This is a genomic window from Actinomyces oris (assembly GCF_006546825.1).
Classification (GTDB): Bacteria; Actinomycetota; Actinomycetes; order Actinomycetales; family Actinomycetaceae; genus Actinomyces; species Actinomyces oris.
This window is the reverse complement of sequence record NZ_VICC01000006.1, coordinates 344,626-402,296: the sequence shown is the minus strand read 5'-3', so window position 1 is coordinate 402,296 and position 57,671 is coordinate 344,626. Positions and strand designations below refer to the sequence as shown.

Genomic DNA, 57,671 nt, shown 5'->3' with positions numbered 1-57,671 from the left:
GTGGCGGTCGCCTTCACCCAGCCCTGGGACACGGAGCGCAGGTGGCTGACCGTCAGCTCCGCCCCGACCGGGACGGCATCGTCGGGCGCGCCCGCGCGTGCGGCCACGGAGGCAGCCGTCTCGATGAGCGCGGCGGTGGCACCGCCGTGCAGGATCCCGACGACCTGTCGGGCCCCGTCGACCGGCATCCGGACCTCGGTCCGATGAGCGTCGCGAGTCACCACCTCCATCCCGAGGGTCTCCATGAGCGTGCCCTCTTCACTGTCCTCCAGCACCGCGTGCAGTGCCGAGGAGGCGGAGACGGCAGAGCCCGCGGGACGCGGATCCGGGAACGGGCGCCTGGCAGGGTCCGGGAAGGCCACGGCTGAGGCGCTCGCTCCGGAGTAGGAGGCAGCAGTGACGCGGCCCACGGGGCCCAGCGGCCCGACGACCGCCGGCGAGCTGGGGGAGTCGGCTGAGGCAGGAGAGGCCTGAGAGTCACTGGAGTCCCCTACGCTGATGGGGGAGACGGGCGAGTCGGACTGTGGATGGCTCATGGGCCTAGGCTGGCACGGTGAGCACCACCGCGACCAGCCCTGCGACGAGTCCAACACCCCAGTCCCCCTCGGACCCGGTTCCCGAGCGGCTTCTTCTCATCGACGGACACTCAATGGCCTTCCGTGCCTTCTACGCGCTGCCCGTCGACAACTTCACCACGTCGACTGGTCAGTCCACCAACGCCGTCCACGGCTTCGTCTCCATGTTCCTGTCGCTGCTGGACAGCGAGCGGCCCACCCACGTGGCCGTCGCCTTCGACCTGCCGGGAGGCACCTTCCGCACCGAGGAGTACGCCGAGTACAAGGGAACCCGCGATGAGACCCCGCAGCCCTTCCTCGGGCAGGTCGAGCTCATCCAGGAGGTCCTGGAGGCCATGGGCGTCACAGCGCTCACCGCTCCGGGCTACGAGGCCGACGACATCCTGGCCACCCTGGCGGCCTCCGCCCAGGCCGAGGGCATGGAGGTTCTCATCTGCTCGGGGGACCGCGACTCCTTCCAGACGGTCACCGAGCGGTGCACCGTGCTCTACCCGGTCAAGGGCGTGTCAACACTGCGCCGCATGACGCCTCAGGAGGTGGAGGAGCGCTACGGGGTGACGCCCGAGCGCTACCCGCACCTGGCCGCCCTGGTCGGCGAGACCAGTGACAACCTGCCCGGGGTTCCGGGGGTGGGCCCCAAGACCGCCGCCAAGTGGCTCAACCTCTATGACGGGCTCGACGGCGTCATCGCTCACGCGGACCAGATCAAGGGCAAGGCCGGACAGTCGCTGCGCGATCACCTCGACGACGTCGTGCGCAACCGCCGTCTCAACCGCCTGCTCACCGACCTGGACCTCGGAATCGAGCCCCGCACCGACCTGCGCCTCACGGGTGCCGACCGCGCCGGCCTGGCGCGCGTGTTCGAGACCCTGGAGTTCCGCACCCTGCACCAGCGGGCGCTGCGCATCCTGAGCTTCGCCGACACCTCCGACCACGCCGAGCCGAGTGAGGCAGACGAAGCCGGTGCCTTGAACGCGTTGAGCGACCTGGAGATCGTCTCGCTGGGACACGATCTAGCCGCGGGGCGTCTGGCCGACTGGCTGGAGGCCGGACCGCCGGCGGCTGAGGGCGATTGCCCCCGCCTCCTGGGTGTGGATGTCGTCGGTGTCCTCAGGCCCGTGGAAGGCGATGCTACGCTCGTGTCACTGTCCGACGGCTCTCGGGCGGTCGCCATCGACCTGACCGAGATCCTGCCCGAGGACGAAGCCGTCCTGGCTCAGCTCCTGGCCGACGTGGAGCGTCCCAAGCTCGTCGCCGACGCCAAGGGGAGCTGGCACGCGCTTCGCGCTCGGGGACTCACGCTCGACGGCGTCGTCGCAGACCCCTCGCTGGCTGGCTACCTGTGCCGTCCCGAACAGCGCAGCTACGACGTCGAGACTCTCACCCAGCGTTGGCTCGGCATTGACCTGGCCGCAGTCAACGAGGGCGGTGCCGGGGGTGACGGCGGCTCCGGTGAGTCCCAGAGCGCATTCGACCTCGAGGCCCTCACCTCCGAGGCCGTTCCCACATCCCACCTGGCCAGTGCACGCCGGGCCGCCGCCCTGCTCCCGCTCCAGGCCGTGCTCGATGAGCAGATGGCGGCTCGTGACGCCGCCGGACTGTTCACCGACCTGGAGATGCCCGTGGCCGCGACCCTGACCGTCATGGAGAACGCCGGCATCGCCGTCGACGACGCCGTGCTCCAAACCCGCCAGACCGAGCTCGACGCCCGTGTGACCCACGCCGCTGAGGGTGCTTACGCCGCCGCCGGGCGAGAGCTCAACCTCTCCAGTCCCAAGCAGCTCCAGGCCGTCCTATTCGACGAGCTGAAGATGCCCAAGACCCGCAAGACCAAGACTGGCTACACCACGGATGCCGACGCCTTAGCCGGGCTGTATGCCAAGACCTCCCACCCCTTTCTGGAGCATCTTCTCGAGCACCGTGACGCCATCAAGCTGCGGCAGACGGTGGAGGGGCTGCGCAAGGCGATCCAGCCCGATGGTCGCATCCACACCACCTTCCAGCAGACCATCGCCGCCACAGGGCGCCTGTCCTCCACCGACCCCAACCTACAGAACATTCCGGCCCGGCACGAGGAGGGGATGCGCATCCGCGAGGCCTTCACCGTCGGCGAGGGCTACGAGTGCCTCATGACCGCCGACTACTCCCAGATCGAGATGCGCATCATGGCGCATCTGTCCGCGGACCAGGCTCTGATCGATGCCTTCCGCAGCGGGGAGGACCTGCACCGCTACGTCGCCGCCCTGGTCCACGGCATCGGGGTCGAGGACGTCACTGCCCAGCAGCGTAGCCACGTCAAGGCCATGAGCTATGGACTGGCCTACGGGCTGTCGACCTTCGGGCTGGCCCGTCAGCTCGGTATCGACAACGCTGAGGCGGCGGATCTGAGGAACGCCTACTTCGCCAGGTTCGGAAAGGTCCACGACTACCTGGAGTCCGTGGTGGAGCAGGCGCGCCGAGACGGATACACCGAGACGATGTTCGGACGGCGCCGCTACCTGCCCGACCTGACCAGCGACAACCGACAGCGCCGTGAGATGGCTGAACGGGCCGCCCTCAACGCCCCCATCCAGGGCAGCGCCGCCGATATCGTTAAGAAGGCCATGATCGACGTCGACAGCGCGCTGCGCGAGCAGGCCCTGACGAGCCGCATTCTTCTGCAGATCCACGACGAGCTCCTCATCGAGGTCGCGCCCGGAGAGGCCGAGGCTGTTGAGAGCCTCCTCAAGGAGCAGATGGGTGGGGCAGCAGAGCTCTCGGTCCCCCTGGACGTCGCCGTCGGACGAGGGCGGACCTGGCGTGAGGCCGCCCACTAAAGAGCCCTTCCGGGACCTCCGCTCATCGGCCGAAGAAGCCGGTGATATACGAATGAGATCGTCACGTCATCCTTTCGACATCAAGTCGTCAGACGACGTGAGCGATTGCACGCATGCACGGGATAATGCTTGAGCATCGTCTAGTTACGGATTCGTCACGTACTGCTAAGGTTCACTCGTGCGCTCCTGGGCGTCTCCTATGAGACTGATCCAACCAGGTCGATGAATTGGTCCGGGCCGATTCGCGTCACTGGGGAGCACGCGGTCCCTATCAACCCGATCCAACTATCCGCATTCGGAGCATCCACTCAATGACAACCACTACGCCCAGCCCCGCCCCGGTCGCCGTCAACGACATCGGTTCGACCGAGGAGATCCTCGCCGCCGTTGACGAGACCATCAAGTACTTCGATGACGGCGACATCGTCGAGGGCACTGTCGTCAAGGTCGACCGTGATGAGGTCCTCCTCGACATCGGCTACAAGACCGAAGGCGTCATCCTCGCTCGCGAGCTGTCCATCAAGCACGACGTCGACCCCGACGAGATCGTCTCCGTCGGCGACGAGATCGAAGCCCTCGTCCTGCAGAAGGAGGACAAGGAAGGGCGTCTGCTCCTGAGCAAGAAGCGCGCGCAGTACGAGCGCGCCTGGGGCACCATCGAGCGCATCAAGGAGGAGGACGGCGTCGTCACCGGCTCCGTCATCGAGGTCGTCAAGGGCGGTCTCATCCTGGACATCGGCCTGCGCGGCTTCCTGCCCGCCTCCCTGGTGGAGATGCGTCGCGTTCGCGACCTCCAGCCCTACGTGGGCCGCGAGCTCGAGGCGAAGATCATTGAGCTGGACAAGAACCGCAACAACGTGGTCCTCTCCCGTCGCGCCTGGCTCGAGCAGACCCAGTCCGAGGTCCGCACCAACTTCCTGCAGACCCTGCAGAAGGGGCAGGTCCGCTCCGGTGTCGTGTCCTCCATCGTCAACTTCGGTGCCTTCGTGGACCTGGGTGGCGTCGACGGTCTGGTCCACGTCTCCGAGCTGTCCTGGAAGCACATCGACCACCCCTCCGAGGTCGTCGAGGTCGGCAACGAGGTCACGGTCGAGGTCCTGGACGTCGACTTCGACCGCGAGCGCGTCTCCCTGTCGCTCAAGGCGACTCAGGAGGACCCGTGGCAGGCCTTCGCCCGGACCCACGCCATCGGCCAGGTCGTTCCCGGCAAGGTCACCAAGCTCGTTCCCTTCGGCGCCTTCGTGCGTGTCGAGGACGGCATCGAGGGCCTGGTCCACATCTCCGAGCTGGCGCAGCGTCACGTCGAGGTTCCCGAGCAGGTGGCCAAGGTCGGCGACGAGGTCTTCGTCAAGGTCATCGACATCGACCTGGAGCGCCGTCGCATCTCCCTGTCGCTGAAGCAGGCCAACGAGGGTGTCGACCCCGCCTCCGAGGACTTCGACCCCAGCCTCTACGGGATGGCGGCCGAGTACGACGAGCAGGGCAATTACAAGTACCCCGAGGGCTTCGACCCGGAGACCAACGAGTGGCTCGAGGGCTACGACGCCCAGCGCGAGGCGTGGGAGGCCGAGTACGCGGCTGCTCACGCCCGCTGGGAGGCCCACAAGGCCCAGGTCGCCAAGGCCCTGGAGGAGGAGCAGGAGTCCGGTGCTCCGGCAGCCCCCGCGGGCGGCACCTCGTACTCCTCGGCGCCGTCGGAGGCCTCCGGCACGCTGGCCTCCGATGAGGCCCTGGCCGCCCTGCGCGAGAAGCTCACCGGTAACTGAGCATCCGCACTTTTTCAGTGGTCAGGACTGATCTCTGACATCATCTGAGGGCCTCTGCCTGCTCCCGCAGGCAGAGGCCCTCAGACGTTCGGTGCCTTCTCCCCATCGCTCAGGTGACGTGCCTGTGCGAGGCTGTGGCCGGGCCCCGTGCTCCCTGCTTCCTAGAAGCCGGAACCAGAACGTGACGACCGTTGGAGACGATATGAGCTATTGGGGCGCCATTGCCCGTGCTCTGGAGGATGTCGACCCCGTCTGCCCCAGCCGCGTCGCTGCAGCGGCCCTGTGGAAGGCGGTTGCCGCCGACGACGTCGAGGGGGCGGATGCGGGGAGCGCGCCCGACCAGGTGGTGGAGGCGGTCTGCGCCGTCGACCGGGCGTGGCTGGTTCAGCTGGGCCAGGACCCGGACACGAGCAGAACGAGCCTTGAGCAGGCGACCGCTTTCTGCCAGGGGATTCGGGCGGCTCACGGCCGTTCGACGCTCCCGCTGCGTTACGCCCAGGTGGAGCTCTCCGCCGTCCTCGGCCTCAGGGACGAGGCCCTCGAGCAGCTCCGTGAGGCCAGACTCTTCTCCTTCGGCCAGACTGACACCGGAGCCGTGCTGGCCACCGCCCGTATGCACGATGACTACTCCGGCGTCATCAGCACAACCACGGCCACACCCAAGCGCGCCGAGGCCGATCCCGTGGAGACTGCGCGGGGGCTGGGCGCGGTGCTGGTTCCCTACCTGGCCCACCAACGCATCGTCGAGGCCGAGGACGCCTTCGCCTCCTTGAGCCTGCTCCACCTTCCAGATGCCGTGTCACTCCAGAGCCTGGCGGACAGGCTCGAGTACCTGGGGCTGTCCTCCCAATGGCAACGGGCCATCGCACTCATCCGTCACAGCCCCATGAAGGCTGTCTCTGAGGCCTCGGCCTGGCAGCTGATGAACACCGCCGTCGGACTGGCCCTCGTCATGAGGGCGGCCAACCGGGCGGACTACGGAAAGCACGCCCTGGGCGCCTCGCTGAGCTGGACAACGCCGTGGGGGAACCTGGAGCTCACGGCCTGGGACACCGTCGGCCGCGCCTATGACGTCATGACCGGCTTCGTGCGCGGCGTTGCTCACCGCTTCGACGTCCGCAACGGCAACAACGGCGTGTCGTACCGGGTTGAGATGCGGATGGCCGCTGAGGTCGCAGGTCTGGCCAGCCGGTCCTACGGGACGGTGACGAGCGCCGTACCGGCAGATCGTGCCCGGTTGCGTAACCAGGGAGCGCTTCTCAAGGAGGTCCGCGAGCTGCTCACGCTGTCTCGTGGTTATGGCATGGAGTCGGTGCGACAGCGCGCCATGTCGACCGCGGAGACGGTCAGCGCCTCACTGTCGGAGGTGGTGGATGACTCCGCCTTGGAGCTGGTCGTCGACCTCCGCCTGGCCTTCGGCCGGCTGCTGGCTGCACTTGGCGCCAATGAGCGCGCCGAGAAGGAACATCTCGACACTGCGGAGCTGAGCCTGAGCCAGGGGTGGACGGAAACGGCCTGCGCCGCCCTGGCCCTGGCCTCGCACGCCGCTCAGGCTCGCGGGGACCGCGCCTCCAGCGGCCGGGCATGGCACCAGTGCCGTGACGCGATGGAGTCCTGGCCGATGAACCGGCCCGGAGAGCGCTGCGGGATACTCGTCGACGCCGTCGGCGACCCTCTGGTCGCCGTGCAGGTCCTCTCGGCCTTGGCGGAGGTCCTGGTCGACGGGGTGGAGGAGGACCACTCTCGCGCACCGATCATCCGCGAGATCATCTCGCGGGCCTCGGAGCAGGCCTCCCGGTGCGTGAGCCCCCCACAGAGCGCGGCCGAGTCGCTGGCCCGGGTCGAGGAGCGCATCGCGCCCTACGGGCGGGGCCGGGGAGGAAGAAGACGACCCGGTTCGACCACGACGATCACGACTGACGGCCAGGCGGTCGCAGGGGGCAAGTGAGCTGGCACTGACAAGGCGAGGCTGCGCCCGGTGGACACCGGCGTCGGCTGTATCACCACGCGCTGGCCCGGCCCGGGCAGGTCACGGCATGATGGGACCATGCGCCACACACCTGCACCCCGTTCCACTCGTCGTCCGAAGGACCGAGCCCTGCGCGTGGGGCTCACCGGTGGCATCGGCTCAGGCAAGTCGACGGTGGCCTGCCTGCTCGAGGAGCGCGGCGCGGTCGTGACCAGCGCCGATGAGGTCGCTCGCGACGTCGTCAGCCCGGGCAGTGACGGTCTTGCGGCAGTGGTGGCCGAGTTCGGGGAAGGGATCCTGGCCCCGGACGGCTCCCTGGACCGCAGTGCCCTGGGGCGCCTGGTCTTCTCCGACGACCTACGCCGCGCCCGCCTGGAGGAGCTCCTCCTGCCCCTGATCGCAGCAGAGGCGTGGGCTCGGATGGATACGGTTCCGGCCGGGCAGGTGGCGGTCTACGATGTTCCTCTCCTCGTCGAAGGACAGATGCAGGACCTGTTCGATCTCGTCATCGTCGTCGAGGCCCAGCTCGAGGTGCGTCTGGAGCGGCTCGCTGCGCGGGGGATGACCCGTGACGAGGCGCTGGCTCGTATCGCTGTGCAGGCCACCGACGAGGAACGCCGAGCCGTCGCCGACGTCGTCGTGTCCAACTCCGGGGCGCTGGAGGACCTGAACGCCGAGGTCGACAGGCTCTGGAGCACCCGGATCCTGGAGCCGGGAGCCATCGTCTGACGGCGGGGGAGACCTTCCCATCGGCGGACACCGCGCCCACTCCTACAGTGGGACGAGGAGCCATGGTGCCCCGGACTCCGTCAGGCCGGACGCATCGGTCCTACGAAAGGAACCGTCATGCCGCCTTCACGGATGGAGACCCCTGCTCGTCGGCACCTCCTGCTGCTCGGCGGCCTTGCTGCGGGTGGGATGCTCGCGGGCTGTGCCGCCATCCAGCAGCAGAACCGGGAGCCGACTGAGGAACCGAGCCCCGAGTCGAGCCCAGAGTCACAACGGGACGTAGCCAAGAAACCGGTCCTGTACCTCTGTCCCACAAGGACGATGGACCTGTCGGTGTCCCTGGACTATGAGGGGACACTGACCTACACCTATCCGACGCCGCAGACGCAGGTGGATGGCGGTATCGCGTGGCACGTGACGGCAGCACCCGACGGGGATCTGACCGACGCCGTGGGGCGGCACTACCCGTCATTGTTCTGGGAGGGGGCGGCCACCCTCGTTCAGAACGAGGGCTTCGTCGTCGAGGCGGATGCGGCCACCGGCTTCCTGGAGGACAAGCTCTCCATGCTGGGACTCAGTGACCGCGAGGCGGCCGAGTTCATCACCTTCTGGGGGCCTCGGATTGCCGAGCGGGGCAAGGCCCTGGTCACCTTCGCCTCTGAGGAGTTCGCGCGCCAGGCCGTCTACCGCTTGACAGACCCCTCCTCGGGTGCCGGGATTGTCCCGGATACCTTCATCAGGGTTTACATCGTCGTCGGGGATGTCCCGCAGACAGCGGTTCCGGAGCAGAAGCTGGAGCCTGGGCCGACCCGGACCGGGTTCACCGTCGTCGAGTGGGGCGGAACCGAGAGGTAGATCCGGAAGGCAAACTCAGCCCGAGCAGCTGTTGCGTCGAGAGGTGGTGCGGGCGGGGCCGAGGGCTCCGACGATGGTGGCGGAGACGGCGACGATGAAGGCCATGAGGGATCCTTGGGCTCAGGGGATGAAGACAGGGCGCAGGGGCGGGCCTCATGAGCATCCACATGAACGTGGAACGGGACGACCCGGCGTCCTGCGAGAACCACCGTAATAGGTGAACTCGATTGAAAGGTCCCTTCCTGGATACAAAGACGTATCTGTGTGGTGACGGCCGGATCGCAGGATGATGAAGGAGGTGACTGCGCGGTCTGAGGTGTCCATGGTGTCGGTCGGACCGCGTAGCCTGAGGGTATGCGTCCCGTTACCGAGCTCCAGCGCGCAGCCAAGCCCTTTGAGGTCATCAGCCCTTACTCGCCCAGCGGGGACCAGCCCACGGCGATCGCCGAGCTGACTGAGCGTCTGCGGGCGGGGGAGAAGGACATCGTCCTGCTTGGCGCCACGGGAACCGGCAAGTCCGCGACGACCGCCTGGCTCGTCGAGCAGGTCCAGCGCCCCACCCTCATCCTGGAGCCGAACAAGACCCTGGCCGCCCAGATGGCCGCCGAGTTCCGTGAGCTGCTGCCGAACAACGCGGTGGAGTACTTCGTCTCCTACTACGACTACTACCAGCCCGAGGCCTACGTCCCGCAGACGGACACCTTCATCGAGAAGGACTCCTCCATCAATGACGAGGTCGAGCGCCTGCGCCACAGCGCCACCAACTCTCTGCTCACCCGCCGGGACGTCGTCGTGGTCTCCTCGGTCTCCTGCATCTACGGCCTGGGCACCCCCCAGGAGTACGTGGACCGGATGACGCCCCTGGAAGTGGGCCAGCAGATCGACCGGGACGATCTTTTGCGGCGCTTCGTGACGATGCAGTACACCCGCAACGACATCGACTTCACCCGGGGCACCTTCCGTGTGCGTGGCGACACGGTGGAGATCATCCCGATGTACGAGGAGCTCGCCATCCGCATCGAGTTCTTCGGGGATGAGATCGAGGCCCTGGCCACGCTGCACCCCGTGACCGGGGACGTCATTGACACTGTCGAGCAGGTCTTCGTCTTCCCCGCCTCCCACTACGTGGCCGGCCCCGAACGCATGCAGAAGGCCATCGAGGGCATTGAGGCCGAGCTCGCCGAGCGTCTGGCCCAGCTCGAGCACGACGGCCGTCTCCTGGAGGCCCAGCGCCTGCGCATGCGCACCACCTACGACCTGGAGATGCTTCAGCAGATCGGCATGTGCTCGGGGATCGAGAACTACTCGCTGCACATCGACGGGCGCGAGACCGGCACCCCGCCCAACACCCTCCTGGACTACTTCCCCGAGGACTTCCTCCTCGTCATCGATGAGTCCCACGTGACCATTCCCCAGATCGGCGCCATGCACGAGGGGGACGCCTCCCGCAAGCGCACCCTGGTCGAGCACGGATTCCGTCTGCCCTCCGCACTGGACAACCGCCCCCTGACCTTCGCCGAGTTCGAGGACCGCGTCGGTCAGACCGTCTACCTGTCGGCCACCCCGGGTGACTACGAGACCCAGCGCTCCGACGGCGTTGTCGAGCAGATCATCCGGCCCACGGGACTGGTGGACCCCAAGGTCGTCGTCAAGCCCACGCAGGGACAGATCGACGACCTGCTCGAGGAGGTGCGCGCCCGTGTGGAGCGCCAGGAGCGGATCCTGGTGACCACCCTGACCAAGCGCATGGCCGAGGATCTGACCACCTACCTCGCCGAGAGGGGCGTGCGCGTGGAGTACCTCCACTCCGACGTCGACACGCTGCGGCGCGTCGAGCTCCTGCGCGAGCTGAGGTTGGGGCGCTTCGACGTGCTCGTGGGCATCAACCTGCTGCGTGAGGGCCTGGACCTGCCGGAGGTCTCGCTCGTGTCCATCCTGGACGCGGACAAGGAGGGCTTCCTGCGCTCGACCCGCTCCCTGGTGCAGACCATCGGACGTGCCGCCCGTAACGTCTCCGGCGAGGTCCACATGTACGCCGACACCATCACCCCGGCCATGGCCGAGGCCATCGAGGAGACTGAGCGCCGCCGCACCAAGCAGCTGGCCTACAACGCCGAGCACGGCATCGATCCCCAGCCGCTGCGCAAGAAGATCGCCGACGTCACCGACATGCTCGCCCGCGAGGACGTCGACACCGCCGACCTCCTGGCCGGCGGCTACCGGGGCCACGAGGACTCCTCGGTGCGGGCCCGGCGCAAGCACGCCGCCGAGGCCACGGTGCGCGAGAAGCTCGCCGGCGCGGCACAGGGCGACCTCGCCGAGCTCATCAACGAGCTCACCCAGCAGATGCACGCCGCCGCCGAGGACCTCCACTTCGAGCTCGCCGCCCGGCTGCGCGACGAGATCCAGGACCTCAAGAAGGAGCTGCGCGCCATGCGGGCCGCCGACTGATCTCACAGCCATGAGTGACTCGGCGTGGCTACGTCGAGAGGAAGCATCCCGTTAGACTCTCAGGCGTTATACACGGAGGGGAGTACTCCCAACCAACGGCGACGTCGTCATCACGGCGGTGCGGGCACCACATTAGTCCTGCGTTCCCGGCGTCGCGGCCAGAGCGGTACATGCCTTGAGCGCCTGTGCACGTGGCGGGAGGAGACCTCCGGTACCAGTTCCGTACCGGAGGAGAACACGTGGACGTCCACATCCTGGGGTGGATCGGCCTGGCGGCCATCATCCTGACCCTCATCGTGATCGACATCGTCGGTCACGTGCGCACCCCCCACGAGCCCACCATGAAGGAGGCCGCCGTCTGGTCGGTGGCCTATATCGGCATGGCCCTGGCCTTTGGAGGCATCGTTTGGTTCGTGTGGGGCGGGGGCTTCGCCCAGGAGTACCTGGCCGGCTACATCACCGAGAAGGCGCTGAGCATCGACAACCTCTTCGTCTTCGTCATCATGATGTCCTCCTTCAAGGTGCCCCGGAAGTACCAGCAGGAGGTGCTGCTCGCCGGCATCGTCATTGCCCTTATTCTCCGGCTCATCTTCATCCTCGCCGGTGCCGCGCTCATCGAGAACTTCTCCTGGGTGTTCTACTTCTTCGGGGCCTGGCTCCTGTGGACCGCCTTCTCCCAGGCCCGGGAGGGCGTCCAGGAGCCCGACGACGATGACGAGGAGTACAGGCCCAGCGGCTTCGTCAAGCTCGTCGCCCGCGTGATCCCCATGACCGACGGCTTCGTGGGCGGCAAGGTCATTCACCGCCACGCCGGGCGCACCATGATTACCCCCATGATGCTGTGCATCATCGCCATCGGCACCGCCGATGTCATGTTCGCCGTCGACTCCATCCCCGCGATCTACTCCCTGACCAGCGAGCCCTTCCTGGTCTTCTCCGCCAACGCCTTCTCCCTGCTGGGCCTGCGCCAGCTCTACTTCCTCATCGACGGGCTGCTCGACCGACTCGTCTACCTCCACTACGGCCTGGCGGTCATCCTCGGCTTCATCGGCTTCAAGCTCATTGTTCACGCACTGCACACCAACGAGGTCCCCTTCATCAACGGGGGCCAGGAGTGGCACGCCATCCCCGAGGCGTCGATCGGAGTGTCCCTGAGCGTCATCATCACCACCGTCCTGGTCACGGTCATCGCCTCGGTCCTCAAGTCGCGGGCAGATGCCCGGCACGTGGAGGCGGCATCCTGAGGTCTCGGCCCCCAGGAGGAGGGGCGCCCTCCGACTGATTCACTACTGTGTGACGTGTGAGCACCACGCATCCCCCTGAGTCCTCGGTCAGCGGGCTCAGCGCCGCCCAGGTCGCCGAGCGCGTCAGCGCCGGACGGACCAACGAGTACCGCGAGCGGACCTCCCGCAGCACCGCGCAGATTCTGCGAGCCAATGTCTTCACGATCTTCAACGGCATCCTTGGCGCCGCACTGGTGCTCGTCCTGGCGCTGGGGCACTGGGCGGATGCGCTGTTCGGTTTCGTCCTTGTGCTCAACACCGCCACCGGGACCCTGGCGGAGATACGTGCCAAGCGCGCCCTGGACCGTCTGTCCGTGCTGGAGACCCCCCGCGCCATCGTCGTCAGGGACGGGGCCGAGACCGAGGTGGCCGTCGGCCAGGTCGTTCTCGACGACGTCGTACGGCTCGCAGCCGGCCAGCAGGTGCCGGCCGACGGGGAGGTTATGGCCAGCGATGGCCTGGAGATCGATGAGTCGATCCTCACCGGCGAGTCCCGGCCGGTGCGCCCCGTGAGCGGAGCGAAGGTCATGTCCGGGACCACGGTGACGGCCGGGACCGGGCTGTTCCGCACCACCGCGGTCGGCGGGAACGCCTACGCCCACCGGCTGGCCCGGGAGGCCCGCAAGTACTCACTCGTCGTCAGCGAGCTGCAGGCGGGGACCAACCGGGTGCTGCACTGGATCAGCTGGGTCATCGTGCCCGTGGCTCTGGTCCTGGTGTGGTCCCAGCTGCGGTTGAGCGGAAGCGTCGGCGAGGCCTGGAGCAGCGGCGCCTGGCGCCACGCGGTCGTCGCCGGCATCGCGGGCGTGGTCAGCATGGTGCCCCAGGGGCTGGTGCTCCTGACCTCGGTCAACTTCGCCACCGCCTCCCTGGCCCTGGCCAGGCGTAACGTCCTGGTTCAGGAGCTGCCCGCCGTCGAGGTCCTGGCCCGGGTCGACACCCTGTGCCTGGACAAGACCGGCACCATCACCACCGGACGCATCCGCCTCGGTGAGATCCAGGGGCCCGACGGCGGTGAGGCTCACCCCGAGGTGCCCTCGGCGCTCGCACTTCTCAGTACGGTGGGGGAGGCCAACGCCACCGCCGACGCCATCAGGGAGGGGATCGCTGATTCCGAGTGGCTCGGTGCACAAGGACTTCAAGAGGCGCTGTCGTCGGCCGGCGCCGGCAGCAGGGCCGGTGTGGAGTCAGTGCCCTTCTCCTCGCGCCGCAAGTGGTCCGCGGTTCGCGACAGCTTCGGCACCACCTGGGTGCTTGGCGCCCCCGAGATCGTCCTGGCCGGACACAACGCGTCAGTTCTGTATCGTGCCCGTCAGATCGCCGCGCAGGGGATGCGCGTCGTGGCCCTGGCCCGCTCGCGCTCGCCCTGGAGGTTGGCCGAGGGGCAGGAGGAGCCGCGGCTTCCCGATGACCTTGAGGCCGCAGGGATCGTGATCCTCACCGAGGAGATCCGCCCCGACGCCGCGGAGACCCTGGCCTACTTCCGCCAGCAGGGGGTCGACGTCAAGGTCATCTCCGGGGACAGCCCCGAGACGGTGGCCGCGGTCGCCCGTCAGGCCGGAGTCACCGCGCCCGACGGCGGCGAGCTCGTCGTTCTGGACGCACGTACCCTGCCTGCCGGAGCGGGTAGCGGGCAGGAGACGGAGGAGGACCTGGAGCGCCTGGCCGACGCGGTTGAGCGCGCCAGTGTCCTGGGGCGGGTCACGCCCGAGCAGAAACGGGCACTGGTGCGGGCGCTGAAGTCCCGAGGGCACGTCGTCGCGATGACCGGGGACGGCGTCAACGACGCCCTGGCGCTCAAGGACGCCGACCTCGGCATCGCCATGGGCAACGGAGCGCCGGCCACCAAGGCGGTGGCGCGCCTGGTGCTGCTCAAGGGGGAGTTCTCGGCCCTTCCCGGGGTCGTGGCTCAGGGGCGCCGCGTCATGGCCAACACCGAGCGCATCGCCTCCCTGTTCCTGGCCAAGACCATCTATGCCTCGCTCATCGCCGTCGTCGTGTCGGCCATGGCGGTCGCCTACCCGTTCCTGCCCCGTCAGTTCACGGTCGTCTCCTCACTGACGATCGGGATCCCCGCCTTCGTCCTGGCCCTGGCCCCCAGCAACCAGCGCTACCGGGAGGGCTTCCTCGGGCGGGTGCTCAGCCTGTGCGTTCCGGCCGGGCTCATGGCGGGCACCGTCACGCTGTCCACCTACCTCTGGTTGACGCTCACCCACGCCCCGCGCGCCCAGGTGACCACGGCGACGACCCTGGTCCTCATCACCTGCGGGTTGTGGTTGCTCACGCTCACCGCCAGACCGTTGACGAGCTGGCGGCTGGGACTGGTCGCTCTCATGGGGACGATCGCGGTCCTCGGCGTCGTCGCCCCGCCAGTGCGTGCCTTCTTTCTGCTGGCCTGGCCCACCCCCGGGGTGTGGTGGGTCATCGCGCTCATGGCAGGTCTGGCCGTTGGCGGCATCGAGCTGGTCCACCTGGTGCGGCACCGGATCGTGCGCGGCCGCGGCTAAGAGACCTGCTGCCTCGTCGGCATTCCTATCTTGTGGTGAGGAGGCGAAGCCATCCGTGCCGGGGGTGGAGGCTGATATCGGCCGTGAGGAAGCCGGCCTCGTGGGCCAGCGCGGCAAGGCTGCGGCCATCAGGCACATTCATGCCCAGGCGCTCCGCCCAGTGCCCCGCTGCTTCCCGGTCGGCGACCTCGTTGGTGATGACGAGCCGACCGCCGGGACTCAGGACACGGCGGATCTCAATGAGGCCTGCCTGCAGGTCGGGCCAGAAGTAGGTGGTCTCGAAGGCCGTCACCACGTCGAAGAAGCCGTCGCGGAAGGGCAGGTGGTCCACCGACCCCTCCAGGACCCGAAGACGGCCCGAGGCAATGGCGGAGCGGTTGAGACGGCGGGTCGTCTCAACCGCCTCGGGGGAGTGGTCGACACCGGCTACCTCACGACGAGTCCGCGCAAGGATCCGGGCGATGGCCCTGCCGCCTCCGCAGCCGACGTCGAGCACCTTGTCACGGGGGTGGATTCCCGCCGCCTCCAGCCCCCACCGGTGCAGGCGGGAGTGCCCGATGTTCATGCCGCGCAGCAGCAGACGCCCGGTCAGGGAGGAGGGACGGGCGAACTGGGATCCGGTCGGTGAGGCCTCCTGCCGGCTCAGGACAGGACTCCGATGACGGGGTTCCACTCGCGTGGGATGCGCTCGGCGATGTAGCCGGCCTGCTGGAAGGGGTCCTCCTCGAGGAGGGCCAGGGCGCCGGCCTCGTCCTCGGCCCGCACGACGATGAGGGCGTCGTGGGTGCCCACATAGGGGCCGGCGGCCAGCAGCCGGCCCTCATCGGCCAGGCGGCCGTTGAAAGCACGGTGCGAGGGGCGGATAGCGGCCATCTCCTCGTCCTTGTCAGTGACGTAGCGGTACTCGACGGCGTAGATCTTGCTCATGGCCTCAGCATAGGGGCGCCGACCCCGACCGTGGTGAGAACCCGGGAGCACGGTCATTCCTCCGGCATCCCGACCATGAGACACGTCGAACACATGTGCGACGCACGGGATGTGCGCTCACCCCTTAGACTCGAATCCCGTGAACGACTCTCTCATCATCCGTGGGGCCCGCGAGCACAATCTCAAGGGCGTCGACCTGGACCTGCCGCGCGACACGATGATCGTCTTCACCGGACTGTCGGGCTCGGGCAAGTCCTCCCTGGCCTTCGACACGATCTTCGCCGAGGGACAGCGCCGCTACGTGGAGTCCCTGTCCTCCTACGCCCGCCAGTTCCTTGGGCAGATGGACAAGCCCGACGTCGAGCTCATCGAGGGCCTGAGCCCGGCGGTGTCCATCGACCAGAAGTCCACCTCGCGCAACCCCCGGTCCACGGTGGGCACCGTGACGGAGATCTACGACTACCTGCGTCTGCTCTACGCGCGCGCCGGCGTCCAGCACTGCCCGGTCTGTGACGCCGTCATCTCCTCCCAGACCCCGCAGCAGATCGTCGACCAGGTCCGCGCCCTGCCCGAGGGCACTCGCTTCCAGGTTCTCGCCCCCGTGGTGCGGGGCCGCAAGGGCGAGTACTCCGAGCTCTTCGGCGAGCTGCGCGGACGCGGCTTCAACCGGGTGCGCGTCGACGGCGCCGCCGAGCGCCTCGACAACCCCCCGACCCTCAACAAGCGCCTCAAGCACGATATCGAGGTCATCGTCGACCGGCTCGTCGTCCGCGAGGGCATCCGCCAGCGCCTCACCGACTCCGTCGAGACGGCGCTGGGGCTGGCGGAGGGGCTGGTCATCATCGAGCAGGTCGACCTGCCCGAGGACGACCCCGACCGGGAGCGGCGCTACTCCGAGAAGCGCGCCTGCCCCAACGAGCACCCCCTGGCCTTGGACGAGATGGAGCCGCGCACCTTCTCCTTCAACGCCCCCTACGGCGCCTGCCCCGCCTGCACCGGAATCGGCACCCGGCTCGAGGTGGACCCCGAGCTCGTCGTCCCCGACGAGGAGCTCACCCTGGCCGAGGGAGCCGTCGCCCCCTGGTCGAGCCACCAGAAGTACTTCACCCGCCAGCTTGAGGCCCTGGGCAAGGAGCTCTCCTTCGACGTCGACACCCCCTGGCGGGCCCTGCCTGCGCGGGCTCGGGAGGCGATCCTGCGCGGTAAGGACTACGAGGTCAAGGTCACCTACCGCAACCGTTGGGGGCGCGAGCGCATCTACTCCACCGGCTTCGAGGGGGTTCTCGACTATGTCATGCGCAAGCACGACGAGACCGAGTCCGACTGGTCCCGGGAGCGCTACCAGGCCTACATGCGTGAGATCCCCTGTCCCGTCTGCGACGGGGCCCGGCTCAAGCCCGAGGTGCTGGCCGTGCGCGTGGGCGAGCTGTCCATCGCTCAGCTGTGCGAGCTTCCGATCAACGAGGCCCGCGACTTCCTGGCCGACCTCAACCTCACCGGCCAGGCCGCCCAGATCGCCGGCAGCGTCCTGACCGAGATCAACGCGCGCCTCGGCTTTCTCGTGGACGTGGGTCTGGACTACCTCAGCCTGGCCCGTGGTGCGGCCACGCTCTCCGGGGGTGAGGCTCAGCGCATCCGCCTGGCCACCCAGATCGGCTCAGGCCTGGTGGGCGTCCTCTACGTCCTGGACGAGCCCAGTATCGGTCTGCACCAGCGCGACAACACCCGACTCATCGAGACCCTCCAGCGACTGCGGGACCTGGGCAACACGCTCATCGTCGTCGAGCATGATGAGGACACGATCCGCTCGGCCGACTGGATCGTTGACATCGGGCCCGGAGCCGGCGAGCTGGGCGGTGAGGTCGTCTACTCCGGTGACGTCGCGGGCCTGGCCGGAGCCAAGGGTTCCATCACCGGTGACTACCTGGCACGGCGGCGTCAGATCGAGATCCCATCCACTCGGCGCAAGCGGGACAAGCACCGTGAGGTCACCGTCGTCGGGGCCCGGGAGAACAACCTCAAGGACGTCACCGTCTCCTTCCCGCTCGGTGTGCTCACCGCCGTCACGGGGGTATCCGGCTCGGGGAAGTCCTCCCTGGTCAACTCCATCCTCTACCAGGTGCTCGCCAACCGGCTCAACCGCGCCCGCGGTGTGCCCGGCAGGCACAAGACGGTGCGGGGTGTGGAGCACCTGGACAAGGTGGTCCACGTCGACCAGTCACCGATCGGACGCACCCCCCGCTCCAACCCCGCCACCTACACTGGTGTGTGGGACCACATCCGCAAGATCTTCGCGGCCGTGCCCGAGTCGAAGGTCCGGGGATACGGGCCCGGGCGCTTCTCCTTCAACGTCAAGGGCGGGCGCTGCGAGTCCTGCAAGGGCGACGGCACGCTCAAGATCGAGATGAACTTCCTGCCCGACGTCTACGTCCCCTGCGAGGTCTGCCACGGCGCCCGCTACAACCGGGAGACCCTGGAGATCCGTTACAAGGACAAGACGGTCGCCGACGTCCTGGACATGACCATCCACCAGGCGGCCGACTTCTTCTCCGCCTCCTCCGTCATCTCTCGCCACCTCAACACCCTGGTCGAGGTGGGACTGGGGTACGTGCGCCTGGGGCAGTCGGCCACCACGCTCTCCGGCGGTGAGGCCCAGCGCGTCAAGCTCGCCACCGAGCTGCAGCGCCGCTCCACCGGCCGGACCATCTACGTCCTGGATGAACCGACCACCGGGTTGCATTTCGAGGACATCCGCAAGCTGCTCGGGGTGCTTCAGGGACTGGTCGACAAGGGCAACTCCGTGGTCGTCATCGAGCACAACCTCGATGTCATCGCCAACGCCGACTGGGTCATCGACATGGGACCCGAGGGCGGCAAGGGTGGGGGAACCGTCGTCGTGGCCGGTACGCCGGAGAAGGTCGCGGCCACCGAGTCCTCCTACACCGGTCAGTTCCTGGCCCCAGTGCTGGAGGCCGCCCGCGGCTGACGCCCTCGCCCGCTCCGGCGAGGCTCGACGTCGGGCCACCGCCCTCAGATGCTCCCGGGCCCCATGGGGGCCTGGTTGCTCTCGCGACGCTGCTCCTGCGCGAAGCGGTTGTAGAGCAGGGAGAGGACGAAGCAGACGACGCCCGCGGCCGCCAGTGAGATGACTCGAATGATCGAGTTCTGCGAGGCCACGTCCACAACAGCGAGCTTGAGCACGGACAGGAGCACCAGGGTCAGTCCGTAGTGGCGCAGGATCGTCAGGCGTGCCCTGAAGCCGAAGACGATGCAGGCTCCGCCCGTCAGCAGGACCAGCACCGACATGAGGACTGAGCCCGGGCCGACGTCGGTGGCCACCATCACGGAGATCCACATGAGCAACGAGTTTCCGATCGCAAGGCTCAGGCACACCTCGGCGTGCCGCCGCCAGGGAAGCAGGAGCCACGTGGCGCTGGCTCCCAGCCCCAGGGCGACGGCGACCAGCAGCAGCATCCAGGCTGTTGAGGACGCGGCATCAGCCCACGACAGCGTCACCAGGGCCAGCGTGACCGCCATCACCGAGACGATCCAGGACGGTGCCGGTGCTCCTGTCTGCCTCCCTGCCGGGTCGGGCAGGGCAGCACCGTGGGGCCCCACCCGGTAACGGGCTCCTCGGCACTGGCCACTGAGCACTCGCAGAGGCGTGGCACCGGGTGAGACCGTCCCCAGTGCGATGAGAGCGATAGCCACCAGGCCTGGAACCATGCGCAGCGCCGCCCACGCGCCCTGGCTGTTCTCCACGAGGCCGGTTCCCAGGAACGGAACGAGGACGGTCATGTTGAAGGCGACTGCCGCCAGAGCCACCCGCAGGGCCTGCACCCGTGGCTGAACGCGTGAAGGCGCGGCATGCGGAGCCGGGACCGGTGAGCTGCGGGCGACTCGGTCACCGAGTCCTTCGGCCACGCACACCATGAGCGCAGAGATCACCACGGAGATGATGAGCGACCAGGAGTCACTGCGGGAGTAGATGGTTCTCGGGGGCACGAGGATCGGTGCCGTTCCGAGCAGGGCCAGGATCGGGGCGGGCTCCACTTGTGCGTTCAGGATGGCCGGAATGAGGCACAGCATCGCAGCCACGATGACGAAGAGATGGACCCGAGGATCACCCACAACCGCCATTCCGGCCAGGGCGAGGGGGAAGAACGCGGCCTCGTGTCCGATCGCCATGGCACGGCGCCAACCAGCGGGGCAGTAGCCCGGGAGTATCGCGAGCGCCGCTGCGGCCAGCAGGAGGAGCTCGAGGAGATAGGTGATGACGACGATGGTATGTGCCAGGTGGAGAGCCATCTGCCCCGTCAGCAGGTTGATGAACCCCACCATGAGCACCGCTGCGGTCAGGCCCCAGTCCCAGCCCGAGGTCTTGATACCGATGCTCCACAGTCGTGTGCTTGCGTGCATCGTCTGAGACACCAGCAGCGCGCACAGGATGAGAGTGATGCTGGTACCGCCGACGGTGGAAACACGCAGCATCGGCTGGATCGGTGCGGCGATGAGGGCCGTTGCCGTCGCCACCATCGATGTCACCGGATACCAGGCGGCCGACCTCATCCGTCCGGTGTTGCGCGACAGGGCGGTGCAGGTCAGCGCCAGCACCGTGACATGGATACCGATCATCAACCATGTGACGAGCGCGGCCTGTGGCTGGCGTGACACATGGCTGACTGCGAACCCGATGGTCACCAGAGCGCCGAGGGTGGAGACGACCGCGGTGAACAGCACCCGTGTCATGTGCGACACGGCCAGGAGGACGAGGCCCCAGCAGGCCATGAGGATCAGGGCTGGCTCTGGGCGGAGCATCCCTCCGAGAAGAACGGCCCCCACGATGGCGACGAAACCGAGCCCCCCGCCGGTTCCCGTGATCGTCGCGGCGGCGACACGGTGCCGGGGATGGGTGAGGCCTAGTCGAGCCCCGGCCGCTGTCATGATGACCGCGATGAGTGCCAGTCCCAGGATCTTGACGGGGTTGGGAATGTAGTCCCAGACGAGAGCCAGCAGACTAACCCCGGCTGACAGGACGAGCACTGCTGCGGCGCCGGAGAGCAGATAGCGTCCGAGGTTGCCCTCCCGCATCGCCCGCTGGGCCCAGCCCGGAACCGCCTGGGCCTCAGCGCCGAGTGCCTGACCGGCGCCGGCCGGACCCACCTGATTAGTCGCCTGAATATGAGGGGCGTTGCCCGCTACGGGGGCATACTGCATCGGAGTCGGGCCCGCCTGGGCTGCGAAGGATCGCGCGGGCTCCACTGGGGCGGGGGGCTGGTAGTGCTGGGCCTGCGGTACCTCAGTCTGAGTGGCTCGGGGAGCGTCAGCGGATGGTGCCTTCGCAGGGTGGACGTTCCTGTCCTCCGGGAGGGGGTCGTTGACCGGGGCCTGAGCGGGGGACTCGTTGAGACGCTGCCAGGAGTGCTCTGAGGCAGACCTCGTCTGCGGGGCGATCGAGGGCGGAGTCGTCTCCGGACGGGAGGGGCTGCTGCTCCTCACTGTGTCGGGGGAGTCGCTGCTCTCCTGAGTCGAGGCGGCGGAGGAGTAGGTCAGCCAGGTGACGCGCTCGGCGAGCCAGTCGATCTTCCTCTCGATGAGGTCCAGCCGCTGCAGGACCAGGGCGACATTCGGGCCGACAGTTGGCGGCATGGACATGACGGTTCTCCTCGTCACTCGGTGCTCGGCGGTGAGCACGTGTCACTCAACCGGTTCATCTGAGAGTAAGGGGAGTCGTCGATGGCGTGAAGGGGGTACAAGTGCCCTGTGGATAACTCGAGAGGAGGGAGAGAACCAATCCTTCAAGAACGAACAGAGTCGAACAAAGTTCCACAAGAACGGTCAGGCTGGGATAGGCTTGCGTCATGAGCGAGAACGGACTCACTTCAGCCCAGCACAAGATGCGCGACGCCGGTGTCGCAGAGCAGGCCATCACGGTTTTCACCCATTACTACCAGTCCCTGGAGGCGGGGGCCACAGGGCTCATTCCCGAGGAGACCATCGAGCCCCTCACGCAGATCGACTCCCTGGCTGACGTCGAGATCGGCGAGGAGCAGGCCCGCGAGGCGCTGAGCAAGACGGTCCTCATCCGGCTCAACGGGGGACTGGGCACCTCAATGGGACTGGATCGCGCCAAGTCCCTCCTGCCGGTCCGTGATGGCAAGACCTTCCTGGACCTGCTGGTCGATCAGGTCCTGGCGGCACGTCGCCGTTACGGAGTGAGCCTGCCGCTGATCCTCATGAACTCCTTCCGCACCCGGGAGGACTCCCTTGAAGTGCTGGCCGGGCACCCCGAGATCCAGGTCGATGGCCTGCCCCTGGACTTCCTGCAGAACCGCGAGCCCAAGCTGCGCGCCGACGATCTGACTCCCGTGGAGTGGAAGGCCGACCCTGAGCTCGAGTGGTGTCCTCCGGGCCACGGCGACATCTACACCGCCCTGCTCGCCTCCGGGCTGCTGGACGCCCTGCTGGACAAGGGCTACCGATACGCCATGACCGCCAACTCCGACAACCTCGGTGCGGCGCCCTCGGCCAGGATCGCCGGCTGGTTCGCCGCCTCGGGAGCCCCCTACGCCCCGGAGATGTGCCGGCGCACCCCGGCCGACGTCAAGGGCGGCCACCTAGCGGTGCGGAAGAGCGACGGGCGCATCATCCTGCGCGACACGGCGCAGACCCCCGAGGATCAGATGCACTACTTCACCGACCAGTTCCGCCACCCCTTCTTCCACACGAACAATCTCTGGTTCGACCTCAAGGTGCTGCGTGACACCCTCGCCGATCGGGGCGGGATCCTCGGGCTTCCGCTCATCAGGAACAGCAAGACGGTGGACCCCGCCGACTCCTCCTCGACGCCTGTCATCCAGCTCGAGACGGCCATGGGTGCCGCAGTTGAGGCCTTCGAGGGAGCCACCGCCATCGAGGTGCCGCGCTCCCGCTTCCTGCCGGTCAAGACCACCAACGACCTGCTGCTGGTGCGCTCGGACGTCTATGAGGTCGACGACGACGGACTGCTGCAGATGGTCCCGGACCAGGCCTGCACCGTGAGTCTCGACCCGCGCTTCTACAAGAAGATCCAGGACTTCGAGGCTCGGTTCCCAAACGGCGTCCCCTCCATCAAGGACGCGCAGTCGCTGACGGTGGAGGGCGACTGGACCTTCGGTGCCGACGTCGTCGCCACCGGTGAGGCGCACGTGGAGGCGGAGGGCTCGCCCGGACGGATCGCCGACGGCACCCGGATCTGAACGAACCGATGGTCGCGACCCTGCTGGTCGCGGCCGGTCGCTACGCGGTGGTGCTGGACACTCAGTCATGAGGTCCGGCACCACCGCGCGTAGCGGGAACGAAAAAACGCTTGCCCTCCCAGAAGAGGGCAAGCGTGAGGGAACTGATATCCGGTGGGCGATACTGGAATCGAACCAGTGACCTCCTCGGTGTGAACGAGGCGCTCTAACCCCTGAGCCAATCGCCCGGTGCGGCGCTAACCCTAACCAGCCCAGTACCCCCGGGGCAAATGCCGGCTCGGTGAGGTGAATCACCGCGGTGCTGTTTGCCTGTCACTGTGATCGTGATGCTATGGTTTTCCAGCACCGAGCGGTTCGGCCGAACCGTGAGGGATTGCGCGGATGTGGCTCAGTTGGTAGAGCATCACCTTGCCAAGGTGAGGGTCGCGGGTTCGAGTCCCGTCATCCGCTCCGAGGAGCCGGGAGCGCCCAGCCCCAGCATTCTCATGGTGGGTTGGCCGAGAGGTTAGGCACCGGCCTGCAAAGCCGTTTACACCGGTTCGAATCCGGTACCCACCTCGGGCGATTGGCGCAGCGGGAGCGCGCTTCCCTGACACGGAAGAGGTCACTGGTTCGATCCCAGTATCGCCCACCAGACAGGCCCGGAGCATGCCGCTCCGGGCCTTTTTGTGCTCGGGTCATCGGCGTGAGCGCGGTACTTCGGAGGGAATCGGCCGGTTGATGTCCAGATCTGTGGCGAAGGGCCCCCGGACCCTCAGGCCGCATGAACGAGAACCTTGGAATCATGCGGTTGTGCCTCGTGTGGATGAGAGCGGTCGGAGCCTTTGTCACAGATCTGGACACCCGGCCCCACTTCTGACTCCCGGTGGCGCTGGCTTGGCTCCTGGTATCTCTCGCCTGGCTCCCTGTGGTGCTCGATCAGCGGGCCGTTTCCGGCCGGGCCCCTCTCAGATCGGCTACTGCACGAGGGTGGGGTGCTACTGGCCGACATTCGGGTGTACTGCACGAAGGTCCGGGGCTCGTGCAGTACGGACAACCCCTGGCCAGTACAACCCCACCTTCGTGCAGTACGCGCTGAGCGCCACCAGGCTGACCAAACGCGCCCCTTCGGCGACGCGACCAAGCGCACCCCTTTCCGGCAAGACGACCGACGACTCCCGTCCCCGGGCAACCCACCCCACTTGTGCCTCAGACGCCATGACCCCCGAACCCCTCACAAGCCATGAGACAACACAGTGGAGGCTGTTTACCCGGTCAGTCCCAGGCGCTCAAAGGCCTTGGCCAGGCCGTCGGCCTCGACGTCGTCGGTCACCAGGTCGGCTGCTTCCTTGACCGCCGGGGAGCCGTTACCCATCGCCACCCCCGTCCCGCAGTACTCCAGCATCTCGACGTCGACGGCCGCATCACCGAAAGCCACCGCATCCCGCCGGGCAGCGCCACGGTGGGCCAGCAGCGCATCAATGGCGTGCCGTTTGGACACGCCCGCGCAGTTCACGTCCCCGAAAAGCGGCTCGTGGCCACTGCCACCCCAGGAGCCGACGACCAGGTCAGGGAGTTCGCGACGAGCCGCCGCCAGATCGTCCTCAGGAGAGGCCAGCAGAAAGCTGATCTTGTTGACGTCATCGCGCACCAGCTCGTCAGTGAAGACCATGCCCGGTAAGACGTCGTCGACTTCCATGCTGCTGGCGCCAGCCGCACCCTTGCCGGTGGCGTAGGCGCGGATCGCCGGCCTGGCCGCGTCACGAAATGCGGGGGAGGCGTACAGGCCTGAGTTCGCCTCCAGGTAGGGCTCCAGGCCTCGGCGCCTGAGCCACGACACCGCCTGCTCGCACTGGGCTGCCGACAGGTGCTGGTGCAGGAGGACCTCGCCGTCGTCCTCCACGTAGGCGCCGTTCCCGCCGATCATCCCGTCCAACCCGATCGCCCAGATCGCCTCCGGCATCTCTGCGCGGGAGCGCCCCGTGCACGCGTAGACCCGGTGGCCGGCTCTTCTGGCCTCTCTGATCGCCCAGACCGCGGAGTCCGGCAGGACGTTCTCATATGTGACGAGCGTTCCATCAACGTCGAGAAACACTGTGCGGGTACCGGTGGTGGGGACGATTGCGCTGCTCATAGGACGTCTTTTCGCGAACCCGTCAGCCGCGGGCGGCGCGCTCGGCTCGACCGGCATGGCCTCGGGGCGTGTCGTGGACAAAGATGGTTGGCGTCTACCCTAGCGGGCATGGCCGACCCCTCGACGTACCGTCCTGCCCCGGGCGAGATCCCCACGTCACCGGGGGTCTACCGGTTCCTGGACGGGCAGGGACGGGTCATCTACGTCGGCAAGGCCAAGAACCTGCGCCAGCGCCTGTCCAACTACTTCCAGGACCTCGCCGCCCTGCACCCGCGCACCCAGAAGATGGTCACCACCGCGTGCGCCGTGGAGTGGACGGTGGTGTCCACCGAGGTGGAGTCCCTGGCCCTGGAGTACTCCTGGATCAAGGAGTTCAACCCCCGTTTCAACGTCATGTACAAGGACGACAAGTCCTACCCCTACCTGGCGGTGACGATGGGGGAGACCTACCCCCGCGTCCAGGTGGTCCGCGGGGCCCGCAAACCGGGAACCCGCTACTTCGGTCCCTTCGTCCAGGCCTGGTCCATCCGCGAGACCGTCGACCAGCTGCTGCGGGTGTTCCCGGTGCGTTCCTGCTCAGCCGGCGTCTTCCGCCGCGCCCAGGCCTCGGGGCGCCCCTGCCTGCTGGGGTACATCGACAAGTGCTCGGCCCCGTGCGTGGGCCGCATCAGCCCGCAGGACCATCGGGCGCTGGCCGAGGACTTCTGCGCCTTCATGGCCGGCCGCACCGGCCCCTACCTGCGCCAGGTCGAGGCTGAGATGAAGGCCGCTGCCGCCGCTCTCGACTTCGAGAAGGCCGCCCGCCTGCGTGACGACGCCGCCGCGCTGCGCAAGGTCATCGAGGGCAACGCCGTCGTGCTGCCCGACGCCACCGACGCCGACGTCTTCGCCCTGGTCCGTGACGAGCTCGAGGCCGCCGTCCAGGTCTTCCACGTCCGCGGCGGGCGGGTGCGCGGGCAGCGCGGCTGGGTCGTGGACCTCATCGATGACGCCGGGGACGCCGAGCTCATGGAGCGCCTCCTCGAGCAGGTCTACGCCTCCCTCATCGATCCGGCCGACGCCGGAGCCGTCCACCAGAGCGGCGCCCCCACCTCCTCGGGCACCACCACCTCCGTCGGGGTTGGGGGCCGCGCCCCCTCCAGCCCCCAACCCCGCAGCGGCACCAACGGCCCCATTGGTGACGCCTCTCGACGCAAGGGCGAGTCGGCGGCCACGAGCGTCGACGACGTCGCCCACACGGCCACCACGGCGGTACCCAAGGAGATCCTGGTTCCCGAGCTGCCCAGCAACGCCGCCACCGTGCGAACCTGGTTGGCCGGTCTGCGCGGAGCGAAGGTCGACCTGCGCGTCCCGCAGCGCGGCGACAAGGCCGCCCTCATGGACACGGTGCGCAAGAACGCGGAGGAGGCCCTGCGGCTGCACAAGACCCGACGGGCGGGCGACCTCACCCAGCGCGCCCTCGCCCTCGATGAGCTCGCCGAGGCCCTCGACCTGCCGGAGGCGCCCCTGCGCATCGAGTGCTACGACATCTCCCACACCCAGGGCACCTACCAGGTCGGCTCCATGGTCGTCTTCGAGGACGGCGCCCCCCGCAAGTCCGACTACCGGCGCTTCACCGTTCGCGGCCAGGACGGCAGCGGAGCCGCCGACGACACCGCCGCCATGCACGAGGTCCTCACCCGCCGGTTCAAGCGGCTCATCGCCGAGCAAGGACGGGGCGAAGCGGCCGCCCGAGCGGCCGAGGAGATCGAGGACGTCGAGGGCATTGCCGTCGCCTCCGGGCCCATTGATCCGGAGACCGGCAAGGCTCGGCGCTTCTCCTACGCGCCCGGGCTGGTCGTCGTCGACGGCGGGCTGCCGCAGGTCAATGCCGCGCGCACCGTGCTCGACGAGCTCGGCATCGACGTGCCGCTCATCGGACTGGCCAAGCGCCTGGAGGAGGTGTGGGTTCCGGGGGAGGAGTTCCCCGTCATTCTCCCGCGCACCTCACCGGCGCTCTACCTGCTTCAGCACCTGCGCGACGAGTCCCACCGCTTCGCCATCACCCACCACCGTAGGAAGCGCTCGGCCGGCATGACCCGCTCCGTTCTTGACGGGATCCCCGGTCTGGGACCAGCCCGTCAGGCTGCCCTCCTACGGGAGTTCGGCTCCGTCAAACGCATCCGGCAAGCCGATGTGGACGACATCACCCGCGTCAAGGGTATTGGGCCGGCTCTGGCGGGTAGTATCTTGGCTCGCCTCAACAGTCCAGATAATAATCAGTAGTGTGATTCCACCATGCGCTGGACTGAGCCGTCATCAACTCGAAAGGAAGCTCGTATGAAGATCTCTGCGCGCAACCAGCTGCCCGGCACTGTCGTCTCCATTGAGAAGGGGGCCGTCAACGGCGTCGTCAAGATCGAGATCGCTCCCGGCGTCATCATCACCTCCTCCATCACCAACGCGGCCATCGAGGAACTCGAGCTGGCAGAGGGCAAGAAGGCGGTCGCCGTTGTCAAGGCGTCCTCCGTCATGGTGGGCCTCCAGGACTGAGGCAGGCTTCAACAGGCCCAACACCCGCGCCAAGCCCGGCGCCGGTTTCCGTGCCATGGGTCGTCGTCGTTCCCCACCAAAGGGGCGGACGGCCCATGGCACAATCGGTTCGTGGAGATACTGCGGGTGCTCAACAACAACGTCGTGCTGGCGCGCGACGAGATTGGGCGTGAGGCGATCCTGACCGGCCGGGGCCTCGGTTTTCAGCGCAAGCGCGGCCAGAGTGTCGATGCCTCCCTCATCTCCCGTCGCTTCATCCCGGCTGACAACGCCCAGTCGGTGGCGGAGGTCATCGCCGGAATCCCGCTGGAGCGCCTGGCTCTCATTGAGAGGATCTTCCGCAAGGCGGCCAAGGGGCTGAACGCGGATGTTCCGTCCTCGACCCTGATTGCCGTCGTTGACCACATCAACCAGGCCATGGAGCGGGTCCGCCAAGGGCTGGTCATGGACTATCCGCTGCGCGCCGAGGTCGCCCATCTGCATCCCGAGGAGCTGCGGCTGGCCGAGGTCATGGTCGAGGAGATCAACGCCGCTCAAGAGGTCAAGCTGCCGGGAGGTGAGGCTGTCGCACTGGCCCTTCACCTCTTCACCGCTGCCATCGGCGCCCCCTCGACCCAGGCCGCAGGCGAGCAGTCGCGACTCATCGGTCAGGTCATGGGACTGCTGGAGAAGACCTACGGGGAGGCGTTCGACCCGGACTCCGTCAACGCCGCTCGCTTCGCGGTCCACCTGCGCTACTTCCTGGTGCGCGCACGTACCGCGGTACAGATCGAGGACGGTACCGCCTCCCTGGTGGCCCAGGCTCTGCGCAGCTCAGCCCCTGACTCCTACCGGGTGGCTCTGCGCATCCGGGACCTGATGGAGATCCGCCTGGGCGTCGCCGTCACCGAGGACGAGACTGCCTACCTCGCCCTGCACATCGCCCGTTTGATCTCCTCCCTAGACTCTCCAAAGTGACGCGTAACACAGAACGCTATCTTGTTTGCTGATCTGATTGTTCATACCATTCGTAGTGAATTCCATTGAGGGATTCACAGGATTGTGACCCGTCAGGGGCAAGACCTGAGACACGTCAGCGTTCCCACGCTGGCATTGTCTCGGGTCTTTTTTGTTCCCTGGAAGCGGTCACTCGCTCAGGAGGACATCAATGGCGAAGGTCGACTACGCGGCGCTGGCGCCGCAGCTGCTGAACAATATCGGAGGCGAGAAGAACGTCTCCTCCATGACCCACTGCGCAACCCGCATGCGATTCGTCCTCAAGGACGAGTCCAAGGCCGCAACCGAGGCCGTCAAGGCACTCGACGGCGTTGTCACCGTGGTGCAGGCCGGAGGTCAGTACCAGGTGGTCATCGGTAACGACGTGCCGTTGCTCTACGAGGAGCTGGGAAGGCTCACCGACCTGACTGGCAGCGACGATGAGACGACCGGCAACGGCGGCAGCCTGTTCGACCGGTTCATCAAGATGGTCTCGGCCCTCATCAACCCGGTGGTGTGGACGCTCGCAGGAGCAGGCCTGATCAAGGCCTTCCTCACCCTGACAACCACGCTGGGGTGGTTGAAGGAGGACTCCACCACCCACACGATCCTCAATGCCGCAGGCGATTCGGCCCTGTTCTTCCTGCCGATCCTGCTGGCCATCACCTCAGCGCGTTATTTCAAGGCCAACGAAATGACGGCCGTCGCCCTGGCCGGAGCCCTGGTGTATCCCGATATTGTCGCGCTCAACGATGCCGGCGGAGCGGTCACCTTCTTCGGCATTCCGGTGGTCATGGCGTCCTACACCTCCTCGCTCGTTCCGATCATTGTGGCTGTATGGTTCCAGTCCCATCTGCAGCGCTGGCTGACCAGGCTCCTTCCCTCATCCATCCGAAACTTCTCAGTTCCGTTGCTCGTGCTGCTCATCATGGTCCCCCTGACCCTTATCACTGTCGGCCCGGTGACGACGGCGGCGTCGAACGGCATCGCCTCATTGATGAACGCGCTTTTCGAACACGCACCCTGGGTGGCGGGAGCCATCATGGGAGCCTTCTGGCAGGTCTTCGTCATGTTCGGCGTGCACTGGGGCCTGGTTCCGGTCATGATCGCCCAGTACAACGACCCGGGATTCTCCCTCATAGCGGGACCGATCTTCCCTGCCGTTCTGGCCCAGGCGGCCGCGACCCTCGGCGTTATGATCCGCACGCGCAGCAAGAAGATGCGGGAGCTGGCTGGACCGGCATCGCTGTCCGGTTTCCTGGCCGGCATTACCGAGCCCGCGATCTACGGTGTCAATCTGCCTCTCAAACGTCCCTTCCTCTACGGCTGCATCGGCGGTGCTGCGGGTGGCGTCATTGTCGCAGCAGGAAACGGGGCGACCACCTCCTTCGTCTTCCCCTCCTTCATCGGTATTCCCGCGCTGATCAACCACGGAAACCTCGTCCTGGTCTTCATCGGTATGGCCGTCGCCGTCGTCGTCTCCCTGACCCTCACCCTCGTCGTCGGGTTTAAGGACCCGGCCGAGGAGGAACCCTCCCCGACCGCCGCCGCGCAGGGCGACGCCGAGCCCACCACCGCGCTCACGGCACCGATGAACGGCTCCGCCATGCCGCTGGAGAATGTTGCCGACCCGGTCTTCTCATCCGGGGCCCTGGGCAACGGAGTCGGCATCGTCCCCTCCGACGGTCACGTCGTCGCACCGGTATCTGGGACTGTCGTCACCGCCATGGACTCCGGTCACGCCTACGGCATCAAGACCGACGACGGCGTTGAGGTCCTCATCCATGTCGGCCTGGACACCGTCAATCTCAAGGGCGAGGGATTCACCCCCAAAGTGAGTGCCGGTGAGCGAGTCGTGCGCGGCGAGCCTCTGGTCGACGTGGATCTCAAGGCCGTTCGTGATGCCGGCTACGACCCCACCACGATCCTCGTTGTCACCAACACCGCCTCACTGGGCGCCGTTGTCCCGATCGTTGACGGCGAGGTGACGACCAGCAGCACCGTGGTTGAGATCGACCACTGAACCAATCACCCTCCCGAACACCACTCTTTCCCAACGACTACCAGCCGAGCGAATACACAGGAGATCACCCATGACCGCCACGCCCACTACTCCCGAGAGCTCTCTGCGCTTCCCCGATGGCTTCCTGTGGGGCGGAGCCACCGCCGCCAACCAGATCGAGGGCGCCTACAACGAGGGAGGTAAGGGCCTGTCCGTCCAGGACGTCATGCCCCGGGGCATCCTGGCCCCTCCCACCCAGGCTCCCACGCCGGACAACCTCAAGCTCGAGGCCATTGACTTCTACCACCGCTATGCCGAGGACATCGCTCTGATGGCGGAGATGGGCTTCAAGGTCTTCCGCTTCTCCATCGCCTGGAGCCGTATCTTCCCGCTCGGTGACGAGACCGAGCCCAATGAGGAGGGGCTCGCCTTCTACGACCGGGTCCTCGACGAGCTCGAGAAGCACGGCATCGAGCCGCTGGTCACCATCAGCCACTACGAGACCCCGCTCCACCTGGCCCGCACCTATGACGGCTGGACCGACCGCCGCCTCATCGGCTTCTTCGAGCGCTACGCCCGCACCCTGTTCGAGCGATACGGCAAGCGGGTCAGGTACTGGCTCACCTTCAACGAGATCAACTCCGTCCTCCACGAGCCCTTCCTGTCCGGCGGCATCGCCACCCCCAAGGACAGGCTCAGCGAGCAGGACCTCTACCAGGCCATCCACCACGAGCTCGTCGCCTCCGCGGCCGCTACGAAGATCGCCCACGAGACCAACCCCGACATCCAGGTCGGCTGCATGATCCTGGCCGTACCCACCTATCCACTCACCCCCGACCCCCGAGACGTGTGGGCCGCCAAGCAGGCCGAGCGCGCCAACTACGCCTTCGGGGACCTCCACGTGCGCGGCGAGTACCCCGGCTACCTGCTGCGCACCCTGCGGGACAAGGGCATCGAGCTGGAGATCACCGAGGAGGATCGCGCGCTGCTGCGGGAGCACACCGTCGACTTCGTCTCCTTCTCCTACTACATGTCCGTGTGCGAGACCGTTACCCAGTCGGCCGAGGCTGGCCGGGGCAACCTCATGGGCGGCGTTCCCAATCCCACCCTCGAGGCCTCCGAGTGGGGCTGGCAGATCGACCCGGCGGGCCTGCGCACCATCCTCAACGACTACTGGGACCGCTGGGGCAAGCCCCTGTTCATTGTCGAGAACGGTCTGGGAGCCAAGGATGTTCTCGTTGACGGCCCCAACGGCCCCACGGTTGAGGACGACTACCGTATCGCCTACATGAACGACCACCTGGTCCAGGTCGCCGAGGCACTCGCTGATGGCGTCGAGGTCCTGGGCTACACCTCCTGGGGCTGCATCGACCTGGTCTCGGCCTCCACCGCCCAGATGTCTAAGCGCTACGGCTTCATCTACGTGGACCGCGACGACGACGGCAACGGCTCCCTGGCCCGCTACCGCAAGAAGTCCTTCGGCTGGTACCGAGACATCATCGCCTCCAACGGCGCCTGCCTCATTCCCTCGCCACAGGATGCGGCACAGGGGTAACCGCTGGGACGGTACGGCCCGCCTGGGCGATCTGACTCAGACGCTGGGACGGATCGCCCGAGCGGCGGACCGCGCCCGATCTCGGGCGACCTGCACGTCGTCGGCGTAGGCCACGACAACGCCCAGGCGCCGCCCCGGGTGGGCCTCAGGCTTACCGAAGAGCCGCAGATCCACCCCCTCCTGAGCGAGGGCCTCGTCAAGACCCGCGAAGCGCACACCCTCACCCGGCGCGGACTCTCCCGTCGCCTTGATGGTCACCGAGGCGCCGGGGGAGCGCAGCGTGGTGTCCACGGGCAGGCCCAGCAGGGCGCGGGCGTGCAGCTCGAACTCGCTCAGGCGCTGGCTCGCCAGTGTCACCAGGCCGGTGTCATGGGGGCGCGGGGAGACCTCGGAGAAGAGAACCTCCTCCCCGCAGATGAACAGCTCCACCCCGAACAGGCCCCAGCCGCCCAGCGCCGCGGTCACGCGCTCGGCCACCTGCTGGGCCCGTTCCAGGGCCACCGGGCTCAGGGGCTGCGGCTGCCAGGACTCCACATAGTCCCCATCGACCTGCCGGTGCCCGATCGGCTCGCAGAAGCTCGTCACCGTCTCCCCGGTGCCGGGATGACGCCAGCGCACCGTGAGCAGCGTGATCTCGGTATCGAAACGCACGAAGCCCTCCACGATGACCCGGCCTCGGTCCACGCGTCCGTCGGCCGCCGCGTAACGCCAGGCCGCCTCCAGGTCCTGCGGCCCGCGCACCACAGACTGGCCGTGCCCCGATGAGGACATGACCGGTTTGACCACACACGGAAAGCCCACTTGCTGAGCACCTGCGCGCAGCTCGTCCAAGGACGAGGCGAAGGCGTAGGGACTGGTTGCCAGCCCCAAGTCCTCAGCCGCCAGGCGTCGGATGCCCTCACGATTCATCGTCAGCTGCACCGCGCGGGCCGTCGGTACCACCCGCACCTCGCCGGCCTCCTCCAGGGCCGCCAGGGCGTCGGTGGCCAGCGCCTCGATCTCCGGGATCACGACGGCGGCACCGCTGGCGCGGATGGCGGCCGTCAGCGCTTCGGGGTCGCTCATGTCCACCGTCATGGCGTTGTGCGCCACCTGCTGGGCCGGAGCCCCCTCATAGCGGTCGATCGCCGTGACCTCAACCCCCAGGCGGGTCAGAGCGATTGCCACCTCCTTGCCGATCTCACCGGCGCCCAGCAGCGCCACCTTCGTTGCGCTGTTGGTCCAGGGCGTACCCAGCACTGGGGCGGTGGGCCGACGCATCGGCGTCTCCTGGGGCATGCACTGGCATGAGGGAGCCTGGTCGGACATGGGGGAGGGGCTCATGGGGCCTCCTGGCATCTGGCGCCGAGAACCGGCGGCCGTGAGTGCTGGCAACAAGGAAACGCTACCGGTAATCCGCCGTCGGCGATGGGTGGACCGAGCTGGGCATGCGATGCTTGGTGCATGCATGACGAGCGCCGCCCTCAGTCCTCCTCCGGCAAGCGCCAGCGGCTTCAGGACACGGTTCCCATTGAGATCCCCGCCCTCGATGAGGCGACTCCTCCGGTTCCCCCGGCGGAACGCCCTGAGATGATTATTGTCACGGGTATGTCCGGGGCGGGGCGCTCGCGCGCGGCCAACGCGCTGGAGGACCTCGACTGGTACGTCGTGGACAACCTGCCGCCCCAGCTGCTGCCGGCTCTGTCGGGAATGATGACGACGGTCGGCGCCGGTGTGCACCGGCTGGCCGCGGTGGTCGATGTGCGCAGTCGCGAGTTCTTCTCCCACTTCATGGACTATCTGCGCAAGGTCCGCAACAACGGCACCGACGTGAGGCTCATCTTCCTGGATGCCTCCGACGCCGTGCTGGTCAGACGCTTTGAGTCCTCTCGCCGACCCCACCCGTTGCAGGGCAGTGGCTCCGTCCTGGACGGGATTGAGCACGAGCGCACTCTCCTGGGGGGTTTGCGGGGCGTGGCCGACAGCGTCATCGACACCTCCAACTACTCCGTCCACGACCTCGCCCGGCGGGTGCGCGAGCTTGTGGCGCACGAGTCCGACCTGGCCCTGCGTATCAACGTCATGTCCTTCGGGTTCAAGTACGGCATTCCCCTGGACGCCGACCACGTCCTGGACGTGCGCTTCATCCCCAACCCCTACTGGGTCTCCGAGCTGCGCCACCTCACCGGGCGCGACGCACCTGTGGCTGACTACGTCTTCGCGCAGAAAGGGGCGGCGGCCTTCGTCGACGGCTACGCCGACCTGCTCATCCCCGCGCTCCCGCAGTACGTCGATGAGCTCAAGCCCCACGTCACCCTGGCTGTGGGCTGTACTGGCGGCAAGCATCGCTCCGTGGCCTCGGCGGAGCGGCTCGGGGCCAGGTTGAGGCGCGGGGGCTTCGAGGTCGTTGTCCAGCACCGCGATCTGGGACGGGAGTAGGCAGTGGGAACCACGATCGATGCGGCGGGCTGGCCCCGTCGTGGTGAGGAGGGGCCGGCCGTCGTCGCCCTGGGAGGCGGGCACGGACTGTCCGCCACGCTGCGGGCGCTGCGCCACGTCACCCACCGGCTTACCGCCGTCGTCACCGTCGCCGACGACGGAGGCTCCTCGGGACGCCTGCGCCGAGAGTTCGACTGTCTGCCGCCAGGAGACCTGAGAATGGCGCTGGCATCGCTCTGCGAGGACTCCGAGTGGGGCCTGACCTGGCGAGACGTGCTCCAGCACCGCTTCGAGGGGCAGGGCGAGCTCGACAATCATGCCCTGGGGAACCTGCTCATCCTGGCGCTGTGGCAGCTGCTGGGGGACGAGGTCGCCGGGCTCGACTGGGTGGGGCGCCTGCTGACGATCCACGGCCGCGTCGTTCCTATGTCCTCCTCACCCCTGGTCATTGAGGCCGACATCGTCTCCGGGGGGAGTCGACGCCGGGTCAGTGGTCAGGTGGCAGTGGCCTCGGCCCGCGGACGTCTGGAGAACGTGGGGATGGTTCCTCAGGACGCCGAGGCCCACCCCGAGGCGCTGCGCGCCATCGATGAGGCCGAATGGGTGGTCCTGGGGCCCGGCTCCTGGTACACCTCGGTGCTCCCGCACCTCATCCTGCCGTCCATGCGCCGCGCGCTGGTGAACACCTCGGCCCGCAAGGTCGTGGTCCTCAACCTCTCCGCTCAGCAGGGCGAGACCGACGGGATGACCAGTGCCGATCATCTTCGGGTCCTGAGCCAGTACGCGCCCGACCTGCGCCTGGACGTGGTGCTGGCCGACCCCTCCACCGTTGAGGACGTCGAGGATCTTGCAGAGGTGGCCGCCGCCATGGGGGCCACCGTCGTCCTGCGCCAGGTGCGCACTGGCGAGGCCCTGTGCCACCACGATCCGCTTCGCCTGGCAGCCGCCTTCCGGGACGCCTTCGAGGGGGCTCTGGGGGACGTCACCGATCTCAGTAGACGTGATGACATGTGATGCTGGACTCATTGAAGAGTCCCGCTGTGCATGATCGTTCATAATTCTCGGCGGCCGCTTCCAGCCGGCTGCCGGGTGCTGCGGCTAAAAATTCTCCATTGATACGCCTCGGGCGCCGTATGACATCGCCCTGACGTCTTGAGTCGCTTCGCCCGCGCATGTTCGAGCTGCGCCTCGCCAGCACCCCCCGGGACGCCCTGGCAACGGCCGCAGCGTCAACCATGTTTGCCAGTCCCGAATCACGAACCCCGACCACGAGGAGCCCGCCCATGTCGCTGACGGTCACCGTCAAGGATGAGCTCGCGCTCGTCGCTACTGAGAACGCCGCCCAACGACGGGCGGAGGTCTCCGCGATGCTGCGCTTCGCCGGAGGGCTCCATATCGTCTCCGGGCGCATCGTCGTCGAGGCCGAGCTCGATCACGGCGGAGCGGTGCGGCGCCTGCACCAGCACCTCAAGGAGCTCTACGGGATGGAGCCCGAGGTCATGGTGGTTCAGGGCGGTTCCCTGCACCGAGGGTCCCGCTACGTGCTGCGAGTGACCAAGCGCGGCAAGGACCTGGCCCGGCTGTCCGGGCTGGTCGACGACCGGGGCCGGCCGGTGCGGGGCATGCCGGTGTCCGTTATTCAAGGAGGGCGCAACGCCGCCGCTGCCGCCTGGCGTGGAGCCTTCCTGGCCCGCGGATCCCTGACCGAGCCCGGCCGGTCCTCCTCCTTGGAGGTCACCTGTCCCGGCTCCGAGGCCGCACTGGCCCTGGTCGGGGCCGCGCGGCGCTTCGACATCTCCGCCAAGGCCCGAGAGGTGCGCGGGGCCGACCGCGTCGTCGTTCGCGACGGTGAGGCCATCGGTGTTCTCCTGGAGCGGATGGGGGCGCCGGAGGCCTTCAAGGTGTGGGCCGAGCGCCGATCTCGGCGCGAGTCCCGGGGGACCGCCAACCGCCTGGCCAACTTCGACGACGCCAACCTGCGCCGTTCGGCCCGCGCCGCCGTCGCCTCGGGTGCCCGCGTCGAGCGAGCCTTCGAGATCCTGGGGGACGATGTCCCCGCCCACCTGCTTCAGGCCGGTCGCCTGCGCATCGCGCACAAGCAGGCATCCCTGGAGGAGCTTGGGCAGCTCTCCGACCCACAGCTGACCAAGGACGCCGTCGCTGGACGTATCCGCCGCCTCCTGGCCATGGCGGACAAGCAGGCCCACGAGCTGGGCATCCCCGACACGGAGTCGGTTCTCACCCAGGAGATGCTCGAGCCCTGAGGTGAGATGGGACCTCGGTCCTTGCCTTTGGGGCGCCTGATGGTCTTTGGTCCCCTCGGTTTGGCTTGTGCATCACAGTGTTCGCCCGTGGCGTGGTCGGCGACTCCCAGCGCCTGCCCAGTGTGACTAGACTCGGCCGTACCGGAGCTGAATCGGATGTGAGCTGAAGAGGAGGTTCCGGAGCACACGCCATGTGTGAAAAGAGCCCCAGCAACCGTGCGCCGCCAACCGGCGCACTAGGAGGACACAAAGTGACCACCCGCGTTGGTATTAACGGCTTCGGCCGGATCGGCCGCAACTTCTTCCGTGCCGCCCTCGAGCAGGGCGCCGACATCGAGGTTGTCGCCGTCAACGACCTGACGGACAACAAGACCCTGGCCCACCTGCTCAAGTACGACTCGATCCTCGGTCGTTTCGACGGCGAGGTCTCCTACGACGAGGATGGCATCACCGTCAACGGCAAGCACATCAAGGTGCTCGCTCAGCGCAACCCCGCCGACCTGCCCTGGGGCGACCTGGGCGTCGAGGTCGTCGTGGAGTCCACCGGCTTCTTCACCGACGGCGAGAAGGCCAAGGCCCACCTCGACGGTGGCGCCAAGAAGGTCGTCATCTCCGCTCCCGCCAAGAACGTCGACGGCACCTTTGTCATGGGTGTCAACGAGGGCGACTACGACAACGCCACGATGAACATCGTGTCCAACGCCTCGTGCACCACCAACTGCCTCGCCCCCCTGGCCAAGGTTCTCCACGAGAACTTCGGCATCGAGCGCGGCATCATGACCACCATCCACTCCTACACGGGTGACCAGCGCGTCCTCGACGCCCCGCACAGCGACCTGCGCCGTGCTCGCGCCGCCGCGCTGAACATGATCCCCACCAAGACCGGTGCCGCCCAGGCCGTGGCCCTCGTCCTGCCCGCCCTCAAGGGCAAGTTCGACGGTCTGGCCGTGCGCGTCCCCACCCCGACCGGCTCGCTGACCGACCTGACCTTCATCGCCGAGAAGGAGGTCTCCGTCGAGGCCGTCAAGGCCGCCGTCAAGGCCGCCGCCGAGGGTGAGCTCAAGGGCGTTCTCGAGTACACCGAGGACCCGATCGTCTCCACCGACATCGTGGGCAACCCGCACACCTCGATCTTCGACGCCACCGAGACCAAGGTCATCGGCAACCTCGTCAAGGTCCTCTCCTGGTACGACAACGAGTGGGGCTACTCCAACGCCCTGGTCCGCCTGACCTCCCTGGTCGGCTCCAAGCTCGCCTGAGACCAGACCGAGAGCATGACTCTCTAGAAGACGGCGCCCGCGCCACGCTATGCGTGCGCGGGCGCCGTCCGTCCCACACCCACACCATCACCCACAACCGATGAGAGGCTTTATGAAGACCATCGAGTCCCTGGGCGACCTCAAGGGCAAGCGAGTCCTGGTCCGCTCCGACTTCAACGTGCCGCTGGACGCCGACAAGAACATCACCGACGACGGCCGCATCCAGGCCGCTCTGCCCACCCTGCGCACCCTGCTCGACGCCGGCGCCAAGGTAATCATCACCGCCCACCTGGGGCGCCCCAAGGGGCAGGTCAACCCCGACTACTCCCTGGCCCCTGTGGCCAAGCGCCTCGCCGAGGTCACCGGTGTCAAGGTGACCCTCGCCGAGGACACCGTGGGCGAGTCCGCCAAGGCCGCCGTCGCCGCAGCTGGTGACGGTGAGATCGTCCTGCTGGAGAACGTGCGCTTCAACGCCGCCGAGACCTCCAAGGACGACGCCGAGCGCGAGGCCTTCGCCGCCGAGCTCGCCGCCCTGGCTGACGTCTTCGTCTCCGACGGCTTCGGCGTCGTGCACCGCAAGCAGGCCTCCGTCTACGACGTCGCCAAGCTGCTTCCCTCCGCCGCCGGCCTGCTCGTCGTCAAGGAGATCGAGTCCCTGGGGCGCGCCGTCAACGACCCCGAGCGCCCCTACACCGTGGTGCTCGGCGGCTCCAAGGTCTCCGACAAGCTCGGCGTCATCTCCAACCTGCTGAGCAAGGCCGACCGTCTCCTCATCGGCGGCGGCATGGCCTACACCTTCCTGGCCGCCCAGGGCTACGAGGTGGGTACCTCCCTGCTGGAGAAGGACCAGATCGACACCGTCAAGGGCTACCTGGAGACCGCCAAGGCCAACGGCGTCGAGCTGCTGCTGCCCGTCGACACCGTCGTGGCCCCGACCTTCGCCGCGGACGCCCCCGCCACCGTGGTACCCGCTGACGCCCTGCCCGCCGACCAGATGGGCCTGGACATCGGCCCTGAGACGCGAAAGCTCTTCGCCGAGGCCATCGCCACCTCCAAGACCGTGGTGTGGAACGGCCCCATGGGTGTCTTCGAGTTCCCGGCCTTCGCCGAGGGCACCAAGGCCGTGGCCAAGGCGATCTCCGAGTCTGATGCCTTCTCCGTCATCGGCGGTGGCGACTCCGCCGCGGCCGTGCGCACGCTCGGCTTCGACGAGGCCACGTTCTCCCACATCTCCACCGGCGGTGGCGCCTCCCTCGAGCTCCTCGAGGGCAAGACCCTGCCCGGTATCGCCGTGCTCAACGACTGAAGGAAGGCAACCCAGATGAGTAACCGCACCCCGCTCATGGCGGGCAACTGGAAGATGAACCTCGACCACCTCGAGGCCAACCACCTCGTCCAGGGCCTGGCCATGGAACTCAAGGACCACGACCACGACTACACCAAGTGCGAGGTCCTCGTGATCCCGCCCTTCACGGACATCCGCACCGTGCAGACCGTCGTCGAGGCCGACTCCCTGGACATCAAGTACGGCGCCCAGGACGTCTCCATCCACGACAACGGCGCCTACACCGGCGAGATCTCCACCGAGATGCTCACCAAGCTCGGTGTCAGCTACGTCGTCATGGGCCACTCCGAGCGCCGCGAGTACCACGGCGAGTCCGACGCCCTCGTGGGCGCCAAGGCCCGCAAGGTGCTCGACGCCGGCATGACCCCCATCCTGTGCTGCGGTGAGGCCCTGGAGATCCGCAAGGCCGGCACCCACGTCGACTTCGTCCTGGGGCAGATCCGCGCCGCCCTGGAGGGATGGAGCGGCGAGGACGTCGCCAAGATCGTCATCGCCTACGAGCCCATCTGGGCCATCGGCACCGGCGAGACCGCCACCGCCGAGGACGCCCAGGAGGTGTGCGGAGCGATCCGCGAGGCCCTGCGCGCCGACTACGGTGACGCTACGGCCGACGCCACCCGCATCCTCTACGGCGGCTCCGCCAAGCCCGGCAACATCAAGGAGCTCATGACCCAGCCCGACGTCGACGGCGCACTCGTCGGCGGAGCCTCCCTCAAGGCGGACTCCTTCGCCGCCATGGCCGGCTTCTACGCCTGAGCGAGCCGAGCCGCGGCGGAGGAACTGAGCGATCACTTCTCCGCAGCGTCTCACTGCTCGCTGACAGGGTCCCGGACACCTCACACCCCGAGGTGTCCGGGACCCTGTGCGTTGCAGGTAGACTGCCACGCGGACAGGTGGGGGCGCGGACCCTGTCGGGAGTCGCGCCGGACCTGCCGGAGCGTGAGGCCCCCGCAGCAAGACGGAACCAACAACGAAGGGAACGTGACGTGAACGTAGTGCGTATCGTCCTTCAGGTGCTGCTCGTCCTCTCGAGCTTCTTCCTCATCATGTCGATCCTCCTGCACAAGGGCAAGGGCGGCGGTCTGTCGGACATGTTCGGCGGCGGTATCTCCTCCTCCGCAGGGTCCTCCGGCGTGGCCGAGCGCAACCTCGACCGCATCACGGTGGCGGTGGCCATCATCTGGACGATCACGATCGTCGGGCTCGGCCTGGTCGCCAAGCTCGGCTGAGCCTCGGCGGACTCCGACGAGCACTGCGCACACGACGGAACCGACCGTCGACACCACCCCCGATCCACGTGGCGACGTCCTGGACCGGGGGCTGCGTGGTTACCTCGCCCACCTGCGTGTTGAGCGTGGGCTGAGCCCTCACACCCTGAGCGCCTACGAGCGCGACCTCGGCCGCTACCTGCGTTACCTGAGGAGCGCCGGCATCTCGGCGCCGCAGGAGGTCAGCCGCAATGACGTGGCCGGCTTCCTCGAGGTCCTGCGCACCGGTTCCGACGGCGCCCGCCCGCTGGCGTCGTCCTCGGCATCCAGAACCGTCACCGCGGTGCGCGGCTGGCACAAGTTCCTCCTGGCCGAGGGCACCACCTCCGAGGATCCCTCGGCCACTGTGCGCCCGCCTCAGCCCGGAAGACGCCTGCCCAAGGCCTTAGGGATTGACGAGGTCCGCCGCCTTCTGGAGGCCGCAGGAGTCGACGACTCCCCGGTGAGCCTGCGTGACCGGGCGCTGCTGGAGGTCCTCTACGCCACTGGAGCCCGCATCTCCGAGGCGGTGGGGCTCGTCGTCGATGACCTTGACACCGACTCCCGGCTGCTGAGGCTGTTCGGCAAGGGACGTAAGGAACGCGTGGTTCCCATGGGGACCTACGCCTGGGAGGCGCTGGACGCCTACCTGGTGCGAGGCAGACCGGTCCTGGCCGAGAAGGGCAGGGGAGTACCGCAGGTCTTCCTCAACACCCTGGGCAGGCCCCTGAGTCGGCAGAGCGCCTGGGCCGTCCTGCAGCAGGCCGCTGAACGGGCCGGGCTCATCGGGGCGGATGGCGCCGATGAGCGGCGCATTTCCCCCCACACTCTGCGCCACTCCTTCGCCACGCACTTGCTGGCGGGAGGGGCGGACGTGCGTGTCGTCCAGGAGATGCTCGGGCACGCCTCGGTCACCACCACCCAGATTTACACGAAGGTCACCGTCGACCACCTGCGGGAGGTCTACGCCACCAGCCACCCTCGGGCTCTGGCCTGATCGCCGAGCCCCTCGTCGCAGACCGTGCCACCGGTCCCCGGTGGGGGAAGCCTGAGTGCGCACCGGGTCGTGCCTGAAAGCAGGCTCCTGTCAGGGCTGTTCTCTGGCGTGTCCCGTCTGAACTGGGCGATGACGGTCGGCTTTCGACTAGGCTGGGCGATGTGAATGACTCCATCCAGCCAGGCCTGATCGACAACCCCGGCACCGACGAGAACGAGGAGAAGGACTTCCCCGTTCCCGCGCCGCTGGAGTCGCACGGACCCGCTCGGGTCATTTCCATGTGCAACCAGAAGGGCGGCGTCGGAAAGACCACGACGACGATCAACCTCGGCGCGGCACTGGCCGAGCTGGGGCGCAAGGTCCTCATCGTCGACTTCGACCCCCAGGGAGCGGCCTCTGCCGGCCTGGGCATCAACGCCCACGAGCTCGACTCCACCATCTACGACCTGCTCGTCGCCAGCCGTCCGGACATCCGCACGGTCATCCACGAGACCACGGTGGAGGGACTGGACATCGTCCCGGCCAACATCGACCTGTCCGCCGCCGAGGTCCAGCTCGTCAACGAGGTCGCCCGCGAACAGGCCCTCAAGCGGGTGCTGCGACCGGTTCTCGACGAGTACGACGTGATCCTCGTGGACTGCCAGCCCTCGCTCGGACTGCTGACCATCAACGCCCTGACCGCCTCCCACGGCGTCATCATCCCCCTGGAGACCGAGTTCTTCGCCCTGCGCGGGGTGGCGCTCCTGGTGGAGACCGTCGAGCGCGTCAAGGACCGCCTCAACGCCACCCTGGAGATCGACGGCATCCTTGCCACCATGGTGGACTCCCGCACCCTGCACTCACGAGAAGTGCTCGAGCGCCTGGAGCAGGCCTTCGGCGAGCAGCTCTTCGACACGCGCATCCGGCGCACGATCAAGTTCCCGGACGCCTCTGTGGCCAATGAGCCGATCACCAGCTACGCGCCCTCCCACCCCGGCGCGGACGCCTACCGCCGGCTGGCCCGCGAGGTCATCGCCCGCGGCGATGTCGCCTGAGTCGGAGGACCAGGGGCCGCCCCGGCTGCCCGGATTCAGCGTCACGCTGCCCCAGTTCGAAGGCCCCTTCGACCTGCTACTGAGCCTCATCGCCCGCAAGCGGCTCGACGTCACCGAGCTGGCACTGGCCGAGGTGACCGACGACTTCATCGCCCACATGCGCTCGGACTGGGACCTGGGGCGCGCATCGGAGTTCATCGTCGTGGCCTCCACCCTCCTGGCGCTCAAGGCCCACCGCCTTCTGCCCCATGACGAGGACGAGGAAGAGCCCGACCTCGAGCTGCTCGAGGCCCGTGACCTGCTCTTCGCCCGGCTCCTGCAGTACCGGGCCTTCAAGGAGGCCGCAGCGGCCTTCCGCCACCGGGCGGAGACCTCCGCACGCAGCTACCCCCGCATCGTCGCCCTGGAACCGCACCTGGCGGCGCTGCTTCCCAAGCTCGTGGCCACCATCACCCCAGAAGAGCTGAATCGGCTGGCGGTCGGCGCCTTCACCCGGCCCACGGATCCGGGCGTCCAGACAGTTCACCTGCACGAGCGGGTACCGGTCGGTGAGCAGCTGAGCCTCATCGCCAGCAGGCTGCGCAGTCACGGAACCCTGACCTTCGCCCAGATCATTGAGGACGCCGAGCGCACCGCCGTCGTGGTGGCCCGCTTCCTGGCGCTGCTTATTCTCCACCGGCAGGGCAGTGCCGAGCTGGACCAGACCGAGGCCATGGGCGAGATCACCGTGACCTGGTGCGGCGGCCAGGACGACCTGACCGGCATGATGACCTCTGAGAACCTCACTGAGCTCGAGGAGGAATTCGCATGAGCGAAGCCGCCGGGTCTCGGCTGCGCAGTGCCGCTGAAGCCATCCTCATCGTCGCCGATGAACCGGTGATCACCTCTGCAATCGCCGAGGCCCTCGGCATTGAGGAGAGCATCTGTGAGGAGCTGCTCGAGGACCTGGCCGCCGAGTACCGGGGAGAGGCACCCGGCAGTCGTGCTCACGGATTCCTCCTGCGACGTGCGGCAGGCGGGTGGCGCTTCGCCTCCGTACCCGAGCACGCCGACCTCGTCGAGCAGTTCATCATTGGCGGCGCCACCGCGCGCCTGAGCCAGGCCGCGCTGGAGACCCTGGCCGTCGTCGCCTACCGGCAGCCGGTCACCCGCGGGCGTGTTGCACAGATCCGCGGGGTCAATGTCGACGGCGTCATGCGCACCCTGCACGCCCGCGGCCTCATCGAGGAGGCCGGTGCCGAGACCTCCGGTGCGATCCTGTACCGGACCACGGGAGACTTCCTGGAGTACCTGGGAATCGACTCCCTGGACGAGCTGCCACCCCTGGCTCCCTACCTCCCCCGCGTCGAGGCACTGGGGGAGATCGTCGAACAGGCCGATGAGATGGCCGGTAGGAGGACCCCATGACCCCGAGGAACCGCCACACCCGAACCGAGTCCGTGCCCCACAGCGACTTCGGGGCCCAGGAGTTCTACGACGAGGATGACCTCGAGGAGCTGGACGAGCAGGCCGACGCCGGCGACCTGGCCGCCTTCGATGCCGAGGCCATCGACGAGGACGAGGAGGCTCGTCTGCTCCAGATGCGTGAGCGTGCCACCAAGGGCGGCCAGGACGACCCGCACGTCGCCTCCGGACAACGGCTGCAGAAGGTCCTGGCCCACGCAGGGGTTGCCTCGCGCCGCGCCTGCGAGCAGCTCATCGCCGACGGCCGCGTCAGCGTCGACGGTATCTCCGTCACCGAGGCAGGCGTCAGGGTGGACCCGCTGACCCAGGAGATCCGCGTTGACGGCAGCCGAATCCTCACCAACCCCGAGTTCATCACCCTCATGCTCCACAAGCCGGCAGGGGTCGTCACCACCATGGAGGACCCTGAGGGCCGCCCCACCGTGGCCCAGTATGGACGCGACTACCTGGCCGAGCACCCCGAGCTGCCCGACTCGCTGCGCCTGGTGCATGTCGGGCGCCTCGACACTGAGACCGAGGGGCTGCTCCTGCTGTCCAACGACGGCGAGCTCTCCCACCGGCTCATGCACCCCAGTTTTGAGATCGCGAAGACTTATGTCGCCATCGTTGAGGGACAGGTTGAGCCCTGGGTCCCGCGTAAGCTGCGGCGCGGCATCGAGCTGGAGGACGGTGAGGCCAAGGCGGACCGAGTGACCGTCAAGGATTCCGGGCCGCGCGGTTCCATCGTTGAGATCAACCTCCACTCCGGCAAGAACCGCATCGTGCGGCGTATGCTGGACGCCGTCGGCCACCCTGTGACGCGTCTGGCGCGCACCCGGCTCGGACCGCTGCGGCTGGGCAACCTGCGCCCCGGCCAGACCCGCCCCCTCAGCGGCCAGGAGATCGCCGCACTGCAGCAGGAGGTCGGGCTGTGAGCGCCCCCGAGCCGCGGGCGTCAGTGTCCACGCGCGGCCCGGTGCTCATCGTCGGCACGGGGCTGCTGGGAACCTCACTCGCCCTGGCGCTGCGGGCGGCGGGTGTCGAGGTCCTGCTCTCCGACACCTCGCCCACCTCCCTGGCCCTGGCCCGAGACATGGGAGCAGGATCGCTTCATGACGAGGACAGCCCTGAGCCGCAGATCGTCGTCGTGGCCACGCCCCCCGACGTCACCGCCGACGTCGTCGTCGCGCAGCTGAGCGCCCACCCCAGTGCTGTGGTCACTGACGTCGCCTCCGTCAAGGAACGGGTCGTCGCCGAGGTCCGGGCCCGGGCGGGAGACGAGGCCCGCAGGTACGTCGGCTCCCACCCGATGGCCGGCCGGGAGCGCTCGGGCGCCGGCGCCGCCGACTGCGACCTCTTCGCCGGGCGCCCCTGGGTGGTGGTCGGCCAGGACGCCGATCCACAGGCGGAGCTGGTCATCAGGAACCTGGCGGTCGATGTGGGCGCCACCCCGGTGCGCATGGGTGCGGCGGAGCATGACGCTGCCGTCGCTGCCGTCTCCCATATGCCCCAGCTTGTCTCCTCACTCGTGGCCGCCCGCCTGGAAGAGCTGGGGGAGGGGGCCCTGGCTCTGTCGGGGCAGGGGCTTCGTGACGTCACCAGGATCGCGGCCTCGGATCCCAGGTTGTGGTCGGCCATCATCGTGGGCAACGCCGGGCCCGTGGTCGACCTGCTGCGCCGAATCCGTGATGACCTAGGCGTACTGATCACAGGGATCGAAGCGGCCGCCTGCGATTCGGACAGTCCGGAGCACACAGCTCCGGGAGCGGCACGTGTGGTCGCTTCCGGGGCCGTCGGCGCGGTCACCGATGTCATGACACGGGGAAACCTCGGTCGGGAACGCATCCCCGGAAAGCACGGCGGGGCGCCGCGCCGCTACACCGAGGTCCAGGTGCTGGTGCCCGACGCCGCCGGCGAGCTGGGCAGGCTCTTCTCGGACGTCGGAGCCGCCGGCGTCAACATTGAGGACTTCTCCCTGGAGCACTCGGCCGGGCAGAGCGCGGGCATCGCCCTCATCTCCGTCCTTCCTGCGGCCGCCCAACGGCTGGAGGAGGCGCTGGACGCCCAGGGCTGGCGCGTCGTCGCGGGCTGAAGCCGGTTCAATCCGTCACCGAGGTCCGCCTGTGTCAGTACTCATGGGGACCTGATCCGCGGTACCGCGCCGGAGTGTGGGACGCTTGGCCCAGTTCATGACCGTCAATCGGACCCTGATGGAGGGCACCATGGGAATCGTCGTTGCGATCGACGGACCAAGCGGATCGGGCAAGTCCACCGTCTCGAGGCGCGTCGCCGCCGAGCTGGGACTGGCCTACCTGGACACCGGTGCCATGTACCGGGCCGCCGCCTGGTGGTGCGAGCACGAGGGGATCGACCTGGAGGACGGGGCCGCCGTCGCCGAGGCCGTCGCTGCGATGCCCCTGCACATGGGGCTGGATCCCGAGCACCCGACCTTCACCGTGGACGGCACAGACGTATCGACCGCGATCCGCGACCCGCACATCGCCACTGTCGTCTCGAAGGTCGCCACCAACCTCGAGGTGCGCGCCGAGCTGGCGCGCCGCCAGCGCGAGATCATCCGCTTCGAGGCGACCGGGCAGGCCGGGTCCTTCTCCGAGGGCGCCGGCATCGTGGCCGAGGGACGTGACATCACCACCGTCATCGCGCCCGACGCCGACGCCCGCCTGCTGGTGACCGCATCGGAGGAGGCCCGCCTGGCCCGCCGCGCCGGGGACCTGGAGGCCGCCGGCAAGCAGGTCGACGCCGACGCCCTGCGCGACCAGGTGGTGCGCCGCGACCGCGACGACGCCACGGTCTCCCAGTTCCTCACCGCACCCGAGGGCGTCACCCTGGTGGACACCTCCGAGCTGACCCTGGAGCAGTCCGTCGAACGGGTCCTGGACCTGGTGGAGGAGGCCGCCGACGCCGCCGCCCAGCGGGACGCCGAGGAGGACCTGCGGGCCCAGGCCATGCGGGCGGGCCTGGCCGACTACGAGCTCGATGAGGAGGACCTCGCCCTCCTGGAGGCCGACGGCGGCCTGCCCACCGGTGACAGCATCGAGCCCGGGCTGCCGGTCCTGGCCGTCGTCGGCCGGCCCAACGTGGGCAAGTCGACACTCGTCAACCGGGTCCTGGGCCGCCGCGAGGCCGTCGTCCAGGACACCCCCGGTGTCACCCGCGACCGGGTCTCCTACCCGGCGGAGTGGGCAGGGCGCCGCTTCACCATCGTCGACACCGGCGGCTGGGAGGTGGACGTGGCCGGTCTCGACGCCGCCGTGGCCACCCAGGCCGAGATCGCCGTGGAGATGGCCGACGCCGTCCTGCTGGTCGTCGACGCCCAGGTCGGCATCACCGAGACCGATGCCCGCGTGGTGCGGATGCTGCGCCGCAGCGGCAAGCCGGTGGTGCTGGCCGCCAACAAGGTCGACTCCCCGGCCCAGGAGGGGGACGCCGCCACCCTGTGGAACCTGGGGCTGGGCGAGCCCTTCCCGGTCTCGGCGCTGCACGGCCGGGGCAGTGGCGAGGTCCTCGACGCCGTCATGGAGGTCCTCCCGGAGGTCTCCGCCGTGGCCACCGCAGCGCCGGAGGGGGACCTGCATCGCATCGCCCTCGTGGGGCGTCCTAACGTCGGCAAGTCCTCTCTGCTGAACTCCATCGCGGGCCAGGAGCGCGTCGTCGTCAACGAGACCGCCGGCACGACCCGTGACCCGGTCGATGAGATCATCGAGCTCGACGGGCGCCAGTGGGTCTTCGTCGATACCGCGGGGATCCGTCGGCGCGTCAAGCAGTCACGGGGCGCGGACTATTACGCGGTGCTGCGCACGCAGGGCGCCATTGACAAGGCCGAGGTCGCCGTCGTCCTCCTGGACGCCTCCGAGCCCATCAGCGAGCAGGACGTGCGCGTCGTCCAGCAGGCCGTCGACGCCGGCCGCGCCCTGGTCCTGGTCAACAACAAGTGGGATCTGGTGGACGAGGAGCGCCAGAAGATGCTCCTGTGGGAGGTTGAGCACGACCTGGCCCACGTCTCCTGGGCGCCCCACATCAACCTGGCCGCCCGGACCGGCTGGCACACCAACCGGCTCGTGCGCGCCCTCGACGCCGCCCTGGAAGGCTGGACCACGCGCGTGCCCACAGGGCGCCTCAACGGGTTCCTGGGCCAGCTGCAGTCGGCCACCCCGCACCCGGTGCGTGGCGGCAAGCAGCCCCGCATCCTCTTCGCCACCCAGGTGCAGGTGGCCCCGCCCCGGATCGTCATCTTCACCACCGGCTTCCTCGACGCCGGCTACCGGCGCTTCATCGAGCGCCGCCTGCGTGAGGAATTCGGATTCACCGGCACCCCCATCCAGATCGGGGTGCGCGTGCGCGAGAAGCGCCAGCGGCGCTGAGCCCGGAAGGGATCAGCTGTCGGAACCGGCCTGCTCCTTGGCCCACGCGGCAACACGGGCGGAGCTCTCCTCCTCGGACAGGTCCTCGACCCGGGTCATGATCGACCACCGCACGCCGAAGGGATCGCGGATGGAGGCGAACCTGTCCCCGGACACGAAGGTGTCGGGCGGTTCCAGCAAGGTCGCACCGGCGGCAGTGGCCCGCTCAACGGCGGCGTCGACATCCGGGCAGTACAGGCGGATCGAGTAGCAGACCGGCTCATCCGACGGAGTCGCAACCAGACCGGACAAGGCTGAGGGCTCACCGATCTGGAGCCTCCTGTGACCGAAGTCGAGCTCCGCGTGGACGACCGTCCCCTCCATCTCCACACTGTCCACGATGCGCGCCCCGAAGATGTCGCGATAGAACCGAAGCGCCCGGTCGGCGCCGTCAACCGCCAGAAACGGTGTGATGCTGGTGAAGCCGTGCGGAGTCCCATCAATCGTGTACTGACCAGTGACCCCGGATACGTTGCGTGTACTCATGCCAACGACTGTAGGAACGATGGAGGTACCTTCGCTTGAAGATCTGCGACAGCTCCGGAAAGGTGAGGAGCCGTGCCCGAGACGACCGCTGATCGACGGGGGATCCTCTATCCCTCCAGGCTTCCGACTTTTCACCGCCAGCCTGTCCCCGAGGCACTGGCCGACCGCGTCCGCTGGATCTGGATTCCTCGCTGGGACCTGCCTGCAGGGCAACGGGACCGCCAGGAGGTGCTCCCGTTCCCCGCCTGCAACCTCGTTGTCGAGCCCGATGGCATTGCTCTGCACGGCCCGATGACGAGCATCTCCTATCGTGAACTGGAAGGCCGAGGATGGGCCGTCGGGGCCCTTCTCAGGCCTGCGGCAGCGGGTGCGCTGTGCTCCCCGTCCCTGATCCGTAACTCCCATCGGCCGCTCGAGGACCCTGACCTGAGCGCTGCGGTTGCCGACGCCATGGCCGATACCAACACGACGAGGGGTGGACAACGTGCCGCCAGTGCGCTGGCAGACTGGGTGGCGCAGCACACCGGGCCGCCACAGGTGATGGCGCTCATCGCCAACAAGATGGAGGACGTCGTCGCCTCCGACAGAAGCGTCCTGCGCGTCGATCAGTTGGCGAGACACCTCGATCTTTCTATCCGAAGTCTCCAACGCCTCTGTGAGAAGTACATCGGCCTGCCCCCACTCGCAGTGATCCGACGCTACCGGCTCCAAGAGGCGGCACAGCGGCTCCGGGAGGATTCGTCCGTCACCGTTGCGCAGGTGGCCGCCGAGCTCGACTACGCGGACCACGCCCACCTGACCGCCGACTTCCGACGCGTCCTGGGGCTCTCACCGAGCCAGTACCGGCAGCAGACCATCAGCGATCGTCAGTATCTCAGTGACCGGTAAGTGACCGGTAGTGGTCTCGAGCCTCGGGCTGCACCGCTCGATCAATAGTTCAGGGAGCGGAAGCTCCACCATGCCGTCAGGGTGCTCAGAGTCATCAGCACACTCAGTGTCAGCAGTGCGCAGGAGACCTGCACCCAGCGCGTCGTGCGGTGCCGTCGCATCTGGACCAGCGCCCACATATCGGCTGCAGCCAGCAGGAGGGTCACAACTCCCAGCAACAGGATGGCCGGGTTCTTGTCCACAACCTCGCGGGTCTGACCCAAGCAGCTCACGTCTTCCGGGGGACACGCGGGGAGCTCGTAGGTGTTCTGCCAGCTGGTCGTTGCGATGACGCCTACTGCCAGTGACACAAGCACAACAACCGTTCCGAGGCAGGTGAGTGTCAGAGGCAGCCACCCGCCTGTTCTCTGGAGGTCGGCTGAAGAAGGTTCCATCGCCTCATCGTACGGGGCAGCCTTGAGGATCCCGCGCCGGCGCGTCAAGAACCATCAGGACGCCGCGAGCGTGAGAACGGTTGGCACCGGACAGTGGCGCGTGGCCGCAACACCCATAGACTGTAGCCATGCTGAATCCGGTTGACCCCACCACCACGCCCGCCTGGAAGCGCCTCACCGAGCTCCACGACACCATGACCCCGGACCTGCGCGCCTGGTTCGCCGATGATCCCGAGCGCGCCGAGCGCTTCTCCTACGAGCTGGGAGACCTCTACGTCGACCTGTCCAAGAACCTGCTGACCGACGACGTCCGCGACGCCCTGGTCGAGCTCGCCGAGCAGGTGGACGTCCCGGGCCGCCGCGACGCCATGTACGCCGGCGAGCACATCAACATCACCGAGGACCGTGCCGTTCTCCACACGGCCCTGCGCCGCCCGGCCGCCGACTCCCTGACCGTGGACGGCCAGGACGTCGTCGCCGACGTTCACGAGGTCCTGGAGAAGATCTACGCCTTCGCCCGACGCGTGCGCTCGGGGGAGTGGACCGGCATCACCGGCAAGCCCATCAAGACGGTCGTCAATATTGGCATTGGTGGCTCCGACCTCGGCCCCGTCATGGTCTATGAGGCCCTCAAGCCCTACGTGCAGAAGGGCCTTGAGTGCCGCTTCATCTCCAACATCGACCCCACCGACTGTGCCGAGAAGGTCGCGGACCTCGACCCGGAGACGACCCTGTTCATCATCGCCTCCAAGACCTTCACCACCCTGGAGACCCTCACCAACGCCCGCATGGCCCGCGACTGGTTCCTGGCCGCCCTCCAGGCCAAGGGCATTGAGACCGACGGCGCCATCGCCAAGCACTTCGTGGCCGTCTCCACCGCCCTGGACAAGGTCGCCGAGTTCGGCATCGACCCGGCCAACGCCTTCGGCTTCTGGAACTGGGTGGGTGGACGCTACTCGGTGGACTCTGCCGTCGGTACGGTCCTAGCCGTGGCCATCGGCCCGGAGAACTTCGCCGACTTCCTCTCCGGCTTCCACACCGTTGACGAGCACTTCGCCACCAAGGCCCCGGCCGAGAACGTCCCCATGCTCATGGGCCTGCTCAACGTCTGGTACGTCAACTTCTTCAAGGCCGGCTCCCACGCCATCCTGCCCTACGCCCAGTACCTGCACCGCTTCCCCGCCTACCTCCAGCAGCTCACCATGGAGTCCAACGGCAAGTCCGTGCGCTGGGACGGCAGCCCCGTGACCACCGAGACCGGCGAGGTCTTCTGGGGCGAGCCGGGAACCAACGGCCAGCACGCCTTCTACCAGCTCATCCACCAGGGCACCCAGCTCATCCCCGCGGACTTCATCGCCGTGGCCAATCCCGCGCACCCCACCAAGGACGGGGGAGTGGACGTCCACGAGCTGTTCCTGTCCAACTACCTGGCCCAGACTGCGGCGCTCGCCTTCGGCAAGACCGCCGATGAGGTGCGTGCCGAGGGCACCGCCGAGGAGATCGTCCCGGCCCGCGTCTTCGCCGGCAACAAGCCGACCACCTCGATCCTCGCCCCGGCGCTGACGCCTGCGGTCGTCGGAGAGCTCATCGCCCTCTACGAGCACATCACCTTCACCCAGGGCATCGTGTGGGGCATCGACTCCTTCGACCAGTGGGGGGTGGAGCTGGGCAAGAAGCTGGCCCTCGAGATCGCCCCCGCCGTCCAGGGCGACGAGGAGGCCCTCGCAGGGCAGGACGCCTCCACCCGGGGCCTCATCACCCGCTACCGCAGCCTGCGCCGCTAGCCCGGCCAGACCAGCCGAATACTCTGTCTGATATCCCGTTGAGGAGGACATCGTGAAGGAAATCAACGTCGATGAGCTGCGGCGTCGGCTCGAGGCGGGGGAGGACCTGGTGGTCCTTGACGTGCGTGAGCCCGATGAGGTGGCGCGCACGGCGATCCCCGGTTCAGTCAACATCCCGCTGGGTGAGGTGGCCGACCGGATGGGAGAGCTCGATGTGTCTCGCCCCACTGCGGTCATCTGTGCCGGCGGAGTGCGCTCCGCCAAGGCGGTCACGGCTCTGACCGCGGCCGGCTACACCGGCGAGCTGCTCAACGTCAGCGGCGGCATGAAGGCCTGGTTGGGTCAGTAACCCGGCGGGCAACCAACCCATCGGGACGGCCTCGGACTGACCGGTTCGGGGCCGTCCCGCGTATCTCAGCCTTGTCTTCGAGAGCGCCTGAGCAGCTCCTCGACTGTACGCAGGACACCGTCCTCGGTGTTGGCGGGCGCCGTGTACGCCGCTGCGGCATGGATGCCGGGGTGGGCATTGCGCATGGCGAAGCCCAGGTCCGCGTGGTCGTAGAGATCCAGGTCGTTGAGGTAGTCCCCGAAGACGGCAGTCTGCTCCGGGAGGACCCCGAGCCTGGCCTGAAGCGCCGCCAGGGCCCGCCCCTTGGAAACCTGTGCCGACATCATGTCCGTCCAGTGCAACCCGGAGACGACGGTCTGCACGTGCGGAACCGCAGCGGTCAGCGCCTGAGAACTGCCGTTCTCAACGTCGTCGAAGTCGAAGACCGCGACCTTGAGCACCTCATCCAGGGCGATGGCGGTCAGGTCCTCGACGATCTCCAGCGCCTCGTAGTACAACCCGGTCTGTTCCAGGAAGGCCGCATCCGAGCGCTCGATGTAGGCGCAGTGCTTGCAGGCCACAACCGCGCCGACGTCGTACCCGGAGTCGACCAGGTGGCGGGTGGTGGTGATGGCGGCCTCGGCGTCCTGGGCGCTGATGGTGTCGGAGTGGATCTCCTCACCGCCGTGAACGACGAAGGAACCGTTCTCTGCGATCAGTGGTGAGTCCTCGACGGCGGAGCCCAGGACCGCACGCAGGTTCGCCAGTTGCCTGCCCGAGGCAGGAGCGAAGACGATGCCGGCGGCTCGCATGTCTTCGACTGCCTCCAGCAGCCCGGCGGGAACACGCCCCTGACCATCAAGGAGAGTTCCGTCCATGTCGGTGACGACAAGACGGAGATCGATCTGCGAGGGCAACGCTGCGAGGAGCTCGGGTTCCAGGGGAAGGTGCTTCACGGCGTCATCCTCTCAAGGATGACGCGTCCATGTCAGCACGGCGTGAGGCGCGCACAAGACGGGCGCCTGCCGGCCCACACCGATCAGTGGACCAACAGGCGCCCGTCAGAGGAACGGCTCGCGCTCTGAGAGCCTTCAGCTCAGTCAGCTGGCCTGGCGGCGACGCATGACGAGGACGGCGCCGGTGCCCAGCAGGCCGGCGGCGGCGACGGCGACGGCAATGCTCGGACCAGTGGTGGCCAGGGCGGGCTTCGTCGGGGTGGTGCGAGGAGCCGCAACGACAGGAGTCGCGGACGGCTTGGCCGGGGAACCGGTGGTCGTGACGGTCTCAGTGGTCACCGTGGTGGCCGGAGCGGAGGCCGTCGGAGCAGCAGGGGTGGACTCCGTCGTGGGAGGAACAACCGGGGCCGGAGCAGTCGTCTCGGTGGACGGCGTCGACGATGTGGTCTCCGGGGTCGGCTCCGTGGCCGGGGTGTCCGCCGGCGGGTTGTCGTTCGTCTTCGGCGGGGTGTTGCTCTTCGTCGTCGTGGTGGTGGTGTTGGTGGTCGTCGTGGTCGACGGGGTCAGCGTCGAGTTGCTGACGTTGTAGGCGGCGAAGTTCTGGGTGGCGTACCACCTGCCGTCCGAGGTCTGGGCGAAACCGATGCCGATGGAGTTGACGTCCGGGTCGGTCATGTTCTTGTAGTGGCCGGGGGAGTTGAGCCACTGGTCGAAGATCAGCGCGCCGGTGTCGCCACCCGCGGTACGCCAGGCCACGTTCTCGGAGCCGGTGGTCCAGCCCTTGGGGTAGACCGACGTGAAGTCGGGACGGTGGCTCATGTTGTTGGCGGCGGCCTGCTGCTCGGACCAGTCCTGTGCGACGGCGTCGAGCTCCTGGTACCGGGTCACGGGCTGACGGCCCAGGCTGCTGCGCAGCTCGTTGACCTTGTTCAGGACGGTGTCGGCGTACTGGGCCCCCTCCGAGGTCACCTGGGCGGGAACAGCGGCGGCGGCTGCAGGTGCGCCCTGAGGGGCGGCCGGAGCGGCCAGTGCGGCCGAGGAGGCGGTCAGCGGCACGACGGTGAGCGCAGCTGCGGCGATGACGCGCTTGATGTTCATGTGTCGTTCTCTCTGATCGGGAATATGAGAACACAGTCTGATTTGCACAATCGACGATGAGTCGACGCGCAGGATGCTGTGAGACACCCTTGATGTCGGTGTTCACTCAACCACAGTCGCGTCGGCCATGCATGTTATTCGGTTGTGACTTTTCTGACCGAATTCGTCGCGCGGCTGAATCATGTGACCGACCGCAAGGGGTAGTTCTTTCGTCTTGAGATACCAATGAAAACTGGCCGCAGGCGGCGGGCAGGCTGGGTGATCGCCGTCATTGCAACGTTGACTAGATCGTGATTAAAGGTCGGTAAATTGCTATCGGGCTCATCGGCTTAAATTAGCCTAATGGTTGTTATGTGGGATGCAAATGTGGCTTGTGTTGATAAGGGTGGCATCGGAAGAATGTGAACGTCTGCTGCCGAAGTGCTGTCAACAAAATAGTCCGCACTCCTTTGAAAGAGTGCGGACCTTTGTTCTGGTCGGGCTGGCGGGATTTGAACCCACGACCCCTTGACCCCCAGTCAAGTGCGCTACCAAACTGCGCCACAGCCCGTTGACTCGCGGCTTCGGGCCGCTTGCAACGAGCAGAACTTTAACCCATGGGGCGGCTCGTTCCGAAATCTGCTGGCGGTGAGGCCGCTCACCCCGGCGCGTCAGACGCGGTCATCCTGATGGCGTCCGCCTCCCATGAGGGCGTCGAGCTGACGACGCTCCTTCTTCGTGGGCCGTCCTGCCCCGCGATCTCGGATGACAGCTGCCGGTGCATCCAGGGGCGACGGGCGAGCGGGAGAGGAGTCGATGTACGCGGTGCGGGCGATGGGGGCACCCACCCGCTTGGTGAGGATTCGAGTGACGGTCAGTAGCCGGTCGAAGCCATCGACCCGGTAGCGGACCTCGTCCCCCACCGAGACGTGCTGGGCGGGCTTGGCGGTCTCTCCGTTGATGCGTACATGCCCCGCCTTGCAGGCGCTCGTCGCCGCCGAACGGGACTTGATCTGCCGCACGCTCCACAGCCAGACGTCGATACGAGCCGACGTCGGTGCACTTGGCGCGTTGTTGCCGCTGGAGGCGGAACGGGGGTGAGCTGCCATGGCGGCATCCTAAGCAGACGGCTCATTGGCGGGACATGGAACGACGCCGACGCCGTGAGACTGCGCGCCCTCGGCGTCTCCCTCGAAGGATGAGTCCCCAGCCCAGAACCAGGGCGCCGAGTGCTGCCAGTGCGGCGTATCGGGGACTGTGCCACACCATGGAGCCGACCTCCTTCGCGCTACGCGCGGCGCGTTCCGGGAGGGATGCGGTCCCGTCCCCACCGGCGAGACAGCTGTTCAAGGTGGTGCTCAGCGCCGCCTTGTCGGCCTGAGGCAGGCCAAGCCGGTAGGTGGCTGCCACTGAGACGAAGCGACGTGCGTAGGTGCAGCGGTAGGAGGAGTTGGCCGGCCACCAGCCGCCCGGTCCGGTGGGCCGCCAGCTGCCGGTCTCGGTGGAACCAACGGGACAGCTCGCCGGCCCGCAGGCGCCCTTGGCCTGATTGGCCTCGCCTTCAACGGCGACGAGATTCAGCGGGTCGTTGGCCACCAGCAGTCGGGTGCGCTCATCCCACTGCCAGGCTCCGTGGGCGTAGAGGTAGTTCAGCGGCACCACATGGTCGATCTGGACAGCCGCCGAGCTCTCCTGACCGCGTGTGAAGGTGACCCTTCTGCCGGTGTAGGGATCCTGAAGGACGCCCGCCCAGACGGTGGCGTCCGGGCACACGCCCGCACCCCGGCCACGTCCCTCCTCCCGGGACTGAAGGCCGTCGGCGCGCGAAAAGTCGGCATCCTCCAGGTCCCGGGCCAGGATCTCGTTACGAGTGTCACAACCGTCACCGTCGACGTCGGTCCATGCCTCACCGAACCAGCCGGTTCGGGAACCTCCCTCGGCCCAGGAATGGGCGGCCGGAGCGTCCTCGGGCAGCTCCGAAAGCACCTCAAGAGATGCCTTCAGGGACAGGATGAAGTCTCCTCTCCGGTCCCAGGGCGCCTCATGGAGGGCGGCGAGCTCGGTGGCTGCGGACTTCTGGGAGGGCTCCGGCGAGGCATCATCGGCATGGACGGGAAGAGCTGCTGTCATCCCCGACGCACTGAGCGCGCCGAGCACTGTGAGGCGCGCCAGGAGCCGGCCGGAAGCGTTCATGGGACAACGGTAGCCTCACCCGACGACACGAATCCTCGAACTCGTCGGACCGCAGCACGCCGGCAGGGCGACCGGATCAGACTCAATCAGTTATCAGAGCGTTGGCCGGCTCATCCAGGTACCAGGTGGTCTGCTCCCCCCGGCAGCATGAGGCCGGTGCCTTGAGCACATCGGGAGCGCCCAGCCCCAGGCGGACCGCCTCGGCCTTGCCCTCACCGCCGGCCACCACCATGATCCGGCCGGCATGCTGCAAGGCATCGAAGGTCAGGGAGTAGCGCTCGGGAGGCGGCTTGGGCGAGTTGCGCACGGCCACGGCGGGCACTCCCACCGCGAGCGCGGCCGGGTGCCCGGGGAAGAGGGAGCAGACGTGCGCATCGGGTCCCAGCCCCACGTGGACGACGTCGAAGCCGCCGTGGGCCACACCCGCCGACATAAGCTCGTGGGCCATGCGGGCGGTCGCCTCATCCAGGCCACCAACCTCGTTCGGAGCGGCCAGCCGGTGGGTCTGAGACTCCCTGATGCCTGCGGCGATGAGGGAAGTGGCCAGCAGATCGTTGCGTTCCGGGTCCCCGGCGGGCACGAAGCGCTCGTCACCGAACCACAGATGGATGGCGCGACGCACCTCTTCGGGCTGGGCGGCGATGAGCGGCGCAAGGGCCTCAGACAGCGCCATCCCCCCGGAACCGCCTGTCAGCGCCAGGTGGGCGACTCCCCGGCCCGTCACCGCCGCGGCCAGGATCCGCACGGTGTCCTGGCAGGCCCTGCGCGCGGCGTCGCTCAGTGTGGGAAGCACGATGACCTCTG

45 protein-coding genes and 5 tRNA genes (2 of these 50 only partly in view) are annotated in these 57,671 nt (G+C 67.8%); 35 read left to right on the top strand and 15 right to left on the bottom strand.

Annotated elements, in window-relative coordinates; translation table 11 throughout:
* Positions 1-536, bottom strand: the 5' portion of a protein-coding gene (locus FK267_RS09160) for a PaaI family thioesterase (protein ID WP_009406027.1). 103 nt of this gene lie to the left of the window's left edge; the window shows 536 of its 639 coding nt (coding positions 1-536); its start codon is at positions 534-536; the stop codon falls past the left edge of the window.
* A gap of 17 nt (positions 537-553) precedes the next feature.
* Between FK267_RS09160 and polA the strand changes: the two genes are divergently transcribed.
* The 8 genes from polA to FK267_RS09120 all read left to right on the top strand — a co-directional run bounded on the left by polA (position 554) and on the right by FK267_RS09120 (position 14,951).
* Entirely contained in the window at positions 554-3,391 is a 2,838-nt protein-coding gene (polA, locus tag FK267_RS09155) for a DNA polymerase I (RefSeq protein WP_141406989.1), read from the top strand.
* 311 nt (positions 3,392-3,702) lie between these two features.
* Positions 3,703-5,157 carry a 30S ribosomal protein S1 gene (rpsA, locus tag FK267_RS09150; protein ID WP_004564961.1) on the top strand — a complete coding sequence of 485 codons (1,455 nt, stop codon included), beginning with the start codon at positions 3,703-3,705 and terminating at the stop codon, positions 5,155-5,157.
* Positions 5,158-5,359: 202 nt separating this feature from the next.
* Complete coding sequence (locus tag FK267_RS09145; protein WP_141406988.1) at positions 5,360-7,105, top strand: hypothetical protein; 1,746 nt, start codon at positions 5,360-5,362, stop codon at positions 7,103-7,105.
* Positions 7,106-7,204: 99 nt separating this feature from the next.
* Complete coding sequence (coaE, locus tag FK267_RS09140; RefSeq protein WP_232622588.1) at positions 7,205-7,855, top strand: dephospho-CoA kinase; 651 nt, start codon at positions 7,205-7,207, stop codon at positions 7,853-7,855.
* A 117-nt stretch (positions 7,856-7,972) separates the two neighbouring features.
* Positions 7,973-8,710, top strand: a complete 738-nt coding sequence (locus FK267_RS09135) for a transcriptional initiation protein Tat (RefSeq protein ID WP_141406987.1) — start codon at positions 7,973-7,975, stop codon at positions 8,708-8,710.
* A gap of 354 nt (positions 8,711-9,064) precedes the next feature.
* A complete protein-coding gene (gene uvrB / locus FK267_RS09130) occupies positions 9,065-11,161 on the top strand; it encodes an excinuclease ABC subunit UvrB (protein ID WP_141406986.1) in 2,097 nt (698 codons plus the stop codon).
* A 239-nt stretch (positions 11,162-11,400) separates the two neighbouring features.
* Positions 11,401-12,405 (top strand): TerC family protein, encoded by a 1,005-nt coding sequence (locus FK267_RS09125; protein WP_141406985.1) that lies wholly within the window; start codon positions 11,401-11,403, stop codon positions 12,403-12,405.
* Positions 12,406-12,461: 56 nt separating this feature from the next.
* Positions 12,462-14,951: an HAD-IC family P-type ATPase gene (locus FK267_RS09120; RefSeq protein ID WP_141406984.1), complete on the top strand. Its 2,490-nt coding sequence runs from the start codon at positions 12,462-12,464 to the stop codon at positions 14,949-14,951.
* Between the two features lie 25 nt (positions 14,952-14,976).
* Here FK267_RS09120 and FK267_RS09115 read toward each other — a convergent pair whose 3' ends face one another.
* Positions 14,977-15,624: a class I SAM-dependent methyltransferase gene (locus FK267_RS09115; RefSeq protein ID WP_075379274.1), complete on the bottom strand. Its 648-nt coding sequence runs from the start codon at positions 15,622-15,624 to the stop codon at positions 14,977-14,979.
* Positions 15,594-15,878, bottom strand: coding sequence for a YciI family protein (locus FK267_RS09110; protein ID WP_141406983.1), 285 nt, complete (start codon positions 15,876-15,878; stop codon positions 15,594-15,596). Before FK267_RS09110 ends, FK267_RS09115 begins: the two co-directional genes overlap by 31 nt.
* 139 nt (positions 15,879-16,017) lie before the next feature.
* Between FK267_RS09110 and uvrA the strand changes: the two genes are divergently transcribed.
* Positions 16,018-18,864 carry an excinuclease ABC subunit UvrA gene (gene uvrA, locus FK267_RS09105; RefSeq protein WP_141406982.1) on the top strand — a complete coding sequence of 949 codons (2,847 nt, stop codon included), beginning with the start codon at positions 16,018-16,020 and terminating at the stop codon, positions 18,862-18,864.
* A 44-nt stretch (positions 18,865-18,908) separates the two neighbouring features.
* Here the strand turns inward: uvrA and FK267_RS09100 are convergent, their stop codons facing one another.
* Complete coding sequence (locus tag FK267_RS09100) at positions 18,909-21,533, bottom strand: DUF2339 domain-containing protein (protein ID WP_141406981.1); 2,625 nt, start codon at positions 21,531-21,533, stop codon at positions 18,909-18,911.
* 206 nt (positions 21,534-21,739) lie between these two features.
* On the opposite strand from FK267_RS09100, the gene FK267_RS09095 reads away from it, so the two are divergent.
* Positions 21,740-23,116 carry a UTP--glucose-1-phosphate uridylyltransferase gene (locus FK267_RS09095; protein WP_075379271.1) on the top strand — a complete coding sequence of 459 codons (1,377 nt, stop codon included), beginning with the start codon at positions 21,740-21,742 and terminating at the stop codon, positions 23,114-23,116.
* Positions 23,117-23,270: 154 nt separating this feature from the next.
* Here FK267_RS09095 and FK267_RS09090 read toward each other — a convergent pair.
* Positions 23,271-23,343 (bottom strand) — tRNA-Val (locus FK267_RS09090).
* Between the two features lie 150 nt (positions 23,344-23,493).
* Between FK267_RS09090 and FK267_RS09085 the strand changes: the two genes are divergently transcribed.
* From FK267_RS09085 to FK267_RS09075, 3 genes are all read left to right on the top strand, one after another.
* A tRNA-Gly gene (locus tag FK267_RS09085) sits at positions 23,494-23,566 on the top strand.
* Between the two features lie 37 nt (positions 23,567-23,603).
* Positions 23,604-23,674: transfer RNA gene (locus FK267_RS09080), tRNA-Cys, on the top strand.
* Between the two features lies 1 nt (position 23,675).
* Positions 23,676-23,750: transfer RNA gene (locus FK267_RS09075), tRNA-Val, on the top strand.
* 612 nt (positions 23,751-24,362) lie between these two features.
* Here the strand turns inward: FK267_RS09075 and FK267_RS09070 are convergent.
* The gene (locus FK267_RS09070) at positions 24,363-25,229 is read right to left on the bottom strand and encodes a Cof-type HAD-IIB family hydrolase (RefSeq protein WP_075379270.1); all 867 of its coding nucleotides are present in this window, start codon (positions 25,227-25,229) and stop codon (positions 24,363-24,365) included.
* A gap of 108 nt (positions 25,230-25,337) precedes the next feature.
* Between FK267_RS09070 and uvrC the strand changes: the two genes are divergently transcribed.
* The 5 genes from uvrC (at position 25,338) to FK267_RS09045 (ending at position 32,293) form a co-directional block, all read left to right on the top strand.
* Complete coding sequence (uvrC, locus tag FK267_RS09065) at positions 25,338-27,494, top strand: excinuclease ABC subunit UvrC (RefSeq protein ID WP_141406980.1); 2,157 nt, start codon at positions 25,338-25,340, stop codon at positions 27,492-27,494.
* Positions 27,495-27,548: 54 nt separating this feature from the next.
* A complete protein-coding gene (locus tag FK267_RS09060) occupies positions 27,549-27,761 on the top strand; it encodes a TOBE domain-containing protein (protein WP_141406979.1) in 213 nt (70 codons plus the stop codon).
* 111 nt (positions 27,762-27,872) lie between these two features.
* Positions 27,873-28,718: a PRD domain-containing protein gene (locus FK267_RS09055; RefSeq protein ID WP_141406978.1), complete on the top strand. Its 846-nt coding sequence runs from the start codon at positions 27,873-27,875 to the stop codon at positions 28,716-28,718.
* A gap of 190 nt (positions 28,719-28,908) precedes the next feature.
* The gene (locus FK267_RS09050; RefSeq protein ID WP_141406977.1) at positions 28,909-30,759 is read left to right on the top strand and encodes a beta-glucoside-specific PTS transporter subunit IIABC; all 1,851 of its coding nucleotides are present in this window, start codon (positions 28,909-28,911) and stop codon (positions 30,757-30,759) included.
* A gap of 70 nt (positions 30,760-30,829) precedes the next feature.
* On the top strand, positions 30,830-32,293 hold the full coding sequence (locus FK267_RS09045) for a glycoside hydrolase family 1 protein (protein WP_141406976.1): 1,464 nt from the start codon (positions 30,830-30,832) through the stop codon (positions 32,291-32,293).
* Positions 32,294-32,329: 36 nt separating this feature from the next.
* Here the strand turns inward: FK267_RS09045 and purT are convergent, their stop codons facing one another.
* Entirely contained in the window at positions 32,330-33,616 is a 1,287-nt protein-coding gene (purT, locus tag FK267_RS09040; RefSeq protein WP_075379267.1) for a formate-dependent phosphoribosylglycinamide formyltransferase, read from the bottom strand.
* 120 nt (positions 33,617-33,736) lie between these two features.
* Between purT and rapZ the strand changes: the two genes are divergently transcribed.
* From rapZ to der, 14 genes are all read left to right on the top strand, one after another.
* Entirely contained in the window at positions 33,737-34,711 is a 975-nt protein-coding gene (gene rapZ / locus FK267_RS09035; protein WP_060957942.1) for an RNase adapter RapZ, read from the top strand.
* A 3-nt stretch (positions 34,712-34,714) separates the two neighbouring features.
* On the top strand, positions 34,715-35,725 hold the full coding sequence (locus FK267_RS09030; protein WP_075379266.1) for a gluconeogenesis factor YvcK family protein: 1,011 nt from the start codon (positions 34,715-34,717) through the stop codon (positions 35,723-35,725).
* 269 nt (positions 35,726-35,994) lie between these two features.
* Positions 35,995-36,975, top strand: coding sequence for a DNA-binding protein WhiA (gene whiA, locus FK267_RS09025; RefSeq protein ID WP_004564945.1), 981 nt, complete (start codon positions 35,995-35,997; stop codon positions 36,973-36,975).
* 251 nt (positions 36,976-37,226) lie between these two features.
* Entirely contained in the window at positions 37,227-38,234 is a 1,008-nt protein-coding gene (gene gap / locus FK267_RS09020; RefSeq protein ID WP_004564944.1) for a type I glyceraldehyde-3-phosphate dehydrogenase, read from the top strand.
* Positions 38,235-38,346: 112 nt separating this feature from the next.
* On the top strand, positions 38,347-39,540 hold the full coding sequence (locus FK267_RS09015; protein WP_010615172.1) for a phosphoglycerate kinase: 1,194 nt from the start codon (positions 38,347-38,349) through the stop codon (positions 39,538-39,540).
* 15 nt (positions 39,541-39,555) lie between these two features.
* Positions 39,556-40,335: a triose-phosphate isomerase gene (gene tpiA / locus FK267_RS09010; RefSeq protein ID WP_075379265.1), complete on the top strand. Its 780-nt coding sequence runs from the start codon at positions 39,556-39,558 to the stop codon at positions 40,333-40,335.
* Between the two features lie 230 nt (positions 40,336-40,565).
* Positions 40,566-40,808 (top strand): preprotein translocase subunit SecG, encoded by a 243-nt coding sequence (gene secG / locus FK267_RS09005; RefSeq protein WP_009406441.1) that lies wholly within the window; start codon positions 40,566-40,568, stop codon positions 40,806-40,808.
* 91 nt (positions 40,809-40,899) lie between these two features.
* Positions 40,900-41,823, top strand: coding sequence for a site-specific tyrosine recombinase XerD (gene xerD, locus FK267_RS09000; protein ID WP_075379264.1), 924 nt, complete (start codon positions 40,900-40,902; stop codon positions 41,821-41,823).
* Between the two features lie 161 nt (positions 41,824-41,984).
* The gene (locus tag FK267_RS08995; RefSeq protein ID WP_075379263.1) at positions 41,985-42,857 is read left to right on the top strand and encodes a ParA family protein; all 873 of its coding nucleotides are present in this window, start codon (positions 41,985-41,987) and stop codon (positions 42,855-42,857) included.
* Positions 42,847-43,668, top strand: a complete 822-nt coding sequence (locus FK267_RS08990; RefSeq protein WP_141406975.1) for a segregation and condensation protein A — start codon at positions 42,847-42,849, stop codon at positions 43,666-43,668. The genes FK267_RS08995 and FK267_RS08990 overlap by 11 nt, the downstream gene beginning before the upstream one ends.
* Complete coding sequence (gene scpB, locus FK267_RS08985) at positions 43,665-44,264, top strand: SMC-Scp complex subunit ScpB (RefSeq protein WP_075379261.1); 600 nt, start codon at positions 43,665-43,667, stop codon at positions 44,262-44,264. Before FK267_RS08990 ends, scpB begins: the two co-directional genes overlap by 4 nt.
* Positions 44,261-45,235, top strand: a complete 975-nt coding sequence (locus tag FK267_RS08980; protein WP_141406974.1) for a pseudouridine synthase — start codon at positions 44,261-44,263, stop codon at positions 45,233-45,235. The genes scpB and FK267_RS08980 overlap by 4 nt, the downstream gene beginning before the upstream one ends.
* Complete coding sequence (locus FK267_RS08975; RefSeq protein ID WP_075379259.1) at positions 45,232-46,392, top strand: prephenate dehydrogenase; 1,161 nt, start codon at positions 45,232-45,234, stop codon at positions 46,390-46,392. Before FK267_RS08980 ends, FK267_RS08975 begins: the two co-directional genes overlap by 4 nt.
* A gap of 130 nt (positions 46,393-46,522) precedes the next feature.
* Positions 46,523-48,682 carry a bifunctional cytidylate kinase/GTPase Der gene (gene der / locus FK267_RS08970; RefSeq protein WP_075379352.1) on the top strand — a complete coding sequence of 720 codons (2,160 nt, stop codon included), beginning with the start codon at positions 46,523-46,525 and terminating at the stop codon, positions 48,680-48,682.
* Between the two features lie 12 nt (positions 48,683-48,694).
* Here the strand turns inward: der and FK267_RS08965 are convergent, their stop codons facing one another.
* Positions 48,695-49,207 carry a VOC family protein gene (locus tag FK267_RS08965; protein ID WP_075379258.1) on the bottom strand — a complete coding sequence of 171 codons (513 nt, stop codon included), beginning with the start codon at positions 49,205-49,207 and terminating at the stop codon, positions 48,695-48,697.
* A gap of 72 nt (positions 49,208-49,279) precedes the next feature.
* Here FK267_RS08965 and FK267_RS08960 point away from each other — a divergent pair, with 72 nt between their 5' ends.
* Entirely contained in the window at positions 49,280-50,095 is an 816-nt protein-coding gene (locus FK267_RS08960) for a helix-turn-helix domain-containing protein (RefSeq protein WP_075379257.1), read from the top strand.
* A gap of 41 nt (positions 50,096-50,136) precedes the next feature.
* Here FK267_RS08960 and FK267_RS08955 read toward each other — a convergent pair whose 3' ends face one another.
* Positions 50,137-50,358 (bottom strand): hypothetical protein, encoded by a 222-nt coding sequence (locus FK267_RS08955; RefSeq protein WP_232622587.1) that lies wholly within the window; start codon positions 50,356-50,358, stop codon positions 50,137-50,139.
* 299 nt (positions 50,359-50,657) lie between these two features.
* Here FK267_RS08955 and pgi point away from each other — a divergent pair, with 299 nt between their 5' ends.
* The gene (gene pgi / locus FK267_RS08950) at positions 50,658-52,313 is read left to right on the top strand and encodes a glucose-6-phosphate isomerase (RefSeq protein ID WP_075379255.1); all 1,656 of its coding nucleotides are present in this window, start codon (positions 50,658-50,660) and stop codon (positions 52,311-52,313) included.
* Between the two features lie 52 nt (positions 52,314-52,365).
* Positions 52,366-52,662 carry a rhodanese-like domain-containing protein gene (locus FK267_RS08945; RefSeq protein ID WP_232622586.1) on the top strand — a complete coding sequence of 99 codons (297 nt, stop codon included), beginning with the start codon at positions 52,366-52,368 and terminating at the stop codon, positions 52,660-52,662.
* Positions 52,663-52,727: 65 nt separating this feature from the next.
* On the opposite strand, the gene FK267_RS08940 is transcribed toward FK267_RS08945, so the two are convergent.
* The 6 genes from FK267_RS08940 to pgl form a co-directional block, all read right to left on the bottom strand.
* Positions 52,728-53,597 (bottom strand): HAD family hydrolase, encoded by an 870-nt coding sequence (locus tag FK267_RS08940; protein WP_141406972.1) that lies wholly within the window; start codon positions 53,595-53,597, stop codon positions 52,728-52,730.
* Between the two features lie 144 nt (positions 53,598-53,741).
* Positions 53,742-54,695 carry a CAP domain-containing protein gene (locus FK267_RS08935; RefSeq protein WP_141406971.1) on the bottom strand — a complete coding sequence of 318 codons (954 nt, stop codon included), beginning with the start codon at positions 54,693-54,695 and terminating at the stop codon, positions 53,742-53,744.
* Positions 54,696-55,168: 473 nt separating this feature from the next.
* Positions 55,169-55,245, bottom strand: a tRNA-Pro gene (locus FK267_RS08930).
* A 100-nt stretch (positions 55,246-55,345) separates the two neighbouring features.
* The gene (locus FK267_RS08925; protein WP_141406970.1) at positions 55,346-55,783 is read right to left on the bottom strand and encodes an RNA-binding S4 domain-containing protein; all 438 of its coding nucleotides are present in this window, start codon (positions 55,781-55,783) and stop codon (positions 55,346-55,348) included.
* A 22-nt stretch (positions 55,784-55,805) separates the two neighbouring features.
* Complete coding sequence (locus FK267_RS08920) at positions 55,806-56,867, bottom strand: HNH endonuclease family protein (RefSeq protein ID WP_141406969.1); 1,062 nt, start codon at positions 56,865-56,867, stop codon at positions 55,806-55,808.
* Between the two features lie 82 nt (positions 56,868-56,949).
* On the bottom strand, positions 56,950-57,671 hold the 3' portion of the coding sequence (gene pgl / locus FK267_RS08915; protein WP_141406968.1) for a 6-phosphogluconolactonase. It continues 73 nt past the right edge of the window; only the last 722 of its 795 coding nucleotides appear in the window; its start codon lies off the right edge, out of view; its stop codon occupies positions 56,950-56,952.

Bases quoted from the DNA above. Each gene is read 5' to 3' on its own strand.
- rpsA (WP_004564961.1), top strand. From the start codon at position 3,703: ATGACAACCACTACGCCCAGCCCCGCCCCGGTCGCCGTCAACGACATC.
- FK267_RS09145 (WP_141406988.1), top strand. From the start codon at position 5,360: ATGAGCTATTGGGGCGCCATTGCCCGTGCTCTGGAGGATGTCGACCCC.
- coaE (WP_232622588.1), top strand. From the start codon at position 7,205: ATGCGCCACACACCTGCACCCCGTTCCACTCGTCGTCCGAAGGACCGA.
- FK267_RS09135 (WP_141406987.1), top strand. From the start codon at position 7,973: ATGCCGCCTTCACGGATGGAGACCCCTGCTCGTCGGCACCTCCTGCTG.
- uvrB (WP_141406986.1), top strand. From the start codon at position 9,065: ATGCGTCCCGTTACCGAGCTCCAGCGCGCAGCCAAGCCCTTTGAGGTC.
- FK267_RS09110 (WP_141406983.1), bottom strand. From the start codon at position 15,878: ATGAGCAAGATCTACGCCGTCGAGTACCGCTACGTCACTGACAAGGAC.
- FK267_RS09100 (WP_141406981.1), bottom strand. From the start codon at position 21,533: ATGTCCATGCCGCCAACTGTCGGCCCGAATGTCGCCCTGGTCCTGCAG.
- FK267_RS09095 (WP_075379271.1), top strand. From the start codon at position 21,740: ATGAGCGAGAACGGACTCACTTCAGCCCAGCACAAGATGCGCGACGCC.
- FK267_RS09070 (WP_075379270.1), bottom strand. From the start codon at position 25,229: ATGAGCAGCGCAATCGTCCCCACCACCGGTACCCGCACAGTGTTTCTC.
- uvrC (WP_141406980.1), top strand. From the start codon at position 25,338: ATGGCCGACCCCTCGACGTACCGTCCTGCCCCGGGCGAGATCCCCACG.
- FK267_RS09060 (WP_141406979.1), top strand. From the start codon at position 27,549: ATGAAGATCTCTGCGCGCAACCAGCTGCCCGGCACTGTCGTCTCCATT.
- FK267_RS09050 (WP_141406977.1), top strand. From the start codon at position 28,909: ATGGCGAAGGTCGACTACGCGGCGCTGGCGCCGCAGCTGCTGAACAAT.
- FK267_RS09045 (WP_141406976.1), top strand. From the start codon at position 30,830: ATGACCGCCACGCCCACTACTCCCGAGAGCTCTCTGCGCTTCCCCGAT.
- purT (WP_075379267.1), bottom strand. From the start codon at position 33,616: ATGAGCCCCTCCCCCATGTCCGACCAGGCTCCCTCATGCCAGTGCATG.
- rapZ (WP_060957942.1), top strand. From the start codon at position 33,737: ATGCATGACGAGCGCCGCCCTCAGTCCTCCTCCGGCAAGCGCCAGCGG.
- whiA (WP_004564945.1), top strand. From the start codon at position 35,995: ATGTCGCTGACGGTCACCGTCAAGGATGAGCTCGCGCTCGTCGCTACT.
- FK267_RS09015 (WP_010615172.1), top strand. From the start codon at position 38,347: ATGAAGACCATCGAGTCCCTGGGCGACCTCAAGGGCAAGCGAGTCCTG.
- tpiA (WP_075379265.1), top strand. From the start codon at position 39,556: ATGAGTAACCGCACCCCGCTCATGGCGGGCAACTGGAAGATGAACCTC.
- FK267_RS08990 (WP_141406975.1), top strand. From the start codon at position 42,847: ATGTCGCCTGAGTCGGAGGACCAGGGGCCGCCCCGGCTGCCCGGATTC.
- scpB (WP_075379261.1), top strand. From the start codon at position 43,665: ATGAGCGAAGCCGCCGGGTCTCGGCTGCGCAGTGCCGCTGAAGCCATC.
- FK267_RS08980 (WP_141406974.1), top strand. From the start codon at position 44,261: ATGACCCCGAGGAACCGCCACACCCGAACCGAGTCCGTGCCCCACAGC.
- der (WP_075379352.1), top strand. From the start codon at position 46,523: ATGGGAATCGTCGTTGCGATCGACGGACCAAGCGGATCGGGCAAGTCC.
- FK267_RS08965 (WP_075379258.1), bottom strand. From the start codon at position 49,207: ATGAGTACACGCAACGTATCCGGGGTCACTGGTCAGTACACGATTGAT.
- pgi (WP_075379255.1), top strand. From the start codon at position 50,658: ATGCTGAATCCGGTTGACCCCACCACCACGCCCGCCTGGAAGCGCCTC.
- FK267_RS08935 (WP_141406971.1), bottom strand. From the start codon at position 54,695: ATGAACATCAAGCGCGTCATCGCCGCAGCTGCGCTCACCGTCGTGCCG.
- FK267_RS08925 (WP_141406970.1), bottom strand. From the start codon at position 55,783: ATGGCAGCTCACCCCCGTTCCGCCTCCAGCGGCAACAACGCGCCAAGT.
- FK267_RS08920 (WP_141406969.1), bottom strand. From the start codon at position 56,867: ATGAACGCTTCCGGCCGGCTCCTGGCGCGCCTCACAGTGCTCGGCGCG.